The following is a 57385-nucleotide window of genomic DNA, read 5'->3' on the forward strand; positions in this document are numbered from 1 at the left end:
CGGGGTGGTCGGCGAGAAGTACTCCCTGCTCGTGCTGCGCGAGGTCTTCTTCGGCGTCCACCGCTTCGACGCGATCGCCAAGAACACCGGGGCGCCCCGCGACATCCTCACCGCCCGGCTGCGCACCCTGGTCGACGCGGGCGTCCTGGAGCGCACCCTCTACAGCGAGCGCCCGGCCCGCTACGAGTACCGCGCGACGCCGGCCGGCCAGGAGCTGCGCCCCGTCCTGCTGATGCTGATGAACTGGGGCGACCGCCACCTCGCGGACGTGCCGCCCACGGTGTGGCGGCACAAGTGCGGGGCCGACCTCGACCCCGCGGTGATCTGCCGCTGCTGCGGCGAGGAGGTGCGCCGGGCGGACACGACCGTACGGTTCCAGGCCCCGGGCTGGTCCGCCCTGGGTCCCGAGTGACGCCCCGGGCCCACTGAGCGAGGCGGGTGCCCTCCGCTGCGCCGGGTCTAGAATCGCGGCATGGTCCGCACCCCCCTCACCCCCGAAGAGCGTGCACGCGGCGAGCGGCTCGGCCGGTTGCTGCGCTCGGCGCGGGCCGACCGCAGCATGGTGGAGGTCGCGGCCGCCGCGGGCCTCTCCGCCGAGACCCTCCGCAAGATCGAGACGGGCCGCGCCCCGACCCCCGCGTTCTTCACCGTGGCGGCCCTCGCCTCGGTCCTCGGCCTGTCCATGGACGAGATCGTGAGCGACTGCGCGATGCCGCCCGCGGTCGCCGCATGACGTCCCCGGCACCCCGGACACCGAGGCGGGCGGCCCGCACCGCCGTACGGGACGCGCTCGGCGCGGTGTTCCTGCTGCGCTACGACAACGAGGAGGTCGGCCCGCACTGGGCGCTGCCCGGCGGCGGCCTCGACCCGGGGGAGTCGCCGCGCGCGGGCGCCCGGCGCGAGCTGCGCGAGGAGACCGGCTGGCACGACGTCGAGCCCGGCCCGCTGCTGTGCACCTGGACCCACGACTTCACCCGCGCCGGGATCCCCGTCCGCCAGCACGAGCACATCTACCTCGCCGACACTCCGGAGCCCGGGCGACGGCTCGGCCCCGAGGTCGCGGCCGACCACCTCGCGGACGGCATCCTCGGCTCGCGCTGGTGGAGCCCGGCGGAACTGCGCCGCACGGACGAACAGATCTGGCCGCCCGCCCTGCACGAGCTGCTCGACGGCTGGTCGCCCGGCGCTCCCGCCGCCGACCTGGGTCACGTGCCCGCGCGGCCCCGCTCGGACGCGTTCGGCTGACACCGCCTCGACAACGGCGCCAAGACCGCCCGACGCGCCGCCAGGAAGCGTGCCCCGGCTGCCTGTTCGGCGCAACAGATCCTGCGCGGACGCACGCCCGGAGCGACCGTGGGAGCGTGGTCAATTGGTCTCACTCCCCCCGGGGGCGCCGTCGCCCCCTGCGGGCGGCCGCCGTCGCGGTCCTCGGCGCCCTCGCCCTGCTCGCGGCCTGCACCCCCGAACCGCACGTCTCCACCGCCTCCGCCGTGGGCCGCGCGGACCCCGCGACGCTGGTCTTCCACCATCCCGGCGTCGTCGTGGGCAAGAGCCAGCTCGACACGGTACGGGCGAAGGTGCGGGCCGGTCAGGAGCCGTGGAGCTCGGCGTACGAGAGGATGCGGACCAGCCGTTACGGCTCCCTCCGCTACACCCCGCACCCCGCCGAGGTCGTCCCGTGCCCGCCGAACGCCGGGCCGCCCGCCTGTCTCGCCGAGCGCGAGGACGCCATCGCCGCCTACACCCAGGCGCTGCTGTGGACCGTCAACGGCAACGAGGCCCACGCCCGCAAGGCGGTCGAGATCATGGACGCCTGGGCGCAGGTGATCAAGCGGCACACCGAGGGCAACGCCGACCTCCAGACCGCCTGGGCGGCATCGTCGTGGGCGCGGGCGGCCGACATCGTGCACGCGGGCTACCCGCAGTGGCAGGCCCCGGCCGTGCAGCGCTTCAAGTGGATGCTGCGCAAGGCGTACCTGCCCGCCGTGACCGCCAAAGTCCCCGACTACAACGGGAATTGGGAGCTCGCGATGACGGACGCGGCCATCGGCATCGCCGTCTTCGTCGAGGACCGCCAGGTCTTCAAGGACGCCCTGGACCGCTACCGGGCGCGCGTGCCCGCCTACTTCTACCTCTCCTCGGACGGCAGGCTGCCCAAGGCGCCGCCCGGCGGCTCGATGAGCACCCCGGACCAGCTGGCGGCGTACTGGTTCGGGCAGCGCACCTACGCGGACGGGCTCGGCCAGGAGACCTGCCGCAACTTCATGCACATCGAGTACTCCCTCGCGGCGTCCGGCCACATCGCCGAGACGGCGTGGCAGCAGGGCATCGACCTGTACGGGCCGACGGCCGGGCGGCTGAAGGCGGCCCTGGAGTTCCACGCCCACTACCAGCTCGGTGCGCGGGTCCCGCCCTGGCTGTGCGGCGGCCGGGTCGACCGGTCGCTGGGGCCGGACGTCGAGGTGCTGCTCAACCACCTGGAGAACCGCATGCACCTGACGCTGCCCGAGACCCACAGGCTCGCCGAGCGACAGCGCCCGGCCGGCACCGACGACCTCTTCGTCGCCTGGGAGACGCTGACCCACGCGCAGAACCCCGGGGCGGCCGTGTAGCCGAAAAGAGCCGCCCCTTTCCGGACGAGTTCAACAGAACGTTGAAGAAAGGGGATTGGGCGGCCGGTGGGCCTGGGCATGGACCGTGCAATGGACACGACCAGCCCGCGCGGGCCGAAGCACCCTGCGCGGCGGCCCACCGCCGCCGCCTTCTTCGACGTGGAGGGCACCCTGCTCGCCGCGCCGGACCTGGCCGGCGCCGCCGGGCCGCTCGGCCTGCTGTGGCACCCGCCGGTCCTCGCCGCGCTCCACGGCCACGCCGCGCGCGGCCACCTCGTCGTTCTGATCGCGCGCGCGAGCGCGGCCGAACTCGAACCGGTCGCCCGCCACCTCGCGCCCGACGCCGTGCTCTGCTCCCGGCCGCGGGCCCCCATGCTCGGCCAGGGCAAGGGGTACGCGGCCCGCGCGCTGCTGCGCGACCGCGGCATCCTGGCCGCGCGCTGCTACGCGTACGCGGACGAGGCGGCGGACCTGCCGCTCCTGGCCGAGGTCGGCCACCCCGTGGTGGTCGGCGACGACCCGGTCCTGCTGCGCCACGCGCGGCGCGGCGTCTGGGACCGCCTGCCGGGGCCCGCGCCGCGCGACAGGTGACGCCGCGTCAGCTTGCCTGCTCCGTCCACCCCGGGTTGACCTGTGACGCCGCAATCAGCCTCGCCGTGACGGCGATGGTCTTGCCACGGTGCGTGACGCGCCTTACGGTCTCATCCACACACGGATCTACGCGTGTGGATTTGGCTGGCTGACGACCCGTCGAAGGAGCAGCTCATGGCCAACGTCGTGCGCGCCGCACTGGTTCAGGCGACCTGGACCGGCGACACCGATTCCATGATCGCCAAGCATGAGGAACACGCCCGTGAGGCGGCCCGCCGGGGCGCGAAGATCATCGGCTTCCAGGAAGTCTTCAACGCCCCCTACTTCTGCCAGGTGCAGGAGGCCGAGCACTACCGCTGGGCCGAGCCCGTCCCGGACGGCCCCACCGTCACCCGGATGAGGGAACTCGCCCGCGAGACCGGGATGGTCATCGTCGTCCCCGTCTTCGAGATCGAGGGCGAGGGCTTCTACTACAACACCGCCGCCGTCATCGACGCCGACGGCAGCTACCTCGGCAAGTACCGCAAGCACCACATCCCCCAGGTCAAGGGCTTCTGGGAGAAGTACTACTTCAAACCCGGCAACCTCGGCTGGCCCGTCTTCGACACGGCCGTCGGCAAGGTCGGCGTCTACATCTGCTACGACCGCCACTTCCCCGAGGGCTGGCGCCAACTCGGCCTCAACGGGGCCCAGTTGGTGTACAACCCGTCGGCCACCTCGCGCGGGCTCTCCGCCTACCTCTGGCAGTTGGAGCAGCCCGCGTCCGCCGTCGCCAACGAGTACTTCGTCGCCGCGATCAACCGGGTCGGACGCGAGGAGTACGGCGACAACGACTTCTACGGGACGAGCTACTTCGTCGACCCGCGCGGCCAGTTCGTCGGGGAGGTGGCCAGCGACAAGGAGGAGGAGCTCCTCGTGCGCGACCTCGACTTCGGCCTCATCGAGGAAGTCCGCCAACAGTGGGCGTTCTACCGAGACCGCCGCCCCGACGCCTACGAAGGCCTGGTGAAACCGTGAACCGTCCCCTCCACGAACGCCACAGGTCCGTCCTGCCCGACTGGCTCGCCCTCTACTACCAGCGGCCCCTGGAGATCACCCACGGCGAGGGCCGTCACGTCTGGGACGCCGACGGCAACAAGTACCTCGACTTCTTCGGCGGCATCCTCACCACGATGACCGCCCACGCGCTGCCCGAGGTCACCAAGGCCGTCGCCGAACAGGCCGGGCGGATCATCCACACCTCGACCCTCTACCTCAACCGCCAGATGGTGGAACTCGCCGAACGCGTCGCCCAGTTGTCCGGCATCCCCGACGCGCGGGTCTTCTTCACCACCTCCGGCACCGAGGCCAACGACACCGCGCTGCTGCTCGCGACCGCGTACCGGGGCTCCAACCAGATCCTCGCGATGCGCAACAGCTACCACGGCCGCTCGTTCAGCGCCGTGGGCATCACCGGCAACCACGCCTGGTCCCCGACCAGCCTCTCGCCGCTCCAGACGCTGTACGTGCACGGCGGCGTCCGCGCCCGCGGCCCCTACGCGCACCTCAGCGACAGCCAGTTCATCGAGGCCTGCGTCGCCGACCTCGAAGACCTGCTCGGCCACACCCGCAACGTGGCCGCGCTGATCGCCGAACCCATCCAGGGCGTCGGCGGCTTCACCTCGCCGCCCGACGGCCTCTACGCCGCGTTCCGCGAGGTCCTCGACCGGCACGGCATCCTGTGGATCACCGACGAGGTGCAGACCGGCTGGGGCCGCACCGGCGACCACTTCTGGGGCTGGCAGGCCCATGCGCAGAGCGGCCCGCCCGACCTGCTCACCTTCGCCAAGGGCATCGGCAACGGCATGTCCATCGGCGGCGTCGTCGCCCGCGCCGACGTCATGAACTGCCTGGACAGCAACTCCATTTCGACCTTCGGCGGCTCCCCGGTCACCATGGCGGCCGGCCTCGCCAACCTCACCTACCTCCTGGAACACGACCTCCAGGGCAACGCGCGCCGCGTCGGCGGACTGCTCATCGAGCGGCTGCGCGCGATCGGCGCCCAGCTCCCCGTCGTGCGCGAGGTGCGCGGCCGGGGACTGATGGCCGGCATCGAGCTGGTCAAGCCCGGCACCGACGAGGCCAACCCCGAAGCCGCGGCCGCGGTCCTCGAAGCCGCCCGCGAAGGCGGCCTCCTCATCGGCAAGGGCGGCGGCCACGACACCAGCGTGCTGCGCGTCGCCCCGCCCCTCACGCTCACCGTCGCGGAGGCCGAAGAGGGCGCGGCGATCCTCGAACGCGCGCTGCGCACCGTGTAGTTCACCCAGCTCACGCACGTGTACGTGTACGAAAGGGAGCTCCACCCATGAGTACCCGCACCCTCATCCGCGGCGGCCTGGTCATCACCGCCGCCGACGAGACGCACGCCGACGTACTGATCGAGGACGGCCGGATCGCGGCCATCGCGGCGCACGGCTCGGCCGTGGCCCAGGCCTGGGCCGCCGAGCGCACCCTGGACGCCACCGACAAGTACGTCATCCCGGGCGGTGTCGACGCCCACACCCACATGGAACTGCCCTTCGGCGGCACCTTCGCCTCCGACACCTTCGAGACCGGCACCCGCGCGGCCGCCTGGGGCGGCACCACCACCATCGTCGACTTCGCCGTGCAGTCCCGCGGCCAGTCGCTGCGGGCCGGTCTCGACGCCTGGTACGCCAAGGCCGACGGGCAGTGCGCCATCGACTACGGCTTCCACATGATCCTCTCCGACGTCGACGCGTCCTCGCTCAAGGAGATGGACCTGCTCGTCGAGGAGGGCATCACGTCCTTCAAGCTGTTCATGGCGTACCCCGGCGTCTTCTACAGCGACGACGGGCAGATCCTGCGCGCGATGCAGCGCTCCGCCGGCAACGGCGGGCTGATCATGATGCACGCCGAGAACGGCATCGCCATCGACGTGCTGGTCGAGCAGGCCCTCGCGCGCGGCGAGACCGATCCCCGCCACCACGGCGAGGTGCGCAAGGCCCTCCTGGAGGCCGAGGCCACCCACCGGGCGATCCAGCTCGCCCGGGTCGCGGGCGCGCCGCTCTACGTCGTCCACGTCTCGGCCGAGGAGGCGCTCGCCGAACTGGCTGTGGCGCGCGACAAGGGGCTCCCCGTCTTCGGCGAGACCTGCCCGCAGTACCTGTTCCTGTCCACCGACAACCTCGCCGAGCCGGACTTCGAGGGTGCCAAGTACGTCTGCTCGACTCCCCTGCGCCCCAAGGAGCATCAGGCCGCGCTGTGGCGGGGCCTGCGCACCAACGATCTCCAGGTGGTGTCCACCGACCACTGCCCGTTCTGCTTCACGGGGCAGAAGGAGCTCGGCCGCGGCGACTTCTCCAAGATCCCCAACGGGCTGCCCGGCGTCGAGAACCGCATGGACCTGCTGCACCAGGCGGTCGTCGACGGCCACCTCACGCGCCGCCGCTGGATCGAGATCGCCTGCGCGAGCCCGGCCCGGATGTTCGGCCTCTACCCGAAGAAGGGCACCATCGCGCCGGGCGCCGACGCCGACGTCGTCATCTACGACCCGCACGCCGAGCAGGTCATCTCCGCCGAGACCCACCACATGAACGTGGACTACTCGGCGTACGAGGGCAGGCGGGTCACCGGCCGCGTCGAGACGGTGCTCTCGCGGGGCGAACCCGTCATCCACGACCGGCAGTTCACCGGACGGGCCGGGCACGGCTGCTACGTACCGCGCGCCACCTGTCAGTACCTCGGCTAGGAGCACCGCACCATGGACTTCGGACTCGTCCTTCAGACCGACCCGCCCGCCTCGGCCGTCGTCGGCCTCATGCGGCGCGCGGAACGCAACGGCTTCCGCTACGGCTGGACCTTCGACTCGGCGGTGCTCTGGCAGGAGCCCTTCGTCATCTACAGCCGCATCCTGGAACACACCACCAAGCTGACCGTCGGCCCGATGGTCACCAACCCCGGCACCCGCACCTGGGAGGTCACCGCCTCCACGTTCGCCACCCTCAACGACATGTACGGCAACCGCACGGTGTGCGGCATCGGGCGCGGCGACTCGGCGATGCGGGTGGCCGGGCGCAAGCCGAACACGCTGGCCCGGCTCGGCGAGGCCATGGACGTCATCCGCGACCTCGCCGAGGGCCGCGAGGCCGACGTCGACGGGCAGCGCCTCAAGCTGCCCTGGGTGAAGAACGGGCAACTCCCGGTCTGGATGGCCGCGTACGGACCGAAGGCCCTCGCGCTCGCGGGGCAGAAGGCCGACGGCTTCATCCTCCAGCTCGCCGACCCGTTCCTCACCGAGTGGATGGTCAAGGCGGTCCGCAAGGCCGCCGCCGACGCGGGACGCGACCCCGAGGCCCTCACGATCTGCGTCGCGGCCCCCGCCTACGTCGGCGACGACCTCGCCCACGCCCGCGAGCAGTGCCGCTGGTTCGGCGGGATGGTCGGCAACCACGTCGCCGACCTGGTGACCCGCTACGGCGAGCACTCCGGCCTCGTCCCCGAAGCCCTCACCGCCTACATCAAGCAGCGCCAGGGCTACGACTACAGCCACCACGGCCGCACCGGAAACCCCGACACCGCCTTCGTGCCCGACGAGATCGTCGACCGCTTCTGCCTGCTAGGCCCGCCCCAGGCCCACATCGACAAGCTCAAGGCGCTGCGCGACCTCGGCGTCGACCAGTTCGCGGTGTACGCCATGCACGACGCCCGCGAGGCGGTCATCGACGCCTACGGCGAGCAGATCATCCCCGCCCTGCGCTGATCCTCGGCCAACTCGCCCCGCCGCACGGCCCGTTCGCCTCTCCTCGCCGCCACCCCGAACGAATGGCCTGCCCATGACCGACACCACCCCCATACCCGCCACGGCCCACCCACAGGACGACCGGTTCGCCAACGAGGACCTGCGGCCCGTACCACCCGAGGGCCGCACCTGGACGACGTACAACTTCGCCGCCCTGTGGGTCGGCATGGCCCACAACATCCCCTCCTGGACGCTTGCCTCCGGTCTGGTCGCGCTCGGCATGGACTGGAAGCAGGCCGTCTTCACCATCGCCGTCGCCAACCTGATCGTCCTGGTCCCGATGCTCCTGACCGGGCACGCCGGCCCCAAGTACGGCATTCCGTTCCCGGTCCTGGCCCGCGCCTCCTTCGGGCTGCGCGGCGCCAACCTCCCGGCGATGATCCGCGCCGCCGTCGCCTGCTGCTGGTTCGGGATCCAGACCTGGATCGGCGGGCAGGGCGTCTTCGTCCTGCTCGGCAAGGTCTTCGGCGGCTGGACCGACGTCGCGTCGATCGGCGGCCAGCCCTGGACGCTCTGGCTGTGCTTCGTGCTGTTCTGGGCGCTCGAACTGGCCATCATCCACCGGGGGATGGACACCCTGCGCCGCTTCGAGAACTGGGCGGCGCCCTTCGTCCTCGTCGGCGCGCTGGTCCTGCTGGTCTGGATCGCCCACAAGGCGGGCGGCTTCGGCCCCCTCCTCGACCAGCCCGCCAAGCACGGCTGGGGCCCCGACTTCTGGCCCGTCTTCTTCCCCTCCCTCATGGGCATGATCGGCTTCTGGGCGACGCTGTCCCTGAACATCCCCGACTTCACCCGCTTCGGCCGGGGCCAGCGCGCCCAGGTCTGGGGCCAGACGCTCGGGCTGCCCACGACGATGACCGCGTTCGCGCTCCTGTCGGTGCTGGTCACCTCGGGCTCCCAGGCGGTGTACGGGGTGCCGATCTGGAGCCCGGTCGATCTGGTCGCCAAGACCGACAACGTCTTCGGCCTGCTCTTCGCGCTGGTCACCGTGCTGGTCGCGACGGTCTCGGTGAACATCGCGGCGAACGTCGTCTCGCCCGCGTACGACCTGGCGAACCTGGCCCCCAGGTTCATCGACTTCCGCCGGGGAGCGCTCATCACGGGCGTCGTCGGCGTCCTGATCTTCCCGTGGAAGCTGACCTCGACCCCCGAGCTGTACATCTTCACCTGGCTCGGGGTGGTGGGCGGCCTGCTCGGCACGGTCGCCGGGATCCTCATCGCCGACTACTGGGTGGTGCGCCGCACCGTCCTGGACGTCGCCGACCTGTACCGTCCGGGCGGCCGCTACTGGTACACCGGCGGCTGGAACTGGCGCGCGGTGGCCGCGTTCCTGGTGGGCGGGGTGCTCGCGGTCGGCGGCTCGTACTCCACCCTCGACGACAAGGGCGCCCCAGCGGGCCCGTTCCCCACCGACGGCCTCATCCCGTTCCTCAAACCGCTCGCGGACTACGGCTGGGCGGTGGGGCTCGGCTCGGCGCTGCTGCTGTACGTCGCGCTGATGGCCGGGACCCCCGCCGCGCGCCGTCAGTCCCCGGGGCCTGCCACCCAGCCCGGCGCGTAGACGTCGACCGCCCGCTGCCAGGCCGCGGGGCCGCCCGGCAGGGGCCAGGCGCGGGTGAGGTCCGGGGTCTGTGCCAGGGCGGTCAGGTCGGCCGCGAACCGGCGCGACTCCTCGGAGATCAGCACCGGGGCGAGCGGCCCGCCCTTCGCCCGCTGCCCGCGCACGTGCTGCTCGTACGCCTCGACGCGCCCACGCACCGCCTGCTCGGCCCACCCGTCCGGCCGCGCACGGGTGAGCACGAGAAGCTCGGGGCGGCCGCCTTCGGCGAGGGCGGCCGTCAGGCGGTCGTGCCCGTCGAGCACCACGGGCGAGTTGAGCCCGCTGACCCACCAGAGCAGCACCGGAGGGAGCACGCCCTCGCGGTACTGGCGCCGGCAGGCCTTCACGCGCGGGGCGTCGGGCGCGGAGAGCGCGCGCAGGGGGAGCAGGTCGCGGGCGTCCTCGGGCGGGTCGCCGTAGCCGAACCAGGTGAGGTGGCCCCGGTCGGGGTCGTGGGCGAGGAGCTTGGCCCAGTTGGCGTCGGCGAACCAGCCCGGAAGCGACCGCAGCACCTGCCAATCCCCTTGGTGGAGAGGTCCGTTGGGGCTCGAACGCAGCGCGGAGGTGAGGTGGTGCGACCAGCGGGCCGACCAGTCCCGCGAGTCCCGCAGCGAGTGGGCCAGAGAGGCGCGCAGCGGGGGCAGGGGCGAGACGTAGCGGCCCGTCCGCGCGTAGTGCAGGCCCCGGTGGCTGGCCCGCTGGACCGCGAAGAGGACCGGGTCCGCGCCCTGGCGCAGGAGCAGCCGTCCGCCGGACGCGGCCTCCACCCGCAGCACGGGAACGGCGGGCCCGTCCACGTACAACGACTGCTCCGCCATGTCCCGCTCCCTCTCCCCGTCCCGGCTACGGCACGCGCGCCGTCCACTCGGCGGTGCTGAACTTGCTCGCCGCCAGCTCGCGCGCCCGGGCCATCTCCTCGTCCGTGATCCCGCCCTCGGACAGACCGTACCGGGAGCGGAAGGAGGCGATCATCCGCTCGATCACGGCCTCGCGCGGCAGCCCGGTCTGCCGCCGCAGCGGATCGACGCGCTTCTTCGCGCTCTTCGTGCCCTTGTCGGAGAGCTTCTCGCGGCCGATGCGGAGCACGTCCGTCATCTTGTCGGCGTCGATGTCGTACGCCATCGTCACGTGGTGCAGCACCGCGCCGTCGTCCGCGACCATCCGCTTCTGTGCCGCACCCGCGATCTTCCCGGCCTCGGTCGCGATGTCGTTGAGCGGCTGGTACCAGGCCTTGACGCCCATGTCGCCGAGCGCGCCGAGCACCCAGTCGTCGAGGTAGGCGTAACTGTCCGCGAAGGACAGGCCCTGCACGAGGGCGTCGGGCACGGACAGCGAGTACGTGATCGTGTTGCCGGGCTCGATGAACATGGCGCCGCCGCCGCTGATGCGTCGTACGACGGTGATGCCGTGGCGCTCGGCGCCCTCCGCGTCGACCTCGTTGCGCAGCGACTGGAAGCTGCCGATGACGACGGCGGGCGCGCCCCACTCCCACACGCGCAAGGTGGGCGGGCGGCGGCCGGCCGCGACCTCGGCGGTGATGACCTCGTCGAGCGCCATGTGCAGCGCGGGCGACTGCGGGGCCTCGTGGATCAGCTGCCAGTCGTAGTCGTTCCAGTCGGTGGCGTGGGCCAGCGCCCGCCGCACGGCGACCGCCACGCCTTCCGAGGTCAGTCCGTACATGGTGGTGCCGGGCGGCAGCGCGGCGTCGACGCGGGCCGCGAGCCCGGCCGCGTCGGTGTCGGCGGGGGCGCCTTCCAGGGCCCCGTTGATCGCCAGGATCGCCTCGTCGGGTTCGAGGAAGAAGTCGCCCGCCACCCTCACGTCCCGCAGGACTCCGTCGCGGGTGTCGAGGTCGACGACGACGAGCTTGCCGCCGGGGACCTTGTATTCGCCGTGCACCGTTCTGCCTCCATCTGCTCCGAGCGGGCTCAACGGTAATCGGACGGCCGCTATTCCGGCCGCGGGCCGCGGCGCTGCAGGGCGGCGGCGTTCACGGCGAAGCCGTGCCGTGTTCACCGGTCGGTTCCCCGGGGCTCCCTGATTGTCAGTGCCGCGTGCTTTCCTGGACGCATGATCGACGAAGGATTTCTCGCAGGTGACCAGGCGGCGGTGGAAGAGGCGCTCCGCAAGGCGGCGGCCGCCGAGATCATGCCGCGTTTCCGGCAGCTCGCCGCCCACGAGATCGTCGAGAAGAACGGCCCGCACGATCTGGTGACGGTCGCCGACCGGCTGGCGGAGGAGCATCTCACCGCCTCCCTCACCGCGATACTTCCCGGCTCCGTGGTCGTCGGCGAGGAAGCCGTGCACGCCGACCCGGAGGTGTACGGGGCGCTGCGCGGCGACGCCCCGGTGTGGATCGTCGACCCGGTGGACGGCACCCGCCAGTTCGTCCGCGGCGAAGCCGGATTCTGCACCCTGGTCGCCCTCGCCCACCGGGGCGAGCTCCTCGCGTCGTGGACGTACGCGCCCGCGCTCGACGAGCTGGCCGTGGCGGTGCGCGGCCGGGGCGCCACCCTCAACGGCTTGCCGCTGCACGCCGGTTCACCCGCGCCCGGCGCGGTGCTCGACGTGGCGACCTCCCACCCGGACTACACGACGCCCGACCAGAAGCGCGCCCTGCTCGGCCTGCGCACCGACGGCGTCCAGCCCCGGCCGTGCGGCTCGGCGGGCCTGGAATACCTGGCGATAGCCCGCGGCGAACTGGACGCGGTGGCGTTCTCGTGGGAGTACGCGTGGGATCACGCGGCGGGGCTGCTCCTGGTCGCCCAGGCGGGCGGCGCGCAGACCACGGTCGCCGGGGAGCCGTTCCGGATCGCCGGGGGCAACGCGCTCCCGTTCACCGCGGCCCGCGACGCGGCGACGGCCGAGCGGGTGCGGAGCCTGCTCGCGGGGAAGTGAGACCACGGCAGGGCGCGCGGCGGCTCAGGACAGGGCTGACCGCACGTCGCTGACCAGGGCGGCCGCGAGCTCGACCGCCTCGGCGTCGAGCCCGGTCAGGGCCGCCGCCGCCCGCTCGGCGAAGTCCGCCGGAGCGTTGGGCAGGGCAGCCGCCGAGGCGAGCGCGCCCTTCTCGTTGAGGAGCCAGCGCCGACGGTGGGCGTGCAGCGACTGGGCGAGGATGCCGAAGGCCCGGGACAGACAGAGCGACACGTGCAGCGGGTCGCCGCCCGCGGCCGACTTGCGGGCGACCGCGACGGAGAACTCCGCTTCCCAGGACGCACCGATCAGCGCCGCTCGCAACGGCTCGGGGTAGTGCCGTGTCCGTTCCTGAAGATCCGTCAACTCGCCCTGGGGATCGGCCAGTACGTGCCCGAGGGCGACCTCGCCCGGATACGCCGGTGACCAGAAGCCGAGCGGGTGCCCGGGCTGCACGCCGACCTCGTACCGCCCCGCGAGGCAGTCGTCCCAGACGCGCTCGACGCGGTCGAGGTCGCGCAGGATCCAGTCGACGGCGACGCCGTCGAGCGTCAGCCAGGCGCCGCCGTTCACCCAGGGGCCCCAGCCGCCCGGACCCGCGACCTCGACCGGTGCGCCCGTGGTCTCCTCGGCCAGCCGGGCCAGGGCGGTGACGTCGACCTCGCCCCGGTAGTAGAGGCCCAGGTCCCAGTCGGAGTCCGGCCGGTGCGCGCCCCGGGCGCGGCTGCCGCCGAGGGCGACGGCGCGCACCCCGGACACCTCGGTGAGCCGATGGGCGAGGGTGGTGACGCGTCGGCCGAAGGCGGTGTCCGTGGGGGAGTTCACCGGGCGGACGCTACCCCGGGCCGGATTGTCGGCGCACCGGAATATCCTGGGGGCCCTGGCCGTGGCGTGAGGAGTCCGAGGTGCCGTCGATGCTCGATGCCGTCGTCGTGGGGGCGGGCCCCAACGGGCTGACCGCCGCGGTCGAACTGGCCAGGAGGGGGCTGCGCGTCGAGGTCTTCGAGGCCAAGGACACCGTGGGCGGCGGCGCCAGGACCGAGGAGCTCACCCTCCCCGGCTTCCGCCACGACCCGTGCTCCGCCGTCCACCCCCTCGGCATCGGCTCGCCCGCCTTCCGGGCCATGCCGCTGGACCGGTACGGCCTGGAGTGGCTGCACCCCGAGCTGCCGATGGCGCATCCCTTCGACGACGGCACGGCCGCCGTGCTGTCCCGCTCGGTCGCCGAGACCGCGGCGTCCTTCGGGCCGCGCGACGCCGGGGCGTACCGCCGCCTTGTCTCCCCTTACCTCGGCAAGTGGGACGTGCTGGCACGGGACTTCATGTCGCTGCCGCTGACCGCGCTGCCCCGCGATCCGGTCGGCCTCGCCCGGTTCGGGACCGTGGGCCTGCCGCCGTACAGCTGGCTGATGCGCCGCTTCCGGGACGACCGGGCGCGCGCCCTGATGGCCGGGCTCGTCGCGCATGTCATCGCCCCCCTCGACGGGGTGGCCACGGCCGGTGTCGGCATGCTGTTCGCGCTCGCCGCGCACGAGAACGGCTGGCCGCTGCCGCGCGGCGGCTCCCAGTCGATCTCCGACGCGCTCACCGGATACCTGCGTGAGCTGGGCGGGGTGGTCCACACCGGGTTCGAGGTGAAGCGCCTGGACGACCTGCCGCCGGCCCGCACCTACCTCTTCGACACCTCGCCGACCGCGCTCGCCCGAATCGCGGGCCTGGGCCGCGCCTACGACGGCTACAAGTACGGCGCCGCCGTGTTCAAGATCGATTACGCCCTGGACGGGCCCGTTCCCTGGACGGCCAAGGAGCCGCGCCTGGCCGGGACCGTCCAGATCGGCCCGTCCAGCCGCGACATCGGCACCGCCCTGAGCCAGGCCTCGGGGGGAACCGCGCCCGAGACGCCCTTCCTGATCACCGCGCAGCCCAGCCTCGTCGACCCGTCCCGCGCACCCGAGGGCAAGCACGTGTTCTGGGCGTACGGACACGTTCCCAACGGGTGGGAGGGCGACTTCACCGATGCCATCGAGCGGCAGATCGAGCGGTTCGCGCCCGGCTTCCGTGACCGGATCCTCGCCCGTGCCACCGCGGGGCCGCCCCAACTCGCCGAGCGCAACGCCAACTACGTGGGCGGCGACATCGCGTGCGGCGCGGCCCGCGGCCTTCAGCTGCTGCTCCGCCCGAAGGTCTCCCTGTTCCCGTACGCCACCCGCCACCCGTCGGTGTTCCTGTGTTCGTCGGCCGCCTGGCCGGGCCCGGGCGTGCACGGAATGTCCGGCCACAACGCGGCGAAGGCGGTGTGGCGCAGCCTGCGGAAGGCGGACCGCCGGTGAGGTCGGCGTAGCCGGCAGCGGTGCTGAAGCGTTCCGTGCCCGGAGCGGTGCCGCACGCTCCGGGCCGGGCGGCGCCTCAGGCGGCGGGCTGGGTGCCGGAGCCCAGGTCCGCGGGGGCCTCGGCGAGCAGCAGCGCGAGGATGCCGGGGAACCGGGCCTCGAACTCGGCGCGGCGCAGCTGGACCTTGCGGCTGTTGCCGCGGTCGACCTGGTGGATCAGCCCGGCTTCGCGCAGGATGCGGAAGTGGTGGGTGAGCGTGGACTTGCCCACCGGCAGGCCGAAGGACATGCAGGTGCGCTCGACCCCGTCCTCCTCCCGGATGAGATCGATGACGACGCGCCGGCGCAGCGGGTCGGTCAGGGCGGTCAGGACCCTGCCCAGTTCGACGTCCTTGAGCTCTGGGTGGAACAACTCTGTGGTCATGTCGGCCCTTTCTGGCTCTCCCTGCCCCTTAGGGTACGCTGTCGGCCGTACCTGTAGGGGCGTCGCCGTCACCTTCCGCGCGCGGAGGCGGCTTCGGTGCGCTGTCCGGCCGGCACCGGGTCTGCGCCCGGCCGCGCCGCGGCCCGCCGCCGGTGCGGCCCGAGGAGCCGGGCGAGCACGTCCTGGAGTTCGCGGGGGCGCACCGCGTCCGAGGGCGACGACCAGGCGATGTAGCCGTCGGGACGGACGAGCCGGACGCGGGACCGCGAGCCTTCGGGCACGGCGGCGACGGCGGTCTCCAACCGGTCGGACCACGCCTCGGCGGCCTTGGCCGCGGCGCCCGCTCCCTTCCCTTCGTCGAGCAGCACGGCGCGTCCGCCCGCCAGCAGGTCGCTGAGACGCAGCCCCGCGTGGACGCCGCCCAGCGCGCGGTCCTGGGCGAACCCCTGTCCGTACGCCGCCTCCTGGCCGCTGATCATGTCGCCGATGCGGCCGTTCGCCTCGGGGAGGGTGAGGAGCTCGCGGTAGTGGGCGCGCAGCGGGTCGAACCGGCTGGACGGGTCCATCAGGGTGGCCTGGATCCGGGTGTTGTCGATGACCCGGCGTGCCGTCGGCCGCCGCTCCTGCGTATAGCTGTCGAGGAGTTCCTCCGGCGCGCCGTCGCGCACCACGGCGGAGAGTTTCCAGCCCAGGTTGAAGGCGTCCTGCAGACCGAGGTTCAGGCCCTGGCCGCCGACGGGGAAGTGCACATGGGCGGCGTCACCGGCCAGCAGGACGCGGCCCTCGCGGTAGGTGTCGGCGAGGCGGGCGAAGTCGCTGAAGCGCCCGGCGGGGCCGAGGCCGGTCATGGGGACGGGGCGGCCCGCTATGCGTTCCGTCGTCTCGCTGACCTCCGCCAGGGTGACCGGCGCGCGCCGGTCGTCGTGGCGGGCGTCGAAGTCGAAGGTGAGGACCCGGCTGACGCCGAACGGGTTGACGTTCATCATGATCCAGCCGCGGGGCGTCCGGTGCCATCCCGGGAACGCGCGGGCGGGATCGGTCAGCCGCACCATGGCGACAAGTGCCGCGCAGGTGGCGGGGTGTTCGGAGGAGCCGATACCGGCGTGCGCGCGGACGGTGCTGCGGGCGCCGTCGCAGCCGACCACCCAGCCGGAGGTGATGGTGGAGCCGTCGGCCAGTTCCACCTCGACGCTCCCCGCGCCCTGGCGGACCGCGCGCACGGTCGCGCCGCGCACGACCGTGCCGCCCAACTCCCGTGCGCGCGCCTCGAAGTAGCGCTCGATCCGGGCCTGCGGCATGCCCACAACCGGCGCGCCCTCGGTGGCCGGTGCGCTGATGGTGAGCCCCGGCATCCCCGCGAAGTGGAAGGGCGTGCTCGTCCGCTCCCCGGCCGCGGCGTCGGCCGGACCGCCGGGCAACACCCCGCGCCGGGCCAGGGATTGCGCGGTGCGGGCGTGCAGGGTGCCGGCCCGGGGCTCGTCCACGGTCCGCTCCGCCCGCTCCAGAACCACCACCCGCACCTGGCGCAGGGCGAGTTCCGCCGCGAGCAGCATGCCGACGGGACCGCCTCCGACGACAACTACGTCCGCTGCGGGGGGAAGAGGCGACAAGGGCATGGAGAGACCTCCGGTGGGTACGATGTTCGGCGTACCTCTCATGGTACGTTACGGACCGTACCTTGGTTCGGTGTTCGCCGTACCAGTCCGTCCTGCCTATGGAGCACGCCATGCCCGACGCTGCCCCGAACCTCGCCCCAACACCCTTGGTGGAAACGCCGGTCGCCGCCGAGGCGGCCCCTGCCGGCAGCAGCAGGATCCTGCTGGCCGCCGTCCTGCTGGGCTGCCTGATCGTGCCCACCGGCGTCTCCGGCACCGGCGTCGCCCTGCCGGCCATCGCCGCCGACACCGGGGCGGGCGCCGCCACCCTCCAGTGGGTGGTCAACGCCTTCAACCTGGCCTTCGCCTGCTCGACCCTGCTCGCCGGATCCCTCGCCGACATCTTCGGCCGCAAGCGCCTCTTCATGACCGGCGCGAGCACGTTCCTCGTGGCCGCCGTCCTCAGTGCGAGCACCACGAACATCGTGGTCCTGGACATCGCCCGCGCCCTCGCGGGCATCGGCGCGGCCGCCATCTTCTCCTGCGGCGGTGCCCTCCTCGCCACCAACTTCGAGGGCAAGAGCCAGTTGCGCGCCTTCGCCTTCATGGGCACCGCGGCCGGTCTGGGCTTGGGGCTCGGCCCCACCATCTCCGGTCTGCTCGTCGACCGGCTGGGCTGGCAGACGATCTTCGTCTTCAACGCGGTCGGCATCGCCATCGTGCTGGTCCTGGTGGCCATCGCCAAGTCCGCTCCCGAATCCCTGCGGCACGGCGCGAGCATCGACACCCCCGGCTCCGCCACCTTCGTCGGCGGGCTGCTGCTGCTGATCTTCGCCATCGTCCAGGGCGGCGCCTGGGGCTGGGCCGCGCCCGGAACGCTCGCCCTGCTGGCCGCCGGTGTCGTTCTGCTCGCCGTCTTCGTCGCCGTCGAACGGCGCCGTGAGCACCCCATGTTCGACTTCTCGGTCCTGCGCGACCGCCGCATGGTCGGACTCATCATGGTGCCCGTCACCGCGTCCTTCGGCTTCGTCACCCTGCTCACCTACCTGCCCACCTACATGTCCACGGCGTGGGGCGACGACGTGGGCACCGCGGGGCTGAAGATGCTCGTCATGACGATCCCCATCGTCATCGCCCCGGTCCTGGCCGGCTGGATCGCCCAGCGCGGAGTGGCCGCGCGGCACATCCTCGCCTGCTCGCTGCTGTTCTTCGTGATCGGACCGGCCTGGCTGCTCGTCATCGGGCCCGAGGCCTCGTTCCTCTCGGTCATCGTCCCGATGGTCCTCATCGGCGCGGGCTTCGGCCTCGGCGTGGGTCTCGTGGACGGCGAAGCCCTGCGCCTGGTCAGCCCCGAGAAGTCGGGCATGGCCGCCGGGCTGGTCAACACCGCCCGGCTGGGCAGCGAGGCCATCGCCGTCGCCATCTACGGCGCCCTGCTGACCACGTTCACCGCCTCGAAGATCGCCGACAGCGTGCACCGGGCCGCCGGGCCGGACGCGGACCCGCACGAGATCGCGGACCAGGTCTCCACCGGCAAGATCACCGAAGCGGCCGCGCACGCGCCCGCCGCCGGCCGAGCCGACTTCGCGCACAGCCTCGTCACCGGCTACGACGCGGCACTGCACACCATGCTCTGGGTGCTCGTTGCGGTCGGCGCCGTCCTGACGGTCCTGGTCGTCGGCCTTCTGCGTCCCTCCACCCGGACCCGCTGACCGAACCCGCCCCGGACGCCGCGGCAAAGCGGCCCCCTGCTCCCGCCCCTGGCCGCCATCCCCCGTTTCCGGCCAGGGGCGGGCCTGTTCCACCGCGCCGCCGCGTACGTCGAGCACGCATCTCGTGCGCCCGCGAGGCCAGTTGGCGCCGCGAACCGGTCATGCGATCGCCTCCATGGGCCGAAAGGCCCGCAGAGACAAGCGAGTTGATCCATCCCACGAATCCGGATGCGTGGATCCATGAGGACAGGCGGCCCCGGACACGTACCACTGCGAAACTCCGGCGCATGCGGGCGACTTGATTGGCGCCTGCATCCACCGGATCTCCGACCTGTACGCACCGGATGCCCCGACCGTCAGATGTACGCAGCATCTTCAGTGGCTCACCGGGATTTCCAATCCCTCTGAGCTTCCTGTGACTTGGTTCATAGTGCGACCGTCGAGCATTCAAGTACGATCTTGATAGAACCAAGGGGGTGGCCGATATTGGCACCCTTGGACGGGGGATCTCCTGGAGCTCCCGCGTCGAAATGCCGAAGAGGCTCGAAGGGTTCAACGGGGAGAGGGGGATGTATGACGCTGCCGCTGTTCGGATGCCGGGTGGAATCCCCGTGTCCGGCTCTCGGATTCCTGCCCGCCGACACGGCCCGGCCTGAATCGACAGGCCGTGAGTCGAACCTGCCGCAGGGTGCGGTCCACTCGTCGGGCTGTCCCGGCTCTCGATGTTTCGATCGGGTTCGGTCCTAGGTACCGCTGTTGAGCCTGCAAGAAACCTCTGCGTTACATGGAATGGGGGAGCGGCGGATTTCCGTCGCCTGAGGTATGTCAGTCATGGATCCATTGATCAGTACTGCCACAGTGTGTATGCAACAGAGGCCCAGATATTTCAGACAGGTAATTTCGGTGCCCTGTTCGCGCAATGAATCGTGCACGGCTTCCGGCCGTTGCCGAAGACGCCGGTAATTCCAGGCATTTCCCTTCCCTCATCGTTTCTCGGGGTGGTGCGGCGTTGCACCTTTTTCCCCGGACCTGAGGTCTGCAGCGAAGCCCGCGACACGAGCGGGTTCGGCGTGCTCGCGCGCCTTCGCTCTACGGGACAACTCCGCCCTGTACACGGGCTGTTCCCGGAAGCGGTCCGATGAGGCGGTCCGACCGTCGGCCGTATCGCCTTGCCCCGTCCCGGCCCGGTCTCTGACGAGACCGCATTCCGCCACCCCTTTTTCGGTATCCGGCCCTATGAGCCGGTCCTTTCCCCGCCCGCGTTCTGTCCAGGCGCCGGTGTGCGCGGCCCTGCCCGCCTCCGGAGCCTCGTCCGGCCTGCCGCCGCCCCTGACGCGGCCCGGCCGGTGCCCGACGCTGCCGTCCCCACGAGGTCTTTCGCCCCACGAGGAGGAGTCATGAGTTCTGCCACGGTCGCGACACCCGTCGCCGACAAGCCCACCGTCCACGCCGTACCCCATCTCGAAACCCCGCCGCCCTACCGCGAGTTGACGCGCAACGACGGCCTTCCGTGGATCGAACTGCCCAGCGGGCACGAGGCGGTCAACCTGACCCGCTACGCGGACGTCCGTGCCGTCCTCGCCGACTCCACCTCCAGCCGGGCGGAGTGCAACGTCGAGGGAGGGCCCAGCTTCATGCCCACCACGTGGGCCCCCGAGGTGCTGATCAACCTCGACCAGCCGGTCCACGCCCGGATGCGTACCTTCATCTCCCAGGACTTCAGCGTGCAGGGCGTCGCCCGGCTGGGGCCGATCGTGGAGCGGGTCACCGCCGAGTGCCTGGCCGCCCTGCGGGACGGCACGGCCGAACCCGACCTGGTCCGCTCGGTGTTCGAGGTGGTCGCCCCCGCCGTCACCGGCGAACTGCTGGGCGTACCGGCCGAGAAGTGGGCCTGGATGCACGCGGCCGGCCGGGTCATCCAGATGGCGGACCCCACCGACATCGAGGGCCTCGCCACCAACTGGACCGAGCTGTACGGCTATGTGCAGCGGCTGGTCCGCGGCGAGGAGCCGGCCGAGCCCGGCGGGCTCATCGACCACTACCGGCGCGGCGCGACGGAGGTGGAGCCCCGACTCACCCCGACGGACCTCGACGGAATCGTGATGGGGGTCGTCCTCGGCGGGGACAACAACGTGGCCACCATGCTGGCGAAGACCGCGTGTGTGGCGCTGAGCCTCCCGCACATCTGGACCCGGCTCGTCGAGGACCGCGCGGCCGTACCCGCGCTCATCGAGGAGGTCCTGCGGCTGATGCCGCTCGGCACCCCGGGCACGTTCCCCCGCCTGCTCAAGCAGGACCTGACCACCAGCTACGGGACCATCCCGGCGGGCACCGTGGTCTACCCGAACGTCAACCAGGCCAACCGGGACCCGGAGGTCTTCCCGAACCCGCTGGCGATCGACCTCGATCGCGACGCGAAGCGCCACCTCCAGTTCGGCTACGGCATGCACCACTGCATGGGCGCGGCCATGACCCGGCTGGAGATGACCCTCGTACTGACCAAGGTGATCGAGGAGATGCCCGGCCTGCGGCTGGCCTGCGCGGTCGACGAGGTGCCCTGGGACCTGGGCATCGGACTGCGCCGCCCCTCCTCGCTCCCGGTCACCTGGTGACCTCCCGGCCCGCTCACTGAACACCGCGGGCAGCGGGCCGCCGGAGCGAATCCGGCGGACCCGCGCCCGGCGCCACCCGCTCGACCGAACACCCCGGCGCGGGATCCAGGAAGACACGTCCCGAACGTTCCGTGATCCCGCCCTCCGGCTCCCGGGGCTCTCCCGGCATGCCCAAAACCCTCTCGAATCCCACCAACTCTGCCCGGACGCATGGAGGTTTACGTGATGAGTGTCATGACCCGCGAGCGCCACCTGGATTCCTCGCGGCTCTCCTTCGCCGCGACGGTGCCGCGCGTGAAGGTGCACCGGGAAGCCGTGTGCGAGGTGTTTCTGACGGACTCGGCCCAGGTCGGCCCCGACTCCTTCGTCGTGGGAGCCCAACTGCCGCGCGTGCACAGCTTCTACAGCGATTTCCTCCTGGCGCCGCGGAACTACGACCCGCTGCTCCTGGCGGAGGTGTGCCGCCAGTCCTCGATCCTCCTCGCCCACGAGTACTTCGGTGTCCCCCTGGACCAGAAGTTCGTCCTGAACCACAGCAACCTGCGGGTGGTCGACCGGGCAGGGCTCCGCGTCGGCGACACGCCCGGCACATCGGTGGTCGAAGTCACCGTCACCGACCGGAAGCTGCGCGGCACCGAGACCGTGGGTTACACGGCGACCATGCACGTCGATCTGGACGGGCGTTCCGTGGTGGCGCTCGACATCACGATCCAGTGGATGCCGGGCAGTGCCTGGAACAGGCTCAGGGAGCGCGGCCGCGCCCAGCTGACCGTCAGCCCGGGGCAGACCGTGCGCGTGCCGCGTGCCGCGGACCCCTCGGTCGTGGGGCGGCTGGATCCCGCGAACGTGGTCATCGCCACCCCGTGCGCCGACCCCTCCGGCTTCACCGCGGACGTGGTGGTCGACCAGTCGCACGCCGCCCTCTTCGACCACCCGCTCGACCACATTCCGGGAGTGCTGCTCCAGGAGGCGTGCCGCCAGCTGGCCGTCGCCGCCGCTCACGACCACTTCGGCTTCGCCCCGCAACGGCTTGCGGTGGAGACCTGCCACGTGGCGTTCAGCCGGTTCGGCGAGTTCGAACTGCCCACCGTCTGCCGGGCGGAGGTGCCCGTCCTCAGCACCGGGGACGACTCCCTCCGTACCAGCCTGACCGTCTCCCAGGACGGCGTGCCCATCGCCACCGCGGAGATCGGCCTCGCCCTGGTGCGCGGCGCCTGGTAGCCGCCGCGCCCTCTTCCCCTCCACCGCGCAAGCCGCCCCCGCACGACACAAGGCAGTCCCACAAGGAGGACGTCATGACGCTCAAGACCGTCTGGTTCGATTTCGGTGGTGTGCTCTCGCCCCCGATCCCGGAGCTGTTCGACTCGTACCACCGCAAGACGGGGGTCACGGGGGAGCAGCTGTGGGCGGCCATGGAGGACGTCGGCGCCGAACTCGGCATGCCGGGTCTCGCCGCGCTGGAGGTCGCGGCGGTCACCGAGATCGACTGGGGCAGGCGCGTCGCACGGAGCCTGGCCCACCGCCATCCGGGCATCGACCTCTCCCGGTGCGAGTTCGAGACGTTCGGCAGGCAGTGGTTCGGCGAACTCGAACCGAACTTCCTCATGATCTCGACGCTGCGGCAGCTCTGCGAGGCGGGTTTCACGGTGGGCCTCCTCACCAACAACGTGGTCGAGTGGGAGCCGCATTGGAAGAAGCTGATCGGGGTCGCGGACGACGTGGCGACCGTCATCGACTCCTGCAAGGTCGGTGTGCGCAAGCCCGACCCCAAGATCTTCCACGTCGCCGCCGAGGCCGTCGGCTCCCGAGCCTCCGACTGCCTCTTGATCGACGACGTCCTGGAGAACTGCGAGGCGGCCCGCCGGGAAGGCTGGCAGGCGGTCCACTTCCAGTCCGACCTCCAGGCCGCCCGGGACATCGCGTTCCACACCGGGGTGCCCAGCATCGTCTGAAAGGCTGCCGGGGGCGGGACGCCATGCCAGCGGGCCAGGCGCCCTGCGCACCACCCGGGCGGACCGCCCGGGCGACCCCCATCGCCCGGGGCGCCGCGCACCCGATCCTGCCGCGCCGTGGTCCGTATGTCGGCATCGGCCGGTGAGGTGCGCCGAGGGCCGTGGGGCGGCGGGCGGCTCCGGGGTGCCGCTGCCGGGTCGCGGTCCGCCGCGCAGCGGGCGAGCGGCGGCTCCCGGGGTGCCGGGTCGCGTCAGGTCGATGTCGGATTCTCGCCAGCCCAGAGGGCGGGTGGTGCCCGATGCTTGACCCATGCCCCCCGTCGCACCCGCCCCGATGCACACCGACACCGAGCGCTGCGTACGCGCCGTCCAGTCCAAGGACGCGCGCTTCGACGGCTGGTTCTTCACGGCCGTCCTGACCACCCGCATCTACTGCCGACCCAGCTGCCCCGTGGTGCCGCCGAAGGTCGAGAACATGACCTTCTACCCGAGCGCGGCCGCCTGCCAGCAGGCCGGATTCCGGGCCTGCAAGCGCTGCCGCCCCGACACCACGCCCGGCTCGCCGGAGTGGAACGCCCGCGCCGACACCGTCGCCCGCGCCATGCGCCTCATCCGGGACGGGGTCGTCGACCGCGAGGGCGTCCCCGGGCTCGCCGCCCGGCTCGGCTACAGCGCCCGCCAGATCGAACGCCAGCTGCTCGCCGAGCTCGGCGCGGGGCCCCTCGCCCTGGCCAGGGCGCAGCGGGCCCAGACCGCGCGGCTCCTGATCGAGACCACGCCGCTGCCGATGGCCGAGGTGGCCTTCGCCGCCGGGTTCTCCTCGATCCGCACCTTCAACGACACCGTCCGCGAGGTGTTCGCGCTCGCCCCGACCGAGCTGCGGGCCCGGGCCGCGCGCGGCATCGCCCGCCAGACACCGGGCGCGATCACCCTGCGACTGCCCTTCCGGGCCCCGCTCACCCCGGACAACCTCTTCGGCCACCTCGCCGCGACGGGCGTGCCCGGCGTCGAGGAGTGGCGCGACGGTGCCTTCCGCCGCACCCTGTCCCTGCCGTACGGACACGGCATCGCCGAACTCACCCCGCAGCCCGAGCACGTCGGCTGCGTGCTGCGCCTCACCGACCTGCGCGACCTCACCATCGCGATCAGCCGGTGCCGCTGGATGCTCGACCTGGACGCCGACCCGGTCGCCGTGGACGACCGGCTGCGCACCGACCCGCTGCTCGCACCGCTGGTCGACAAGGCGCCGGGGCGCCGGGTGCCGCGTACGGTCGACGCCGCGGAGTTCGCGGTCCGCGCGGTGCTCGGGCAGCAGGTCTCGACGGCCGCCGCCCGCACCCACGCGGCCCGGCTCGTCGTCGCCCACGGCCAGGCCGTCGAGGACCCGGCGGGCGGTCTGACCCACCTCTTCCCGACCCCCGCCCAGCTCGCGGAGATCGACCCGGAAAGCCTGGCGCTGCCGCGCAGCCGCCGCACCACGCTCACCACCCTGGTCGCGGCCCTGGCGGACGGCAGCCTCAAACTGGGCCTCGACAGCGACTGGGACCTGGCCCGGGCCCAGCTCATGGCGCTGCCTGGCTTCGGCCCCTGGACCGTCGAGGCGATCGCGATGCGGGCGCTCGGCGACCCGGACGCCTTCCTGCCCACCGACCTCGGCATGCGCCGGGCCGCCGAGAACCTCGGTCTGCCCGCCACCCCCGCCGCCCTCACGGCACGCGCCGCGGCCTGGCGCCCCTGGCGGGCCTACGCCGTCCAGTACCTCTGGGCGACCGACAGCCACGCCATCAACCACCTGCCCGCATAAGGGAGTTCAGCCGTGCACATCACGCACACGGTCATCGACAGCCCCTACGGCCCGCTCACCCTGGTCGCCGCCGACGGCGTCCTGAGCCGCCTCCACATGGAGGGCCAGCGTCACCGGCCGCCGCAGGAGACCTTCGGCGAGCGCGACCAGGACGGCCCCTTCCCGGAGGCCGTCCGCCAGCTGGAGGCGTACTTCGCGGGCGAACTCACCGAGTTCAAGCTGGACCTGGCCCTCCAGGGCACACCCTTCCAGCAGCGCGTCTGGCACCAGCTCCAGCAGATCCCGTACGGGCAGACCCGCTCCTACGGCGAGCTGGCCGAAGCGCTCGGCAGCCCCAACGCCTCCCGCGCGGTGGGCCTGGCCAACGGCAAGAACCCGGTGGGCATCATCGTCCCGTGCCACCGCGTCATCGGCGCGAACGGCGGCCTCACCGGCTACGGCGGCGGCCTCGACCGCAAGCAGCGGCTGCTCGCGTTCGAGCGGGGGGAGGGGGACGGGGTGCTGTTCTAGGACGGACGGCCCAACTGGCCGATCCTGGCGAGGAGTTGAGGCAGCGCTGTGCCGATCGGCTCTCTTACGACTTCGTCGGCGAGCGCGTCGTACGGCGTCGGGTCGGCGTTCACAATGATCAACTGGGCCCCGCCGTCCGCCGCCATCCCCGCGAGCGAGGCGGCGGGCTGGACCTGAAGGGTCGTGCCGACCGCGATGAGGATCTGGCACGCCTTGGCGATCCCCATCGCCGAGGACAGCACCTCGGGGTCGAGCCGCTCGCCGAACATGACCGTCGCCGACTTGAGGATGCCCCCGCACACGGTGCACGGCGGATCCGCCTCGCCCGCCGACACCCGGCCGAGGGCCTCGTCCATCGAGGACCGAGCGTGGCAGCGGGTGCAGGTCACCGCCCGTGCGGTGCCGTGGAGTTCGAGCACCTTGCGCTCCGGGAAACCCGCGCGCTGGTGCAGTCCGTCGACGTTCTGCGTGAGCACCCGCACCGGCACGCCGGACCGTTCGAGCGCGGCGACCGCGCGGTGCGCGGCATTCGGCTCGGCGGCGCGCGCGGGGCTGTCGCGGCGCATCAGCCAGGACCTGCGCCGGATCTCCGGATCGGCCATGTAGGACGAGTACGTCACGAGCTTCTCGGCCTCGGGATCGCGTCGCCACAGGCCGTTGGGACCGCGGTAGTCGGGGATCCCCGAGTCGGTGGAGATCCCGGCACCGGAGAGAATCGCGACGAGTGGCTTGCTCATGCGGGGAGCGTAGGGGGCGCCGGGAGGCGGGGCGAACGGATTTCCGGGCGGCACCCGGCGCGCGCTGGTCCCTCGGCGACTCAGCCCACCCGGTGTCCATTCTCCAGCTCCACCGTCCCGCGGCCCTCCGCCAACGCGTCGAGGGCGGCCATGACGCGGTGGCCCAGGGCGCCCTGGAGATGGGTGGGGAGTTCCTCGCGGGGGACCAGGCGCCAGGACAGGAGCTCCTCCTCCTGGAGGCGGATCGACTTCAGGGCGCCCTCGTCGAGCACCCCGCCGTCGTAGACGTAGGCCACGATCGGCGGGCGGGCCGCGCCGTGCACCCAGTCCACCGCGAGCAGGCGGCCGAGCTCCACGTCCAGGCCGATCTCCTCCAGGGTCTCGCGGCGGGCCGCCCCCCGCGGGGTCTCGTCGGTGTCGGACTCGACGGTTCCGCCCGGCAGCACCCAGCCCTCGCGGTAGTTGGGCTCGACCAGCAGCACCCGGCCCCCGGCGTCCCGGAACAGGGCGGCGGCCCCGGCGAGCACGCGGGGGAGTCCGGCGATGTAGGCGGCGTAGTCGTTGTCGGTCGTCATGGTCGCCAGCCTAGGGGGCGCGGCGTCAGGGCAGCGGGGGGCCCGAACCGTCGTCACCCGTACGGGACTTGGCGGCCCGGCGCAGCCGGTGGTGGCGCGCCGCGCCCTGCTCGGTGATCGCGTCGCCGACCATGGCCCGTACCGCGTCGCGCAGACCGTGCAGGGCCCCGTGACGCGAGGGTCCCGCACCTGGGTCCTCGCGCAGCTCCTTGACCAGCGACCAGCACAGGCCCAGCATCACCAGGACGAAGGGGAGCGCGACCAGGATCGTCGCCGTCTGGAGGGACTTGAGGCCCCCCGCGACGAGCAGCACCGCCGCGACCGCCGCCATCAGGACGCCCCACATCACCACCAGCCACGTCGGCGGATGCAGCGAGCCGCGGCTGGTGAGCGAGCCCATCACCAGCGAGGCAGAGTCCGCGCTGGTGATGAAGTACGTCATCACCAGGGCCATCGCGATGTACGAGGTGACCGTGCCGATCGGCAGCGCGTCCAGCATCGCGAAGAGCGAGGCCTCGGCGCCGTCCTTGACCGCGCCGGCGAGGTCCGCCGCGCCGGTGGAGGCGAGCCGGATCGCGGTGCCGCCCATGACGCAGAACCAGATCACCGTCGCCCCGCTGGGCACGAGCAGCACCCCGATGAGGAACTCGCGGATCGTGCGGCCGCGCGAGATCCGGGCGATGAAGGTGCCGACGAACGGCGCCCAGGACAGCCACCAGGCCCAGTAGAAGATCGTCCAGGCGCCCAGCCAGTCGCGGTCGGTGAAGGCGCCGGTGCGGCTGGCCATCGGGAGCAGGTCGTGCAGATAGCCGCCGATCGAGGCCGGGATGGTGTCGAGGACGTACACGGTGGGGCCCAGCAGGAACACGAAGACCATCAGCACGGCGGCGAGCACGATGTTGATGGTGGACAGCCACTTCACTCCCTTGTGCAGGCCGGAGAAGGCGGAGAGCACGAAGGCCGCCGAGAGCGCGGCGATGATGACGAGCTGGGTCGTCCGCGAATTGGCGACGTCCGAGGTGATGTTGAGGCCCTCGGCGACCTGGAGCGCGCCCAGGCCCAGGCTCGTCGCGGTGCCGAAGACGGTCGCGAACACGGCGAGCAGGTCGATGCAGCGGCCGGGCCACCCGGCCGCCCGCCGCTCCCCGATGAGCGGCACGAACGCGGACGAGAGCCGGTTGCCGCGCGCCTTGCGGAACCCGGCGTACGCGAGCGCGAGACCGGCGATGCCGTAGATCGCCCAGGGGGTGAGCGTCCAGTGGAAGAAGGAGTACTCCAGGGCGGTGCGCGCCGCGTCGCCCGAGCCGGGCTGGGCGCCGGTCGCGGGGGGCGGGCTCAGGAAGTGGGTGAGCGGCTCGCCGACCCCGTAGAACATGAGGCCGATGCCCATGCCGGCGCTGAACATCATCGCGATCCAGGCCAGGTTGGTGAACTCCGGCTCGGAGTCGTCGGCGCCCAGCCTGATCCGCCCGTACCGGCTGATCGCGAGCACCACGCACAGCACCAGGAAGGTGTCCGCGGCGACCACGAAGAGCCAGGCGAAGTTGTTCAGGACCCAGCCGAGCGCGGTCGAGGAGGCGCTGTCGAAGGAGCTCTTGCCGAGTGCCGCCCAGGCGACCACGGCCACCACGGCGAGCACACCGATGGTGATCACGGTGTGGTCGGGGGAGGGGTCGGGCGCGGCGGGCGCGTCGCCGGGCGGGGGCCCGGAGCCGGAACGATCGATCGAATCCATACTCATGGCGCCCCACTATGGTGGGGAATGAGCCTATTTTTCAGGGTGGCGCGCCGTCCGTGGAGCCTGGCGGCTATGGGCAGGCGCGCGCCGGGCGGATAGGGTCTGAAGCGGCGCGACTGCCTGTTCGAAAGCAAGGGATAGCAAGGTGACGGACGGCGCAGTTTTGGAGACCGCCCGCGTACTCGTGGCGGCGGACAAGTTCAAGGGCTCGCTCACGGCCGTGGAGGTCGCGGAGCGGGTGACGGCCGGGCTGCGGCGGGTCGTCCCGGATCTGCGGGTCGAGACCCTGCCGGTCGCCGACGGCGGCGACGGCACGGTGGCGGCCGCGGTGGCGGCCGGGTTCGAGCGGCGCGAGGCGCGCGTCACCGGACCGGTCGGCACCCCGGTGACCGCCGCGTACGCGGTACGCGACGGCGTGGCCGTGGTCGAGATGGCGGAGGCCTCCGGGCTCCAGCACCTCCCCGAGGGCGTCTTCGCGGCGCTGACCGCCACCACGTACGGCTCCGGCGAGCTGCTGCTCGCCGCGCTCGACGCGGGCGCCCGCACCATCGTGTTCGGCGTCGGCGGCAGCGCGACGACCGACGGCGGCGCCGGCATGCTGGCTGCGCTCGGCGCGCGCTTCCTGGACGCGGCGGGCGAGCCCGTCGGCCCCGGCGGTGGCGCGCTCGCCGACCTCGCGACGGCCGACTTCTCGGGTCTCGACGCCCGTTTCAAGGACGTGGAACTCGTCCTCGCCAGCGATGTCGACAACCCGCTCACCGGCCCGAAGGGCGCCCCCGCGGTCTACGGTCCGCAGAAGGGCGCCTCGCCCGAGGACGTGGCGACCCTGGACGCGGCCCTGGCCCACTACGCCAAGGTCCTCGAAGGCGCCCTCGGCGCGAAGGCCGCCGAGGCGGCGCTCGCTCCGGGCGCGGGTGCGGCCGGCGGCATCGGCTACGGCGCGCTGGTCGCGCTGGACGCCGCGTTCCGGCCCGGCATCGAGGTGATGCTCGACGTGCTCGGCTTCGCGCCCGCGCTGGCCGGGGCCACCCTGGTCATCACCGGCGAGGGCTCCCTCGACGAGCAGACGCTGCACGGCAAGGCCCCGGCGGGCGTCGCGGCGGCGGCCCGCGCGGCCGGCATCGAGGTCGTCGCGGTGTGCGGCCGCCTCCTGCTCCAGCCGGGCCAGCTCGGCGAGGCGGGCATCCGCCGCGCCTACCCGCTGACCGACCTGGAGCCGGACACGGCCCAGTGCATCGCCAACGCGGGCCCGCTCCTGGAGCGGGTGGCCCAGAACATCGCGGGCGACTTCCTGCGCTAGCTCCCGCCCCAAGGGCCTCGACGCCGTACCGGGCCCGGGCGTGCACAACGGCCCCCGTCGCAAGTCGCGACGGGGGCCGTTGTGTCGTTCCCTGAAGCAGTACGCCCCGAGCGCGAGCCGCCGCACAGTCCCGGGCGGCCCAGGCCGTGGGCCTCCCGCAGGCGCGCCTCTTCCAGCCATGAGACAATAATGTCTCATTCGATACTGGAGTGTTTCATGACGCCGCCCCTCGACCCCCGGCGCTGGGTCGTCCTCGCGATCCTTTCCGGCAGCCTGCTGCTGATCGCGATGGACACGACCATCCTCAACGTCGCCTTCCCCTCGCTGGTCAGCGACCTTCAGCCCAGCTCCGTACAGCAGCTGTGGATCATCGACGTCTACGCGCTCGCCCTCTCCGGCCTGCTCGTGACGGCGGGCGCGCTCGGCGACCGCTGGGGGCGCAAGCGGCTGCTGCTCGCGGGCTTCGCGATCTTCGCGCTCGCCTCGCTGATGGCGGTCTTCGCGACCGCGGCCTGGCAGGTCATCGCCGCCCGGGCGCTGCTCGGCGTCGGCGGTGCCGCCATCATGCCGTCGACCCTGTCGATCCTGCGCGACGTCTTCACCGACGCCCGCGAACGCGCCCTCGCCTACGCGGTGTGGGCCGCGGTCTTCGGCGGCGGCATGGCGCTCGGGCCGGTGGTCGGCGGTCTGCTCGTCGAGCGGAACGGCTGGCAGTCCGCGTTCCTGATCAACGTTCCGGTCGCCCTGGTCATCATCGCGCTGGGCGCCTGGCTGCTGCCCGAGTCCCACCAACCCCGCGAGGGCCGCTGGGACTGGTGGGGCGTCGGACAGTCCGTCGTCGGCATGCTCGCCCTGGCCGGCGGCATCAAGCAGCTCGGCAAGGGCGGCCCCGCGGATCCGGTGGCCTGGGTGCTGCTCGTGGTGGCGGCTGTCGCACTGACAGTCTTTGTCCGCCGTCAGCTGCGACTGGCCCAACCGCTGCTGCACGTGCGGCTGTTCACCAACCGCTCGTTCAGCATCGCCGCCGCCTCGATCTTCCTCGGGATGATCGCGCTCGGCTCGGCGCTGTTCCTGGTCACCCAGTGGTTCCAGTACGGGCAGGGCTACACCCCGCTGGAGGCGGGCATCCGGCTGCTGCCGGCGCCGCTCGGTCTGGTGGTCACCTCCTTGGTGACCCCGGTCCTGATGCACCGGCTGCCGATCCGGCACGTCATCGGTGGCGGGCTGCTCCTGATGACGGCGGGCCTCGCGCTGCCCTGGCTGTTCCAGCAGTCCGGGCCCCTGGCCTACTCAGGCGTCGCCGTGGCGCTCGGCGTGCTCGGCTGTGGGGTCGGCGTCGCGACCACGGCCGCGTCGGTGACCCTGATGGCCTCCACGCCGAAGGAACACGTCAGCGGGGCCGCGGCCGTCGAGGAGACCTGCTACGAACTGGGCGCGGCCATGGGCGTCGCCATCCTGGGCAGTGTGGCAGGGGCGCTGTACCGCGCGCAGCTGCCCGAGCTCGCCCTGGACGTGGCCGCGGCCGCCTCCGTACGGGACTCGGTGGGCGAGGCGGCCCACGTGGCGGCCTCGATCGGCGGCCCGGCCGGTGCGCTGCTCCTGGAGAAGGCCTCGACGGCCTTCACCGCGGGCATGACCCCGACGTTCCTGCTCGCCGCGGCGCTGCCGCTGGCCGCGGCGGTTCTGGCCTGGGCGAGGATTCCGTCCGACCTCCGCCCCACGGAAACCTCCCACTGACCGCCGCCCCCGCCCTCGGCGACTTGCTGATCCTGGGGCTCCGCCCCAGACCCCGGTTCGCGCCTTGAGGGCGCTCGTCCTCAAGCGCCGGACGGGCTGAGGTTGCCCACGCGGCCCAGCACCGTGCCGCCAAGGGGCGCGGGGAACGGCGCGAGCGACCCAGCACGGTCCGCAGGGGCCCTGGGGCTCCGCCCCAGACCCCGTTCGCGCCTGAACGGCGCTCGTCCTCAAACGCCGGACGGGCTGAGGTTGATCACGCGGGCCAGCACCATGCCGCCAAGGGGCGCGAGGAACGGCGCGAGGAGCGTCCACGGTCCGCGGATGACCGGAGGTGTCAGGGGCGCGAGGAACTGCGCGAGGAGCGTCCACGGTCCGCAGCCGACCGGGCACCCCAGGGGCGCCGGGGAACGGCGCGGGAAGCCCCAGCGGCGCAGCCGCTAGGCCGTCCCGACGGAGCGGGCACACGAAAAGGGGCCCCGGGTTCAAGAACCCTGGGCCCCTTTTCCAGCGGCGAGAGCAACTACGGCAGCTGAGCCGCCCGAGCCTCACGCCGATTGTCGCGGAACGTGTTGACCCGCCGGGCCGTCGCGAAGAGGGGGATCGTGGCGGCCAGGACGATCTGCAGGGCGCAGCCGGTCTGAAGGAGCATCTGACCACCGGGGGCGTCGAACGCCCAGGCGGCGAGCAGCCCCATCGCGCCGATGATCCAGCTGAGCATCGCCACCGCGAGGATGCCCCGCGGCTTGGGGTACTCGACCCGGCTCACCATCAGCCAGGCGACTCCTATGACGGCGAGCAGCGTCGGGACGAACGGCAGCTCGAGCAGGACGATCGAGACGACCGTGAGGGCGCCGAAGGGGCTCGGCATGCCCTGGAACATGCCGTCCTTCATCGTCACGCACGAGAACCGCGCGAGTCTCAGCACCACGGCCAGCAGCACCGTGATCGCGGCGACCGCGGCGACCCGCTGGTGGGCGTCGTCGGCGACCATGCCGTACACGAGCACGAAGTAGGCCGGGGCGAGCCCGAAGCTGATCAGGTCGGACAGGTTGTCCAGCTCGGCGCCCATGGGGGAGCTGCGCAGCTTCCGGGCGACCAGACCGTCGCAGAGGTCGAAGATCGCCGCGAGCAGCATCAGGATCACGGCGGTCGCGGCGGAGTGCCGCGCCATGCCCGTCTCCTGGCTGCCGGAGAGGTGCGGGATGAGGATGCCGGTGGTGGTGAAGTACACCGCCATGAAGCCGCACGTGGCGTTGCCCAGCGTGAGGGTGTCCGCTATCGACAGCCTCAGCGACAGCGGCATCTCCTCGACGTCGTCCTCGGACTCCGCCTCGGGGACCCAGCCGGCCTGCGTCTCGGGATCAATCACGGTCAATTCGAGTCACCCCCGCCGTGGTCGCCTGCCCGACCTCGACCGCGACCTCGACACCCTCGGGGAGGTAGATGTCGACCCGCGAGCCGAAGCGGATGAGGCCGATGCGCTCGCCCTGCTCCACCTTGGTGCCCTGGGGGACGTACGGCACGATGCGCCGCGCGACCGCGCCGGCGATCTGCACCATCTCGATGTCGCCGAGCTCGGTGTCGAAGTGCCAGACAACGCGCTCGTTGTTCTCGCTCTCCTTGTTGAACGCCGGGACGAACCCACCGGGGATGTGCTCCACCGACGTCACCGTGCCCGCGAGGGGCGCGCGGTTGACGTGGACGTTCAACGGGCTCATGAAGATCGCGACGCGGGTCCGTCCGTCCTTCCACGGCATGATGCTCTGCACCACACCGTCGGCGGGGGAGATGACCCGCCCCTGCGTGATCTCACGCTCGGGGTCGCGGAAGAACCACAGCATGCCCGCCGCGAGGACGGTGGTGGGCACGGCCACGATCGCGGCGCCCTTGGAGCGGCGGGATCGGGCCAGGCTGATGGCAGCGGTGGCGACGGTCGGCAGAAGCCACGGCGATGCTCCGCGAGCAAGGCGTCCCTTGGGGAAGCCGTCGCGTGGTGCAGAGGTTTGGCTGTGGGGCATGGATGACCTTCGTAGCGGATGATGCCGCGCTGGCAACGGGGGACGGCGGCAGGTTTACCGGCGATGGTATCGGTTGCGAGCCGCAACTGGGCAAGCCAGAAGCCGAGTCGGCGGCCGGAAGACGCTTACAGGGTGTGATGTTCTTCGCGGCCAAACCGACTCAAAAGCGACAATCAACCCTGGAACCGGTACTCCTCAAGAAGTCGGCGCCCAATGATCATTTTCTGGATCTCGGCGGTACCTTCACCGATGAGCAGCATCGGCGCCTCGCGGTACAGGCGCTCGATCTCGTACTCCTTGGAGAAGCCGTAGCCGCCGTGGATGCGGAAGGCGTCTTCCACCACCTCCTTGCAGTACTCGGAGGCGAGGTACTTCGCCATCCCTGCTTCGAGGTCGTTTCGTTCCCCGGAGTCCTTTTTGCGTGCTGCGTTCACCATCATCGCATGCGCCGCTTCGACCTTGGTAGCCATCTCGGCGAGCTTGAACTGGATCGCCTGGTGCTGGGCGATCGGCTTGCCGAAAGTGTGCCTTTGCTGGGCATACGAGACACCCAACTCAAATGCACGCTGAGCGACTCCGCAGCCACGGGCCGCGACGTTGACGCGGCCGACCTCGACGCCGTCCATCATTTGGTAAAAGCCTCGGCCGGTCTCCCCGCCGAGGACCCGATTGGCCGGAATGCGCAGTCCGTCCATGACCAGTTCGGTCGTGTCGACGCCCTTGTAGCCCATCTTGTCGATCTTGCCGGGAATGGTCAGGCCCGGGCGGACCTCACCGAAGCCCGGCTCCTTCTCCACCAGGAAGGTCGTCATGGACTTGTGGGGGGCGGTCCCCTCGGGGTGTCCTTCGTCACTCCGGCACAGAACGGCCACGAGCGACGACGTTCCGCCATTGGTCAGCCACATCTTCTGGCCGTTCAGGACGTACTCGTCGCCGTCCTTCACGCCCTTCGACGTGATCGCCGACACATCGGAGCCGAGCGCCGGCTCGGACATCGAGAACGCGCCGCGCACCTCGCCGAGCGCCATCCGCGGCAGGAAGGTGTCCTTCTGCTCCTGCGTGCCGTGCTGCTTGAGCATGTACGCCACGATGAAGTGCGTGTTGATGATGCCGGAGACCGACATCCAGCCACGCGCTATCTCCTCCACGCACAGCGCGTAGGTGAGCAGCGACTCCCCGAGGCCGCCGTACTCCTCCGGGATCATCAGGCCGAACAGGCCCAACTCCTTGAGCCCCTCGACGATCCGCGTCGGGTACTCGTCCTTGTGCTCCAGCTGGGTCGCGACCGGAATGATCTCCTTGTCGACGAAGTCCCGCACGGTGGCCAGGATTTCCTGCTGGACGTCGGTCAGACCGGCGGTCTGCGCGAGACGGGCCATGGCTACTTCTCCTGCGACTTGAGCTCGGGGCGGCCGGGCTGTTCGCCGCCGCGCTCCTTGATGTACGTCTCGGTCGGCACCATCACCTTGCGGCGGAAGACGCAGACCAGGGTGCCGTCCTGCTTGTAGCCCTTGGTCTCGACGTAGACGATCCCGCGGTCGTTCTTCGACTTGGACGGGGTCTTGTCGAGAACCGTCGTCTCGCCGTAGATCGTGTCGCCGTGGAAGGTCGGCGCCACGTGCTTGAGCGATTCGATCTCCAGGTTGGCGATCGCCTTGCCGGACACGTCCGGCACGCTCATGCCGAGCAGCAGCGAGTAGATGTAGTTGCCCACGACGACGTTCTTGCCGAAGTCGGTCGTGTTCTCGGCGTAGTTGACGTCCATGTGGAGCGGGTGGTGGTTCATCGTGAGCAGACAGAAGAGGTGGTCGTCGTACTCGGTGACCGTCTTTCCGGGCCAGTGCTTGTAGACGGCGCCGACTTCGAACTCTTCATAGGTGCGGCCGAACTGCATGTCGCTCACGCCTCCGGGATCTCGAACTTGGACGTGCGCTGCATACCGGCCGCGCGCCCCTTGCCGGAGATGACCAGCGCCATCTTGCGGCTGGCCTCGTCGATCATCTCGTCGCCGAGCATCGCGGAGCCCTTCTTGCCGCCCGCCTCGGACGTGCAGTAGTCGTACGCGTCCAGGATCAGCTCGGCGTGGTCGAAGTCCTCCTGCGACGGCGAGAAGATCTCGTTCGACGCCTCGACCTGGCCCGGGTGCAGCACCCACTTGCCGTCGAAGCCGAGCGCGGCGGCCCGCTTGGCCACCTCGCGGTAGCCGTCCACGTTGCGGATCTGGAGGTAGGGGCCGTCGATCGCCTGGAGGTCGTTGGCGCGCGCCGCCATCAGGATCTTCATCAGGATGTAGTGGTAGGCGTCCGCGCCGTACCCGGGCGGCTGCTCGCCCACGACCAGCGTCTTCATGTTGATCGACGCCATGAAGTCGGCCGGGCCGAAGATGATGGTCTCGGTGCGCGGCGAGGCCTCCGCGATCGCGTTGACGTTGTTCAGGCCGCGCGCGTTCTCGATCTGCGCCTCGATGCCGATCTTGCCGACCTCCAGGCCCATCGTCTTCTCGATCTGGGTGAGCAGCAGGTCCAGGGCCACGACCTGGTCGGCGCTCTGCACCTTCGGCAGCATGATGCAGTCGAGGTTCTGGCCGGCGCCCTCGACCACGGTGACGACGTCGCGGTACGTCCACTCGGTCGTCCAGTCGTTCACCCGCACGACCCGCGTCTTGCCCGTCCAGTCGCCCTCGTTGAGGAACTTGACGATGGTGTGCCGCGCCTCCGGCTTGGCCAGCGGTGCGCAGGCGTCCTCCAGGTCGAGGAAGACCTGGTCGGCCGGGAGGCCCTGGGCCTTCTCCAGGAAGCGGGGGTTCGACCCGGGAACCGCGAGGCAGGAGCGGCGCGGGCGGAGCCGGTTGACCGGGGTGACAGGGGTGCTCATGCGGGGACCTCCAACGGGTCGAGCTTGTTCGCTTTCCGGATCTCGTCGACGATACGGCCGATGATCTCCGTGATGCCGAAGTCCTTCGGGGTGAAAACGGCGGCGACGCCCGCCTTGCGCAACTCCTCGGCGTCCGCCGGCGGGATGATCCCGCCCGCGATCACCGGTATGTCGGGCGCGCCCGCCTCCCGCAGCCGCACCAGGACGTCGGGGACGAGCTCGGCGTGCGAGCCGGACAGGATGGACAGGCCGACGCAGTGCACGTCCTCGGCGAGGGCGGCGCTCACGATCTGCTCCGGGGTCAGCCGGATGCCCTGGTAGACCACCTCGAAGCCGGCGTCCCGCGCGCGCACCGCGATCTGCTCGGCGCCGTTGGAGTGTCCGTCCAGGCCAGGCTTGCCGACCAGCAGGCGCAGCCGCCCGGCACCGAGGTCCGAGGCCGTCCGCGCCACCTTCTCGCGGACCAGGGCGAGCGGCGTGCCCTCCTCGGCGGTGACCGCGACCGGGGCGGAGGAGACGCCCGTGGGCGCCCGGAACTCGCCGAACACCTCGCGCAGCGCCTGGGACCACTCACCGGTGGTGACCCCGGAACGCACGCACTCCAGCGTCGCCTCCATGAGGTTGCCGGTGCCCTGAGCCGCCTCCTTCAGCTTCTCCAGCGCCTTGCAGGGGCGGGGGTGGTTGAAGGGCGGCTGGTAGCGGGTGTCGCGCCAGTTCTTGAGGGAGGCGACCACGCGGGCCTCGACGGCGGGGTCGACCGTCATGATCGCGCCGTCCAGGTCCGCGGTGAGCGGGCTCGGCTCGGTCGACTCGTAGCAGTTGACGCCGACGATCTTCTCCTCGCCGGCCTCGATGCGGGCCCGGCGCTCGGCGTGCGAGGAGACGAGCTGCGACTTGAGGTAGCCCGACTCGACGGCGGCCAGCGCCCCGCCCATCTCCTGGATCCGGTCGATCTCGGCGAGGCACTCGTCGACCAGGGCGTCCACCTTGGCCTCGATGACGTGCGAGCCCGCGAAGATGTCCTCGTACTCGAGGAGGTCGCTCTCGTGCGCCAGGACCTGCTGGATGCGCAGCGACCACTGCTGGTCCCAGGGGCGGGGGAGCCCCAACGCCTCGTTCCAGGCCGGGAGTTGGACCGCGCGGGCGCGGGCGTCCTTGGAGAGGGTCACGGCCAGCATCTCCAGGACGATCCGCTGGACGTTGTTCTCGGGCTGCGCCTCGGTCAGGCCGAGGGAGTTGACCTGGACGCCGTAGCGGAAGCGGCGCTGCTTGGCGTCCTCGATCCCGTACCGCTCCCGCGTGATCTTGTCCCAGATGCGGCCGAAGGCGCGCATCTTGCACATCTCCTCGATGAAGCGGACGCCCGCGTTCACGAAGAAGGAGATGCGGGCCACGACGTCGCCCTTGCGCTCCTCGGGGATCTGGCCCGACGCGAACACCGAGTCGAGCACGGCGATCGCGGTGGACATCGCGTACGCGATCTCCTGGACCGGGGTGGCTCCCGCCTCCTGCAGGTGGTAGCTGCAGATGTTGATGGGGTTCCACTTGGGGATGTTGTTCACGGTGTAACAGATCATGTCTGTTGTCAGCCGCAGCGAAGGGCCCGGCGGGAAGACGTGCGTCCCGCGTGAGAGGTACTCCTTCACGATGTCGTTCTGGGTGGTGCCCTGGAGCTTGGTGATGTCCGCGCCCTGCTCCTCGGCGACCACCTGGTACATGGCGAGCAGCCACATCGCGGTGGCGTTGATCGTCATCGAGGTGTTCATCTGCTCGAGCGGGATGTCCTGGAACAGCCGCCGCATGTCACCCAGATGGGACACCGGGACCCCGACCCGGCCCACCTCGCCGCGGGCGAGGATGTGGTCGGGGTCGTATCCGGTCTGCGTCGGAAGGTCGAACGCGACCGACAGACCCGTCTGACCCTTGGCGAGGTTGTTGCGGTAGAGCTCGTTGGACGCCTCGGCGGTCGAGTGCCCGGCATACGTCCGCATCAGCCACGGCCGATCCTTCTGACGCTCAGTCATGAACCTTCCCAGCCTCAGATGTTGCGGAAGCGGTTGATGGCGTCGAGGTGCTTCTCGCGCAGCTCGGGGTCGCTGACGCCGAGGCCCTCGCGGGGTGCGAGCGCGAGCACGCCGACCTTGCCCTGGTGCAGGTTGCGGTGCACGTCGTAGGCGGCCTGCCCGGTGTCCTCCAGGGAGTACACCTTGGAGAGCGTCGGGTGGATCTTGCCCTTGGCGATGAGGCGGTTGGCCTCCCAGGCTTCGCGGTAGTTGGCGAAGTGCGAGCCGATGATGCGCTTGAGGGACATCCACAGGTAGCGGTTGTCGTACTCGTGCATGTAGCCCGAGGTGGAGGCGCAGGTGGTGATGGTGCCGCCCTTGCGGGTGACGTAGACGCTCGCGCCGAAGGTCTCGCGGCCGGGGTGCTCGAAGACGATGTCGATGTCCTCGCCGCCGGTGAACTCGCGGATGCGCTTGCCGAAGCGCTTCCACTCCTTGGGGTCCTGGGTCCGCTCGTCCTTCCAGAACCTGTACCCCTCGGCGTTGCGGTCGATGACCGCCTCCGCGCCCATGGCGCGGCAGATGTCCGCCTTCTCGGGGCTGGAGACCACGCAGATCGGGTTGGCGCCGCCCGCGAGCGCGAACTGCGTGGCGTAGGAGCCGAGTCCGCCGCTGGCGCCCCAGATCAGGACGTTGTCGCCCTGCTTCATCCCGGCGCCGTTGCGGGAGACCAGCTGGCGGTACGCGGTCGAGTTGACCAGGCCGGGCGCCGCCGCCTCCTCCCAGCTCAGGTGCTTGGGCTTGGGCATCAGCTGGTTGGACTTGACGAGCGCGATCTCGGCGAGGCCGCCGAAGTTGGTCTCGAAGCCCCAGATGCGCTGCTCGGGGTCGAGCATCGTGTCGTTGTGCCCGTCGGAGCTCTCCAGCTCGACCGAGAGGCAGTGCGCCACGACCTCGTCGCCCGGCTGCCAGGCGTTGACGCCGGGGCCGGTGCGCAGCACGACGCCCGCGAGGTCCGAGCCGATGACGTGGTACGGCAGGTCGTGGCGCTTGGTGAGCTCGCTGAGCCTGCCGTAGCGCTCCAGGAAGCTGAAGGTCGAGACCGGCTCGAAGATCGACGTCCAGACCGAGTTGTAGTTGACCGAGGAGGCCATGACGGCCACCAGGGCCTCGCCCGGGCCGAGTTCGGGCACCGGGACCTCGTCCAGGTGGATCGACTTGCGGGGGTCCTTGTCGCGGGTGCTGAGCCCGGCGAACATCTCCGCCTCGTCCTTGTGCACGGTGATCGCGCGGTACGAGTCGGGGAGCGGCAGAGCGGCGAAGTCGGCGGAGGTGGACTCCGGCGACTGGATCGCGTCCAGGATTTCCTTCACGGTGTTGCCTCCGGCGAAGCGCCCCTGAGGGGCGTTGAGGGTCTTCGGGGGTGGTGCTGTGGAGGTGTGCCGTCGGTTCGGCGGTGTGGTTCAAGTGCGGCAGCGCCTGGTGGGCGCGGGAGGGTTGCCTGTGACGCAGGCGTCCGGGTGCACGCGCCAGTGGCGGCTTGTGGGGACAGCCGGCGTACGAGGTTGCTCTGCACGCCGGCCACCCGGACAACATCAACGTATGGCACCGGGTGCCAAGTGACAAGACACTGCGTGCCAAGAGTTTCTCTCAATTGCGGATTGACCCGCACAGATGAGCGATGATCGATCGTTGCAGGTCAGCGCATACGCCGGTGGCCGCATCCCTGAGCGAGAGGGATGCGGCCACCGGGCGGGAAGGAAAGGACGAGCGGGCTATCTGGTCTTCAGGGCCTGCTTGATGGTCTGCATGATCTCGTCGAGCGGCGCGTCCGTGCGGGCCACCGCCACCAGGACCTCGTCACCGGCCGAGACGGAGGCCGCGGCCGCCTTCGGCCTGGCCGTGCGGCCCGCTCCGATGCCCGAGCCGAAGGTCTCCCGGACGATCGCGAAGGCGTGGTCGAGCTGGGTCTCCACGTCGCCCTGGCCGCCGGCCCGCAGCCAGCGGCGCAGCACGTGGTTGTGGGCGGTGACGACGGCGGAGGCGGCGACCTCCGCGAGCAGCGGGTCGTCGTTGCCCGGCTGGTGGTCGTGCTCGTCGAAGTGGCCCAGCAGATAGCGGGTGAAGAGGCGCTCGTAGCGGGCGACCGAGGCGATCTCGGCCTCGCGCAGGGTCGGCACCTCGCGGGTCAGCTTGTAGCGCGCCACGGAGACCGCGGGGGAGCCCGCGTACATCTTCATGACCTCTTTGATGCCCCGGCACACCGTGTCGAGCGGGTGCTCGTGCGGGGGCGCGGCGTTGAGGACCGCCTCGGCCCGCACGAGGGTGTCGTCGTGGTCGGGGAAGATCGCCTCTTCCTTGGAGCGGAAGTGGCGGAAGAAGGTGCGCCGGGCGACCCCGGCCCGGGCCGCGATCTCGTCGACGGTGGTGGCCTCGTACCCCTTCGCGGAGAACAGGTCCATCGCCGCGGCCGCCAGTTCTCGGCGCATCTTGAGCCGCTGGGCGGCCGCCCGGCTGCCCGCGGCGGTCTCCGGGGCGTCGGGCACGGCGTTCGTACGGGAGGACCTGGCTGGCTGGGGCATGGACCGAACGTACTGCATAGATGCAGGAAGTCGCGCCCACGGGGGCGAGCTGCCCGGAGGTTGCAGCAGCCCGCCCCACCCGGCGTCCGGATCACCGCCGGGCATACTCGCGGAATCCGCGGCCCGTCTTGCGGCCCAGGCAGCCGGCCGCGACGAGGTGTTCGAGCAGCGGCGCGGGCGCCAGGCCCGGGTCGCGGAACTCGGCGTGCAGCACCTTCTCGATGGCGAGCGAGACGTCCAGGCCCACCACGTCGAGCAGTTCGAACGGGCCCATCGGGTAGCCGCCGCCCAGCTTCATCGCGGCGTCGATGTCGTCGAGCGTCGCGTAGTGCTCCTGCACCATCTTGATCGCGTTGTTGAGGTACGGGAAGAGCAGCGCGTTGACGATGAACCCGGCGCGGTCGCCGCAGTCCACCGGGTGCTTGCGGATCTTCGCCGTGACCTCGCGGACCGTGGCGTGCACCTCGTCGGAGGTGAGCACGGTGCGGACCACCTCGACGAGCTTCATCGCGGGGGCCGGGTTGAAGAAGTGCATGCCGATGACGTCCTGCGGGCGCGAGGTGGCGCGGGCGCAGGCGACGACGGGCAGCGAGGACGTGGTGGTGGCGAGCACCGCGCCCGGCTTGCAGATCTTGTCGAGGGAGGCGAAGAGCTGCTGCTTGACCTCCAGGTCCTCGGCGACCGCCTCGACGGCGAGGTCGACCTCGGCGAAGGCCTCCAGGGCGCCCGCGGCCGTGATGCGGTTGAGGGTCTCCTCGCGCGCCTCGGCGGTGAGCCGACCCTTGTCGACGGAGCGCGAAAGCGACTTGGCGATACGGGACTTGGCGGTCTCCGCCTTCTCCAGGCTGCGGGCCGCGAGCACGACCTGGTACCCGGCCTTGGCGAAGACCTCCGCGATGCCGGAGGCCATGGTGCCCGACCCGGCCACGCCGACCGAGCGGATCTCGCGGCCGCCCCCGGCCCCCGCGATCGCGTCCGGGGTCTGGGCGTCGGCCACCACGACCGGGCTGCCCTCGCCCTCGTACGTGTAGAAGCCGCGGCCCTTCTTGCGGCCGGTGAGCCCGGCCTCGGCGAGCTGGCCGAGGATGGGGGCGGGTGCGTGGAGGCGGTCCTGGGAGGAGGCGTACATCGCCTCCAGGACGGTGCGGGCGGTGTCGATGCCGATCAGGTCGAGCAGTTCGAGCGGGCCCATCGGCAGGCCGCAGCCCAGCTTCATCGCGGCGTCGATGTCCTCGCGCGAGGCGTACTTGGACTCGTACATCGCGGCGGCCTGGTTGAGGTAGCCGAAGAGCAGCCCGTCGGCGACGAAGCCGGGCCGGTCGCCGACCGCGACGGGCTCCTTGCCGAGGTCGAGGGCGAGCGCGGTGACGGCGTCGACGGCCGGGGGAGCGGTGAGCACGGAGGAGACGATCTCGACGAGCTTCATCGCGGGCGCCGGGTTGAAGAAGTGCAGGCCGAGCACGCGCTCGGGGTGCGCGGAGTCGGCGGCGAGCCGGGTCACCGAGAGGGCGTTGGTGCCGGTCGCCAGGATCGCGGTGGGCGCGACGATGGCGTCGAGCGCGTGGAAGACCTGCTGCTTGAGCTCGTAGGACTCGGGCACGACCTCGATGACGAGCTCGGCCTCGGCCGCTGCCTGGAGGTCGGTGAAGGTGCGGAACCGGGCGAGGATGTCGCCCCGCTCCTGCGGGGTGATCCGCTCGCGGTCCACCGCGCGGGCGGTGGAGGCCTCCAGGGCCGCCACGGCCTGGCGCCCGGCCCGCTCGCTGATGTCGATGCCGATGACCTCGCGGCCCGCCCGGGCCAGGACCTCGGCGATGCCGGTGCCCATCGTGCCGAGGCCGACCACGGCGACAGTGTTCAGGGGGATGTCCATCACGGGACTCCAGGGATGAGTGACGACTGAGAGAGGGCGCACGCGACCGGCATCGAGGGGCGCTCGGATACGCCAACGGGCGCACGGCGTGCGGGAGTTGTGTCGTGGTGCCAAGGGCCGACGGCCCTGTCCCGGGGCGCGTCGTACAGAACTGCCGAACCGACGATCACTCGCGGTGGCTGCGTCACCAGGCCACCGGAGCCGCGGGGGTTACCCGCTCACTTGAGGTTAACCGGCGAGTAACGAGCGCGCCAGCCCTCCGTCGTGGCGAACCCGTGTGATCTGGCTCGCCTTCGGGCCGGGCGGGCCGGGCCGCACGCGGACGGAGAATTCCCGGTGCCTCAGCGCGGGGAGGCGGAGGTCAATAGGCTTCCGGCATGGATGAGGAGTTTCGGTCGCTCGCGGACCGGGTGCGGGCCGAGACCGGCGGGTCGGCGGCGTACGAGCGGCTGATCGCCACGGTCGACCAGGACGAGCTCGCGGCGGTGCTCACCGAGCCCGAACGCCCGCTCTGGGCGCGGGAGATCGCGGCGTTCCGGCTCGGTGTCGCCGGGGACCGCCGGGCCTTCGAAGCCCTGATCCTGCTGCTCAACCACCGGGACCCGGAGCGCTGTGTCAGCGCCGCGTACGCGCTGGCCAGGCTCGCGGACCCGCGCACCGCGCGCGCGGCGGCCGCCCTCGCGACCAACGAGCTGCGCACCGCCTACGCCCTGCATCCGGTGCGGCTGCTCACCGCCCTGCGGGCCCCCGAATCCGTACCGGCCCTGATCAAGACCCTGCGGCCGCTCCTGTCGCCGCACAGCCCGTACTGGCGGGTGGCTCTGGCCTGCATCGAGGGGCTCGGCGAACTGGGCGACAAGCGGGCCGTCGACGTCCTGACCGAGGCCCTGGCCCATCCCCGCCTGGCGCGGTCGGCGGCCTGGGCGCTGCGGCGCATCGAGGCGGGCCGGGGCCGGGGGTAGCGGGGCACCCGGGTCCCGGTGGACCGCCGCCCGGGCCGCCAGGTGTCCGCGAGCCCGGAATCGGCGCGCTGCTCCCGCGGGCGCGCGGTTCCTTGCGGTGGCCGCGCCGCGCCCGGTCCGGAACGCCTAGCCGGTCACGGCGAAGGCCTCTATCTCCACCAGGAGTTCGGGCCGGAACAGGGCGCTGACCTGGACGGCCGAGCTGGCCGGCAGCTGGTCGGGGCCGATGACCGCGTCGCGCGCCGCGCGGACCGCGGGCAGGTGGGCCACGTCCGTCACGAAGTAGGTCAGCTTCACCACGTCCTCGAAGGTGGCTCCGGCGGCGGCCAGGCAGCGGCGCAGGTTCTCGAAGACCCGGTCCGCCTGGGCCCGCGCGTCGCCCTCGCCGACCACGTCCCCCTTCTCGTCCAGCGCGCACTGGCCCGATATCGCGACGAACCGGCCGGTGCCCCAGACGACGTGGTTGTAGCCGCGGCCGGGGGCGATGCCGTCGGGGGCGGGGATGCGAGTCAGTGAAGTCATGCGGACCATCCTCGCGCACGCCACTGACAACCGGGCCCCGGCCCCCGGCACTTGAGGCAGGTGCGGCTCAGAGCAGGGTCAGCTGCGTCGGCTGCGGGCGGACGGGCTCGGGCGGGGCGGGGATGCGGCGGGCCGCGCCGCGACGGGCCGGGCCGATGCCGAACTCGGTGGCCAGCTCGTGCACCTGCCCGGTGATCCGGCGCTGGTACCACTTCGGCGCATAAGCGCCCTCCGCGTACAGCCGCTCGTACCGGCGCACCAGGTGGGGGTGGTGCTGGCCGAGCCACGCCATGAACCACTCGCGCGCGCCCGGCCGCAGGTGCAGGACGAGCGGGGTCACCGAGGTGGCGCCCGAGGCGGCGATCGCGCGGACGGTGGCGCGCAGCTGGTCGGGGTGGTCGCCGAGGAACGGGATCACCGGGGCCATCAGGACGCTGCAGCCGATGCCGTGCTCGGTCAGGGTGCGCACGACGTCCAGGCGGCGGCTGGGCGCGGGGGTGCCCGGCTCCACGGTGCGCCACAGCTCCTGGTCGAGGAAGCCGACCGAGACCGAGATGCCCACCTCGGTCACCGCGGCCGCCTCCTTGAGCAGCTCCAGGTCGCGCAGGATGAGTGTGCCCTTGGTCAGGATGGAGAACGGGTTCGCCCGGTCGCGCAGCGCCGCGATGATGCCCGGCATCAGCCGGTAGCGGCCCTCCGCGCGCTGGTAGCAGTCGACGTTCGTGCCCATCGCGATGTGCGCGCCCTGCCAGCGGCGCGAGGCGAGGTGCGCCCTGAGCAGTTCCGGGGCGTTGACCTTCACCACGATCTGCGAGTCGAAACCGAGCCCGGTGTCGAGGTCCAGATAGCTGTGCGTCTTGCGGGCGAAGCAGTAAACGCAGGCGTGCGAGCAGCCGCGGTAGGGGTTGACGGTCCACTCGAACGGCATGCGGGAGGCGCCCGGCACCCGGTTGACGATCGAGCGCGCCCGGATCTCGTGGAAGGTGATCCCGCGGAACTCGGGGGTGTCGAAGGTGCGGGTCGTCACCGCGTCCGCGGCGAAGAGCGCGGCCGCGCCGGCCCGGCCCGCCGGGGCGTCGTCGTCGGCGAGATTCTCCCAGCGCATGCACGCCTCCTTTGCTTCCGTGGGACCTGGTCGATCACTCCCACCCCTGAATAGAACACATGTTCCCTTCTTGATCGCAACCCGGATTGTGACGACGGAGCGTGAGGTGGTTGGCTTGGCCCACCCCCGAAACCCCGGAAACACAACTGCTGGAGGAAGTGCCATGGCGCAGGTCGAGGCCACGACGGAGCGGATCGTCGCGGCGGATCCCGAGACCGTGTTCGACACGCTGGCCGACTACAAGGACGGCCGCCCCAAGCTCCTGCCGGAGCACTTCAGCGAGTACCAGGTCCGCGAGGGCGGAGACGGCGAGGGCACCCTCGTCCACTGGAAGCTCCAGGCCACCAGCAAGCGCGTCCGCGACTGCCTCCTGGAGGTCACGGAGCCGACCGACGGACAGCTGGTCGAGAAGGACCGCAACTCCTCCATGGTCACCACCTGGACCGTCACGCCCGCGGGCGAGGGCCGCTCCAAGGTCGTCGTCAGCACCGTGTGGAACGGCGCCGGAGGCATCGGCGGATTCTTCGAAAGGACCTTTGCGCCCAAGGGACTTGGCCGCATCTACGACGCGATGCTCGACAAGCTGGCCACCGAGGTCGAGAAGTAGCCCGCGTCCCCTCCCCGCGGTCACCGGTTCGGGTGGATTTCCGTTCCGGCCCGTTGTGCGCCGTAGGTGCTCCCGCCAGCGCTTAAGCCCCCGGCGCACGCCTCCCGCACCGCTCGTCTCGCTTGCCCCGGTTGTCGCGTAATGCGAGAAATGGTCGGCGCAAGCGCGACGAGGGGAGCAGTTTCGTGGGCGGGATCACTCTGGTGAAGGACGAGCGGGCCGCCGAGCCCGCTCCGGCCCCGGCGGCCGAACCGACGGGCGAACTCCCGCCTCCCCGGGAGCCGTTGACCCCCCGCCGGGTGCGCACCGTCTTCCTCGGACTGATGCTCACCCTGCTCCTCGCGGCGCTCGACCAGATGATCGTCGCCACCGCGCTGCCGAAGATCGTCGGCGATCTGCACGGCCTCGACAAGGTCTCCTGGGCCGTCACCGCCTACCTCCTCGCCTCCACGGTGGGGCTGCCGATCTACGGCAAGCTCGGCGACCTCTTCGGCCGCAAACCGGTCTTCCAGTTCGCGATCGTCGTGTTCGTCATCGGCTCGGCCCTGGCCGGCTGGTCGCGCACGATGGACGAACTGATCGCCTTCCGCGCGGTCCAGGGCATCGGCGGCGGCGGACTCATGATCGGCGTGCAGGCGATCATTGCGGACATCGTGCCGCCCCGGCAGCGCGGCCGATTCATGGGCCTGATCGGCGCCGTCTTCGGACTCGCCTCGGTGGCCGGGCCCCTGCTCGGCGGTTTCTTCACCGACCACGCCTCCTGGCGCTGGTGCTTCTACATCAACGTGCCGTTCGGCCTGGTCACCCTCGCCGTCATCACCGTCGTCCTGAAACTGCCCCGCCCGCGCGTGCGGCCCCGTCTCGACGTGCTCGGCATGCTGCTCCTCGCCGCCGCCTCGACCTGCGTGGTCCTCCTGACCAGTTGGGGCGGCACGCGGTACGCCTGGGACTCGCGACCGATCCTGGGGCTCGCCGCGGGCGCTGCCGGAACGACCCTGCTGTTCCTGGTCGTCGAGAACTACGCGGCCGAACCCGTCATCCCGCTGCGGCTGTTCCGCGGCTCGATCTTCAACGTCTCCGGGCTCGTGGGCGCGGTCGTCGGCGTCGCCCTCTTCGGCGCCGCCAGCTATCTGCCGACCTTCCTGCAGATGGTCGACGGGGCCAGCGCCATCGGGTCCGGACTGCTCGTGCTGCCCATGATGGGCGGCATCGTCGGCGCCTCGATCGTCTCCGGCCAGCTCATCAGCCGCACCGGCCGCTACAAGATCTACCCGATCCTCGGCGGCGCGGTCTCCGCCGTCGGCATGTGGCTCCTGTCCCGGCTCGGCACCGACACGCCACGGCTGCACTACAGCATCTGGATGGCCGTGCTCGGCATCGGCATCGGCCTGGTCATGCCCGTCCTGGTGCTCGCCGTGCAGAACTCCGTCGACCCCGCCGACCTCGGCACCGCCACCAGCGCCAACAACTACTTCCGGCAGATCGGCGGCAGCGTCGGCGCCGCCGTCTTCGGCACCCTGTTCACCAACCGCCTCGCCCACGCGCTCACCGAACGGCTCCCCGCCGGGGCCCGCCTGCCCGATCCCGAGTCGATCACCCCGCAGCTGGTCCACGCCATGCCGCCCGCGCTGCGCGACGGATACATCCGGGCGTACGCCGACGCCATGCCGCGGATCTTCCTCTACCTCGTGCCGGTGCTCGTGCTCGGCTTCGTCCTCGCCTTCTTCCTCAAGGAGCAACCGCTGGTGTCCCACAACGCCCCCGCCGCCGAGACCGCGCCCCTGCCCCACGCCCGCACCGCCGCCCCCGCCCACACCGGCGGCGTTCCGGTCTGCGGCACCGTCCAGCACCACGACGGGACCACCGTGCCGCGCGCCGCCCTCACCCTCGTCGACGTACGCGGCCAGCAGGTCGGACGCGGGGCCAGCGGCGCGGACGGGCGGTACGCGCTCAGCGTGCCCGGCGCCGGTTCCTACGTCCTGATCGCGGCGGCCGGCGGGCACCAGCCCCAGGCCGTCGCCGTGACCGTCGGCGAACGGCCCGTCGACCTCGACGTCGTGCTCGGCGGCGCCGGGCGCCTCGCGGGCAGCGTCGTCACCGCCGACGGCACCCCGGTGCGGGACGCCGCGGTCACCCTCACCGACGTGCGCGGCGAGGTCGTGGCCGCCACCCGCAGCGGGCGCGAGGGCGGCTATGTGATCACGGAGCTGGTGGCGGGGGAGTACACCCTGGCCGCCAGCGCACCCGCCTTCCGCCCCGCGGCCCTCCCCGTGAGCGTGCAGGCCTCGCGCGAGACCCGGCAGGACATCGAGCTGGCCGGCGGGGCCGTCCTGCGCGGCACCGTGCGGGCCGGCGGCGGGCGGCCGGTCGAGGACGCGCGGGTGACGCTGCTCGACGCCGCGGGCAATGTCGTGGACACCCTCACCACCGGCCCCGACGGCACCTTCCGCTTCGTCGACCTGTCCTCCGGCGAGTACACGGTGATCGCGGCGGGCTACCCGCCGGTGGCCACGGTGCTGCAGGTCGCGGGCGGCGGCCGGACCGAAAGGGATCTCCAACTGGGCCACGAGGACTGACCTTTGGTCAATGCGTGCGGCATGTGCGCGCGGGCGTACGCCTATTGTGGAGTTGGCCCGCGCGCGGTGTCCCGATGGCCGTACGGTGGTGGTACAGCCGCCGATTCTCGCGGCGGGGAAGGAGCCTCCCACCCATGGACAGTGGTACTCCGCCGAAGCTGCCGCACCAGTTCGCCGTGGCCGGCCGGATCCCGCTTGCCGTGATCGTCGTGGACGGCGACGGCCTGGTGTCGCACTGGTCGTCCGGTGCGCGCAGGCTGTTCGGTCCCGGCAAGGAGGAGGCGGTCGGCAGGGCCGCCGCCGATCTGCTCCCGGTCTCCGGCGCGCTGGAGCAGAGCTACGACGACTACGAGCTGTTCGACGCCTTCGGGCCCGGGCTCGACGGCCCGCTGACCGGGCGCACCGCCTACCCCACGGCGGGCCGGGCCGCGCTCTGCGAGCCCGGCCGCGAGCGGACCGACGTGCTGTGGTGGGCCTATCCGCTGGTCGGACCCGGGCCCGAGCGGCTCCTGGTGCTCGCCGCCGACGCGGCGCAGCTGCACCACGAGGCCGACGACGGCGGTCCCATCGAGCGGATAGCACCGGGCTTCGCCCTGCACACCGACTTCCCCGGAGCCGACGAACTGGCCGGGCGGCTGCCCGAGATCCTGCCCAGCATGAGCGTCGGCGAGAGCTCCCGCATCGTCTCCCAGGTCCTCGAACTTGGCTATCCCGTCCTGGAGTTCAGCCAGCACGACCGGGTGCCGGTGACGCCCGACTGGGGTGTGCCCCGGCGGGCCGAACACCGGCCCCGCGGGCGCCGCCACCCCATGGAACCGGTGACGCGGACCAGCCCGCCCTCGCCCGAGTTCGCGGCCGACCTCGAATACGCCGCGGTGCGCGAGCGGCTCGAATTCCTCAACGAGGTCAGCGGCCGCATCGGCTCCTCCCTCGACCTCTCCCGCACCATCCAGGAGGTCAGCGCCGCCGTCGTGCCGCGCTTCACCGACGTCGCGGGCACCTATCTGCGCGAGCAGGTCATCGCGGGCGAGGGCTTCCCCGACGGGCCGCCCGACGAGCGGACCCTGTGGCACCGGGTCGCCGTCGAGCACGTCGACGAGCCGGGCCGCTGGGACGACGTGGTGCCGGTCGGCGAGTCCATGCCGTTCCCCGCGCACACTCCCTTCTTCCAGTGCATGACCTCCGGCGAGCCCGTGCTCGTGCCCAGGATCAGCGAGCAGATGGGCACCGCCATCGCCTCGCAGTTCGAGAAGCGCGACATCCGGCCGCTCATCAACGGCCGCTCGATGCTGGTGGTTCCGCTCAAGGCGCGCAACGTGGTGCTCGGCTTCATGATCCTGCTGCGGCACGCCGAGCGGGCCGAGTTCAACGACATGGACCGCGTCACCGGGGCCGAACTGGCCGCGCGCGCCGGGCTCGTGCTCGACAACGCGCGCATGTACACCTACCAGGAAAGCGTCGCGGAGACGCTTCAGGACTCGATGCTGCCGCAGGTCACCCCGCGCATGGCGGGCTGCGACACGGCGACCCGCTACCTGCCCGGCACGTTGCTCGGCCGGGTCGGCGGCGACTGGTTCGACTCGATCAAACTGCCCGGCTCGCGCACCGCGCTCGTAGTCGGCGACGTCATGGGCCACGGCCTCAACTCGGCCGCCATGATGGGCCAGTTGCGTACCGCCGTGCAGACCATGGCCGCGCTCGACCTGCCGCCCGACCAGCTCCTGCGCAACCTCGACGACCTGGCGCAGCGCCTGGGCGAGCACTACCTCGCCACCTGCCTGTACGCCGTCTACGACCCCATCAGGGGCGAGCTCCTCATGGCCAACGCGGGCCATGTGCCGCCGGTGATCGTGCGGTCCGCGGACGGCCGCAGCGAACTCCTCGAACTGCCCACCGGCGCCCCGATCGGCGTCGGCGGGGTGCCGTTCGAGACGGCCCGCATCCGGGTCGCGCCCGGCGACCGCCTCGTCATGTGCACGGACGGGCTCGTCGAGGTGCGCGGCGAGGACATAGGCGTCGGCCTCGCCACGCTCTGCGAGTCGGCGGCGCACCCCGCCGCCTCCATGGACGACGCCTGCGACACGATCATCCGCTCCCTCAACACCCGGGGCGGGCGCAAGGACGACGTGGCCCTGCTCATGGCGCGGCTCAACGGCATCGCCCGCGAGGACGTGGCCGAGTGGCGGCTCGCCGCCGACCCCGCCGAGGTGGGCCGGGCCCGCCGCCTGGTCCGCGACCAGCTCGCGCGCTGGGGCCTGTCCGGCGTCGCGGAGACCGTCGAACTCCTGGTCAGCGAGGTCGTCACCAACGGCATCCGCCATGCGCACGGCCGCCGCGTCGAGCTGCGTCTGGTGCGGGCCGAGGCGCTCCTGTGCGAGGTGGTCGACGACGACCACACCCTGCCGTCGCTGCTGAGCGCGGGCCCGGACGACGAGGCGGGCCGGGGCCTTCGCGTGGTCAGCGCGCTCGCCCGGGAATGGGGCACCAGCCGCACCGGCGACGGCAAGACCGTCTGGTTCGACGTGGCACTGCCGCGCCCGGAGCGCCGCACGCGCTGAGGCCGCGGGCCGGGGGCCCGGCACGTTCGCCCGTAGGGCATCCCCAACTTCCGCCGGTCGAACGGCAGGTGAAGGTATGTGCGGGGGTGCTTGTCCGGCGTGCGCTCAGGCGGTAGACCGATCTTGACACTGTGCGGGCAGCCTGGGGAGTCGGTCATGAGCGTGACGAGTAGGTACAAGGACGCCTGGGAGGGTTTCTGGCGCGAGGCGCCCGACGAACCGGGCGCGGTCTTCTGGGACGCCGAACCGGCCCTGACGGCCGCCCGCCACCTGGCGCACTTCGGCGCCCGCGTCGACCGGCCCGAGCTGCCGCTGGTGGACCTCGGCTGCGGCAACGGCACCCAGACCCGCTATCTGGCGGGCCGCTTCCCGAAGGTGATCGGAACCGACCTGTCCCTGGCCGCCGTCGAGCACGCCCGGCGCCAAGTGCCGTCGGACGAGGCCGAGTTCGAGCAGCTCGACGCCACCGACACGAAGGCCGTACACGAGCTGCACGCCCGCCTCGGCGACGCCAACGTGTACGTGCGGGGCGTCCTGCACCAGTGCGAGGCCGACGACCGCCAGCCCGTGGCCGACGCCATCGCCACCCTGCTCGGCGCGCACGGCCGGGCCTGCGTGGTCGAGCTCGCCGAGGCGGCGAAGCCGGTCCTGATGGGGCTCGCGCAGAGCCCCGAGGGCCCGCCGCCCAAGCTCCGCCCGGTCTTCGCGCACGGCATCGCACCGGGCGAGGTGTCCGACAGCGCGCTCGTGGACCTGCTCACGACCGCCGGTCTGACCGTGCTCGCCGACGGCGAACTCCCGCTCACCACCACGGAGTACGACCCCGACGGACGCCGCATCGAGCTGCCGTCCAGATGGCTGGTCCTGGGCCCGCGGGGAAGCGACGGCGCCCCGGCGCGGTGACGCCGCGCGCGTCCACCCGGGGGCGGCCCAACTTCACCTGCGTGCGGAGCAACGCAATGCGCCCGGCCTCCCTCTTCCCGGACGAGCAACCCCGAGAGGGAGCCGGGCCGGCCCCCGCGAGAAGGAGCACCGTGTTCCGCACAGCAGCCCGCGCCGTGGCCGTCGCCGGTCTGGCCCTGCCGCTCCTGGCGGCCGGACCCGGCGCGGCCGTCGCGGACGGGGGCGCGCCCGCGCCCGGCGCGAGCCCCGCCGGGCCGCACCTGACGTTCGACTGGGACAAGGTCGAGGTGGGCGGCTGGGCCGGGGTCGCCATCACCGGCATGCCCCCGGGCTGGGACGCGGTGACCGTCACCTCGCCCGCCCTGACCGCTCCGGTCCGCCTCACCCCCAAGAAGGCGGGCGCCCGCGAGTCGCGCCGGTTCCCCGAATCGGACGGCGAGGACGTGCGCGGCGACATCGCGCCCGGCAGCTACCCGGTGACCGCCACCCGTGACGGCCGCACCGTGGCGAGCGCCCGGCTGACGGTCACGCCGCAGGCACCCGCGCTCATCAGCCGTTTCGTGGCCGGTCCCAAGGGGGGCAACCTGGGCGGCGCCGACTCCACACCCCGCGTGACCGTACGGCCGGGCAGCGAGATCGTCGTGCTGCTCGCCGACCACAGCCCCGTCCCCGACGAGGACACCCTCACCGTCCGGTCCAGGGCGTTCGAGGCGCCCATGACCATCAGCACCGACGACGAGGACGACGACCCCGGCTGCAAGTGCGACGACGGAGCCACCGTGTACACGGGGCACACCACGGTGCGCGGCGACCTCCCGGCGGGGTCCTATCCGATCACGGTCGTCAGCCACGAGGGGAACCACACCAGTACCGCGCGCCTGCGGGTCGGCGGCAAACCTCTCGCGCACCACGGGAGTTGGCTGACCGCGGGGGCCGCGGCGCTGGCGCTGACCGGCGTCCTCGCGCTGGGCCTGCGCCACCGTCTGCGCCGTCGGCGGCGCTGACAGCGCGTCGGCGTCAGTGCGGGATGCCGCTGAGGGTGAAGGTGGCGCCGTCGGGGTCGCTGAGGCGGACCCAGGGGCCGGTGGGCGAGGTCCCGTCGGCGAGCACGGTCGCGCCGTGCGCGCGGGCCTGGTCGGCGTGGTGGTGCGGGTCCTTGACGGCGAAGTGGGTGTGCCAGTGGGGCCGCAGACTGGGGTCGGGGGCGGCCTCGACGGCGCCGGAGGTGAGGCGGGCCACGATGTGCCCGGCGTGGCGCAGCACGACCTCGTCGTGTTCGTACTGGACGTCGCAGCAGCCGGGGCGGTCGCAGGCCCAGTCGAGGACCTCGCCGTAGAAGATCGCCGCGTCGAAGGCGTCGCGGGTGTGCAGCCGGGTCCAGGCGGGCGCGGTGTCGCGCCAGGATTCCCAGTTGGACACGAGGTGGCCCTGCCAGATCCCGAAGACGGCGCCGTCCCGGTCGGCGGCGAGCGCTCCGCGTCCCGTGTGCAGGGCGACCGGTCCGACGGCGACCGTGGCGCCGCGCTCGCGGATCCGGGCGGCGGTGAGGTCGGCATCCTCCACCGCGAAGTACGGCGTCCACGCCACGGCCACCTGGAGGGCCGGGGCGAGCGCTCCGATTCCGGCGACGGGGACTCCGTCCGCGAGGGCGACGCGGAACTCCTCGCCCAGGGACCCGGCGCGGAAAGTCCAGCCCATCACCGCGCCGTAGAAGTCGAGCGCGGCGTGCAGGTCGCGGGCCATCAGGCTCACCCAGCACGGCGCGCCGCACACGGCGGCGCTCGCAGCGGCGGCGCCGCGTCGCTCCGCCGTGGTGTCGGGATCACTCGGTGACGGCGTCACGAAAACCCTCGCTCTCAGGAATTCGGCATACCGGCACATAGACCCCGCCATTGTCCCGCCCTCCACTCGCGCCCGCCATCCGGGAGCCGTCCGGAGCGCGGGTCAGCGGTCGGGATCGCAGCTCTCCCGGCGCCGCCCGATCGTGATCAGGGCGGCCATGAGGGCCTCGTCGTCGTCCCGCGCCGCCACGTGCACGGCGCCCTCTTCGAGGACCGCGTCCAGCTCGGGCAGTCCGGCCGTGGCCGGGGTGGTCCGCAGGATGACACCGCTGGGGGGAGTCAGCGTGCGCAGGCCCGTGAACAGGGCGACCGGATCGCCGTCGCCGTTCATGCTCGGGTCGAGGACGGTGAGGTCCGGCAGCAGAACCCGGGCCTGGGCCAGGGCGTGCCGGGGGCTCGGGGTGTGCGAGACGACGCGGAAGTGCGGGTTGCGATGGATGAGTTCGCGCAGCGCGGAGGCTTCCTCGTCGGTGGCTACGAGCAGGACGGTCATCACGCTTCCAGCATGGCCGCACCTGCCCGGAGCAGCCACGCGAGGACCGGTTCCGCCCCGGCGTCAGCCGAGCGCGGCCCGCGCGAGGATCCGGGCGGTCTCCCGCCCGGCCCGCAGCGCGGCGGGGTCGGTGGCGGGCACGCAGTGGCCGAGCTCCGGGTCGTACGTGGTCATGATGATGCCCGCGTGATCGGTCTCCGCCTCGTGCAGGTGCGCGGCCCGCTGCCGCTCGACGAGCGCGGCGTGGAAGTCGCGGGAGTGGTGGCTGGCGACGGCCGTGTCCGCCGTGCCATGGACGAGGACGACGGGCACCGCGCAGGCGGGCGCCTCGGCCAGGTCCTCCAGCGGGACGGTGCCCGTGCTGCGGGCGGGGCGCCCGTACAGGCCGGCGATGCCGACGACCGCTCGCGGGGGCGGTCCGCCCACGAGGTCCGGGCGCAGCGCCGTGCCGACGGCGGCGCCCGCCCCCGCCGACCAGCCGGCCACGACGAGACGCTCCGGGTCGGCGCCGAACGCGGCCGCGTTCTCCCGTACGTACCGCAGCGAGGCCGTGAGGTGGGCGCGGCCGCCGTCGGGGGCGTCCGAGCGCCAGTCTGGCACGAACACGGCCGGCCCGTGCGCGGCCGTCTCCTCGGCCAGGGGGCCGACCTCGAACCGGGTGTCGGGACCCATGCCGTGCCAGAGCAGCACGGCCGGGACGGTCGCCGGGGCGCCCTCGGGCCGGTACACGTCCAGGAGTCGGGGCGCGGATCCATCCGGTGCGGTGTAGGGGACGGTGCTGATCGGCATGGCGGTCCTCGGGTCACGGTGCTGAAGTGGCCCTCACCGTAACCGGCTCCCTCGACGCCGGAGGCGGGGCGCCCGGGCCGCGGGCCCCGTCCGTGTGCCGGGACCGCGGATGCCCGGAAGGGACGAAGGGGGAAATGCACCTGAATGCCATGGATCACCGATTGTTCCCATAACTACCTTCGCTTGTCCGGGAGTTGGCCCCCGGGTGGGGCGACGGACGCGGCCGACCGGATACGGTGCTGGTGTGCTGATCAAGGGCGAGGGACCGGGGACGGCGTTGCTGCTGGCGGCCGCTCCGGCGAACAAGGGCCGTCTCGTCGACGCCGCGTCCGTCCTGCCGGGCCTCGCCGCGGTCGACCCGGGCGTGCTCGCCGGTACCGCGGCGGCCACCGTCGTCGAACTCGCCGATCCGGTCGACCCGCAGACCGTGCTGACCCGGATCCGGGCCGTGGCCGCCACGCCGGGGCCGGTCTCGGTGTACCTGGCGGGCCAGGTGCACCTGGATGCCAAGCAGGGCCTGCCGCATGTCGCGCTCGCCCGCACCACACCGGCGGCCCTGCGCTACACGGCTCTGCCGTGGGCGTGGCTGGCGCACCAGTTCCAGGTGCGGCGGCCCGGCACCACCACGGTGGTGGTCGACCTGGTCGCGGACGCGGCGGCCTGGCAGCGGCTGCGGCAGGAGGGCCTCGGCCTCGGGCCGGGCGTCCGCCTGTACGGCCGGGTGACCGGGCCCGCGCCGCGCCGGGGGGTGGCCGCGCCCGACTACCTGAAGGTGTACGCCGAGGTGTGGCGCGGCGGCGCCCGGCCGACCCTCGCACAGCTCCACGCCTACGCCGCGGACCAGGTGGGCCCGGGCGACGCGCTCTTCCTGGCCGCGGACGGGTCGGCCCCCGAGACCGCCCCTCATCCGCGGCACTCCGCGCCGCCCGTCGCGGCCGGGCCCGGCGCCGATCCGCATCCGGCGATCCTGGCCGCCGCCGCCGCGGGGCGCCACGGCGAGGCCGCCTCGATGGCCGCGATGTGGGAGAGCGAGGCGCTGCGGGCGCACGGGCCGGGTTCCCTCGAAGCCATCCACTGGCTGGAGGTCCGCGCCGATCTGGCCCGGCTCGCCGGAGAACCGGCCCGCTCCTGCGAGGGGTGGATGGCCTCCGCCCAGGCCCGGCTCGCCCGCGGGCAGACCACGGACGACGCCGACGTCCAGGCGGCCGTCGACCGCGCCCACCACCAGTGGGAGCAGCTGCGCGACCCGGAACGCGCCCGGTCGCTCGCCCCGGCCCTGGTCGCGCTGCGCCGACAGGTCCCCGGACGACAGCGCGGCGCGCTGGACGCGGTACGGCGGCGCCTGGAACACCTGCACGCCGTACCAGCCGCCGGGCGCTAGCGCGGCGGCACTTCAGAAGGCGCAGCTATCGGCGGCGTCGCAGCCGCCGCAGGCGTTCGTTCCAGCGGCCCGTCGCCTGTCCGCCCGGCTCCTTAGCGAGGCGCAGCCATCGGCGGCGTCGAACCGCCACAGCCGTTCGTCCCATCGTCCCGTCGCTAGTCCGCCCGGCTCTTCGCGCGGCGCAGCTACTGGCGGCGCCGAACCGCCGCCGTTGTTCGCCCCAGCGGCGCGTCACCCGCTCGGCCCGGCTCCTTCGCGAGGCGCAGCTACCGGCGGCGTCGCAGCCGCCGCAGGCGTTCCTCCCAGCGGCCCGTCACCCGTCCGGCCGCCCAGATCCGGGCCGCCAGCCGGGCCGCCCACCCAGCCCTGCGGGCCCGTGCGCGGACCGCGCCGCGCCGTGCGGAGACGCGGATGCTGTGTGTGCTCCGACTGCCCATGCGTCCAGGGTGGTCCGCCCGCGCGGCTCCCGCATGCCGAGCGCGGCGCTCAGGCTTGTGCCCGCCCGGTGTACGGCACGCGGCTGAGCTCGCGCGGCGGGGCGAGGGTGCCCCACTCGTCCCTGCCGAGCCGGGACAGCGGCCGCAGCAGGGTGATCTCGGGGTGGCCGTCGACCATGACCTCCTCGGAGACGACCGCGTGCACCACGCGGCCGAACACGACCGTCGAGTCGCCGATCCCGAGCGTGCTGTGCAGTTCGCACTCCAGGGCCACCGGCGACAGGGCCACCCGGGGCGGCTTCACCCGCAGGCTCGGCT

The 57385-nt window shown here is 72.1% G+C and carries 51 protein-coding genes (2 of these 51 cut by a window edge); 27 read left to right on the forward strand and 24 right to left on the reverse strand.

The window, feature by feature from the left end; all coding sequences use genetic code 11:
- The 10 genes from AC07F3_RS01025 to AC07F3_RS01070 form a co-directional block, all read left to right on the forward strand.
- Positions 1 to 412, forward strand: partial view of a winged helix-turn-helix transcriptional regulator gene (locus AC07F3_RS01025; RefSeq protein WP_479109181.1) — the 3' portion only. It extends 95 nt beyond the left edge of the window; 412 of the gene's 507 nt are visible here — the last part of the coding sequence; its start codon lies off the left edge, out of view; its stop codon occupies positions 410 to 412.
- A 60-nt stretch (positions 413 to 472) separates the two neighbouring features.
- On the forward strand, positions 473 to 733 hold the full coding sequence (locus tag AC07F3_RS01030) for a helix-turn-helix domain-containing protein (RefSeq protein WP_479109183.1): 261 nt from the start codon (positions 473 to 475) through the stop codon (positions 731 to 733).
- Entirely contained in the window at positions 730 to 1245 is a 516-nt protein-coding gene (locus AC07F3_RS01035) for an NUDIX hydrolase (protein ID WP_479109185.1), read from the forward strand. Before AC07F3_RS01030 ends, AC07F3_RS01035 begins: the two co-directional genes overlap by 4 nt.
- A gap of 116 nt (positions 1246 to 1361) precedes the next feature.
- Positions 1362 to 2612 (forward strand): alginate lyase family protein, encoded by a 1251-nt coding sequence (locus tag AC07F3_RS01040; RefSeq protein ID WP_479109187.1) that lies wholly within the window; start codon positions 1362 to 1364, stop codon positions 2610 to 2612.
- Between the two features lie 90 nt (positions 2613 to 2702).
- Positions 2703 to 3203 (forward strand): haloacid dehalogenase-like hydrolase, encoded by a 501-nt coding sequence (locus AC07F3_RS01045; RefSeq protein WP_479109189.1) that lies wholly within the window; start codon positions 2703 to 2705, stop codon positions 3201 to 3203.
- A gap of 174 nt (positions 3204 to 3377) precedes the next feature.
- Positions 3378 to 4220 carry a nitrilase-related carbon-nitrogen hydrolase gene (locus AC07F3_RS01050; protein WP_479109191.1) on the forward strand — a complete coding sequence of 281 codons (843 nt, stop codon included), beginning with the start codon at positions 3378 to 3380 and terminating at the stop codon, positions 4218 to 4220.
- Positions 4217 to 5500: an aspartate aminotransferase family protein gene (locus tag AC07F3_RS01055; RefSeq protein ID WP_479109193.1), complete on the forward strand. Its 1284-nt coding sequence runs from the start codon at positions 4217 to 4219 to the stop codon at positions 5498 to 5500. The genes AC07F3_RS01050 and AC07F3_RS01055 overlap by 4 nt, the downstream gene beginning before the upstream one ends.
- Positions 5501 to 5547: 47 nt before the next feature.
- Complete coding sequence (gene hydA / locus AC07F3_RS01060) at positions 5548 to 6951, forward strand: dihydropyrimidinase (protein WP_479109195.1); 1404 nt, start codon at positions 5548 to 5550, stop codon at positions 6949 to 6951.
- 12 nt (positions 6952 to 6963) lie between these two features.
- Positions 6964 to 7962 (forward strand): TIGR03842 family LLM class F420-dependent oxidoreductase, encoded by a 999-nt coding sequence (locus AC07F3_RS01065; protein ID WP_479109197.1) that lies wholly within the window; start codon positions 6964 to 6966, stop codon positions 7960 to 7962.
- 73 nt (positions 7963 to 8035) lie between these two features.
- Positions 8036 to 9562 carry an NCS1 family nucleobase:cation symporter-1 gene (locus tag AC07F3_RS01070; RefSeq protein ID WP_479109199.1) on the forward strand — a complete coding sequence of 509 codons (1527 nt, stop codon included), beginning with the start codon at positions 8036 to 8038 and terminating at the stop codon, positions 9560 to 9562.
- On the opposite strand, the gene AC07F3_RS01075 is transcribed toward AC07F3_RS01070, so the two are convergent.
- Together AC07F3_RS01075 and AC07F3_RS01080 are read right to left on the reverse strand one after the other, a co-directional pair.
- Positions 9526 to 10419 (reverse strand): hypothetical protein, encoded by an 894-nt coding sequence (locus tag AC07F3_RS01075; RefSeq protein ID WP_479109201.1) that lies wholly within the window; start codon positions 10417 to 10419, stop codon positions 9526 to 9528. The genes AC07F3_RS01070 and AC07F3_RS01075 overlap by 37 nt on opposite strands.
- A 25-nt stretch (positions 10420 to 10444) precedes the next feature.
- Positions 10445 to 11500 (reverse strand): lipoate--protein ligase family protein, encoded by a 1056-nt coding sequence (locus AC07F3_RS01080; RefSeq protein WP_479109203.1) that lies wholly within the window; start codon positions 11498 to 11500, stop codon positions 10445 to 10447.
- 171 nt (positions 11501 to 11671) lie between these two features.
- Here AC07F3_RS01080 and AC07F3_RS01085 point away from each other — a divergent pair, with 171 nt between their 5' ends.
- A complete protein-coding gene (locus AC07F3_RS01085) occupies positions 11672 to 12499 on the forward strand; it encodes an inositol monophosphatase family protein (RefSeq protein ID WP_479109205.1) in 828 nt (275 codons plus the stop codon).
- A gap of 24 nt (positions 12500 to 12523) precedes the next feature.
- On the opposite strand, the gene AC07F3_RS01090 is transcribed toward AC07F3_RS01085, so the two are convergent.
- The gene (locus AC07F3_RS01090; protein ID WP_479109207.1) at positions 12524 to 13342 is read right to left on the reverse strand and encodes a nucleotidyltransferase domain-containing protein; all 819 of its coding nucleotides are present in this window, start codon (positions 13340 to 13342) and stop codon (positions 12524 to 12526) included.
- An 89-nt stretch (positions 13343 to 13431) separates the two neighbouring features.
- On the opposite strand from AC07F3_RS01090, the gene AC07F3_RS01095 reads away from it, so the two are divergent.
- Positions 13432 to 14847, forward strand: coding sequence for a phytoene desaturase family protein (locus tag AC07F3_RS01095; RefSeq protein ID WP_479109209.1), 1416 nt, complete (start codon positions 13432 to 13434; stop codon positions 14845 to 14847).
- 76 nt (positions 14848 to 14923) lie between these two features.
- On the opposite strand, the gene AC07F3_RS01100 is transcribed toward AC07F3_RS01095, so the two are convergent.
- Together AC07F3_RS01100 and AC07F3_RS01105 are read right to left on the reverse strand one after the other, a co-directional pair.
- The gene (locus tag AC07F3_RS01100) at positions 14924 to 15271 is read right to left on the reverse strand and encodes an ArsR/SmtB family transcription factor (protein WP_479109211.1); all 348 of its coding nucleotides are present in this window, start codon (positions 15269 to 15271) and stop codon (positions 14924 to 14926) included.
- Positions 15272 to 15339: 68 nt separating this feature from the next.
- Positions 15340 to 16929, reverse strand: coding sequence for an FAD-dependent monooxygenase (locus AC07F3_RS01105; protein WP_479109213.1), 1590 nt, complete (start codon positions 16927 to 16929; stop codon positions 15340 to 15342).
- A gap of 68 nt (positions 16930 to 16997) precedes the next feature.
- Here AC07F3_RS01105 and AC07F3_RS01110 point away from each other — a divergent pair, with 68 nt between their 5' ends.
- From AC07F3_RS01110 to AC07F3_RS01135, 6 genes are all read left to right on the forward strand, one after another.
- Complete coding sequence (locus AC07F3_RS01110) at positions 16998 to 18578, forward strand: MFS transporter (protein WP_479109215.1); 1581 nt, start codon at positions 16998 to 17000, stop codon at positions 18576 to 18578.
- Positions 18579 to 19975: 1397 nt separating this feature from the next.
- Positions 19976 to 21190, forward strand: a complete 1215-nt coding sequence (locus AC07F3_RS01115) for a cytochrome P450 (protein ID WP_479109217.1) — start codon at positions 19976 to 19978, stop codon at positions 21188 to 21190.
- Positions 21191 to 21415: 225 nt separating this feature from the next.
- Entirely contained in the window at positions 21416 to 22411 is a 996-nt protein-coding gene (locus AC07F3_RS01120) for a ScbA/BarX family gamma-butyrolactone biosynthesis protein (RefSeq protein WP_479109219.1), read from the forward strand.
- A gap of 74 nt (positions 22412 to 22485) precedes the next feature.
- Entirely contained in the window at positions 22486 to 23142 is a 657-nt protein-coding gene (locus AC07F3_RS01125; protein WP_479109221.1) for an HAD family hydrolase, read from the forward strand.
- Positions 23143 to 23476: 334 nt separating this feature from the next.
- On the forward strand, positions 23477 to 24946 hold the full coding sequence (locus tag AC07F3_RS01130; protein WP_479110558.1) for a DNA-3-methyladenine glycosylase 2 family protein: 1470 nt from the start codon (positions 23477 to 23479) through the stop codon (positions 24944 to 24946).
- A 12-nt stretch (positions 24947 to 24958) separates the two neighbouring features.
- The gene (locus AC07F3_RS01135; protein WP_479109223.1) at positions 24959 to 25456 is read left to right on the forward strand and encodes a methylated-DNA--[protein]-cysteine S-methyltransferase; all 498 of its coding nucleotides are present in this window, start codon (positions 24959 to 24961) and stop codon (positions 25454 to 25456) included.
- Here the strand turns inward: AC07F3_RS01135 and AC07F3_RS01140 are convergent.
- The 3 genes from AC07F3_RS01140 to AC07F3_RS01150 form a co-directional block, all read right to left on the reverse strand.
- Complete coding sequence (locus AC07F3_RS01140) at positions 25453 to 26193, reverse strand: SIR2 family NAD-dependent protein deacylase (RefSeq protein ID WP_479109225.1); 741 nt, start codon at positions 26191 to 26193, stop codon at positions 25453 to 25455. The genes AC07F3_RS01135 and AC07F3_RS01140 overlap by 4 nt on opposite strands.
- A gap of 80 nt (positions 26194 to 26273) precedes the next feature.
- Positions 26274 to 26768: an NUDIX domain-containing protein gene (locus AC07F3_RS01145; RefSeq protein WP_479109227.1), complete on the reverse strand. Its 495-nt coding sequence runs from the start codon at positions 26766 to 26768 to the stop codon at positions 26274 to 26276.
- 25 nt (positions 26769 to 26793) lie between these two features.
- On the reverse strand, positions 26794 to 28509 hold the full coding sequence (locus AC07F3_RS01150) for a BCCT family transporter (protein WP_479109229.1): 1716 nt from the start codon (positions 28507 to 28509) through the stop codon (positions 26794 to 26796).
- 142 nt (positions 28510 to 28651) lie between these two features.
- Between AC07F3_RS01150 and AC07F3_RS01155 the strand changes: the two genes are divergently transcribed.
- Entirely contained in the window at positions 28652 to 29806 is a 1155-nt protein-coding gene (locus tag AC07F3_RS01155) for a glycerate kinase (protein WP_479109230.1), read from the forward strand.
- A 216-nt stretch (positions 29807 to 30022) separates the two neighbouring features.
- Positions 30023 to 31543 carry an MFS transporter gene (locus AC07F3_RS01160; RefSeq protein ID WP_479109232.1) on the forward strand — a complete coding sequence of 507 codons (1521 nt, stop codon included), beginning with the start codon at positions 30023 to 30025 and terminating at the stop codon, positions 31541 to 31543.
- 520 nt (positions 31544 to 32063) lie between these two features.
- On the opposite strand, the gene pssA is transcribed toward AC07F3_RS01160, so the two are convergent.
- The 9 genes from pssA to AC07F3_RS01205 form a co-directional block, all read right to left on the reverse strand.
- On the reverse strand, positions 32064 to 32918 hold the full coding sequence (gene pssA, locus AC07F3_RS01165) for a CDP-diacylglycerol--serine O-phosphatidyltransferase (protein ID WP_189389371.1): 855 nt from the start codon (positions 32916 to 32918) through the stop codon (positions 32064 to 32066).
- Complete coding sequence (locus AC07F3_RS01170; RefSeq protein ID WP_479109234.1) at positions 32905 to 33561, reverse strand: phosphatidylserine decarboxylase; 657 nt, start codon at positions 33559 to 33561, stop codon at positions 32905 to 32907. The genes pssA and AC07F3_RS01170 overlap by 14 nt, the downstream gene beginning before the upstream one ends.
- A gap of 173 nt (positions 33562 to 33734) precedes the next feature.
- On the reverse strand, positions 33735 to 34940 hold the full coding sequence (locus AC07F3_RS01175) for an acyl-CoA dehydrogenase family protein (protein WP_479109236.1): 1206 nt from the start codon (positions 34938 to 34940) through the stop codon (positions 33735 to 33737).
- Between the two features lie 2 nt (positions 34941 to 34942).
- Positions 34943 to 35455: a MaoC family dehydratase gene (locus AC07F3_RS01180; protein WP_479110560.1), complete on the reverse strand. Its 513-nt coding sequence runs from the start codon at positions 35453 to 35455 to the stop codon at positions 34943 to 34945.
- A gap of 5 nt (positions 35456 to 35460) precedes the next feature.
- Positions 35461 to 36435 carry an HpcH/HpaI aldolase/citrate lyase family protein gene (locus AC07F3_RS01185; protein ID WP_479109238.1) on the reverse strand — a complete coding sequence of 325 codons (975 nt, stop codon included), beginning with the start codon at positions 36433 to 36435 and terminating at the stop codon, positions 35461 to 35463.
- Positions 36432 to 38459 (reverse strand): protein meaA, encoded by a 2028-nt coding sequence (locus AC07F3_RS01190; protein WP_479109240.1) that lies wholly within the window; start codon positions 38457 to 38459, stop codon positions 36432 to 36434. Before AC07F3_RS01190 ends, AC07F3_RS01185 begins: the two co-directional genes overlap by 4 nt.
- A gap of 14 nt (positions 38460 to 38473) precedes the next feature.
- The gene (gene ccrA, locus AC07F3_RS01195; RefSeq protein WP_479109242.1) at positions 38474 to 39811 is read right to left on the reverse strand and encodes a crotonyl-CoA carboxylase/reductase; all 1338 of its coding nucleotides are present in this window, start codon (positions 39809 to 39811) and stop codon (positions 38474 to 38476) included.
- 402 nt (positions 39812 to 40213) lie between these two features.
- Positions 40214 to 41020 (reverse strand): TetR family transcriptional regulator, encoded by an 807-nt coding sequence (locus tag AC07F3_RS01200; RefSeq protein ID WP_479109244.1) that lies wholly within the window; start codon positions 41018 to 41020, stop codon positions 40214 to 40216.
- Positions 41021 to 41111: 91 nt separating this feature from the next.
- A complete protein-coding gene (locus AC07F3_RS01205; protein WP_479109246.1) occupies positions 41112 to 42893 on the reverse strand; it encodes a 3-hydroxyacyl-CoA dehydrogenase family protein in 1782 nt (593 codons plus the stop codon).
- Between the two features lie 377 nt (positions 42894 to 43270).
- Here AC07F3_RS01205 and AC07F3_RS01210 point away from each other — a divergent pair, with 377 nt between their 5' ends.
- Positions 43271 to 43855, forward strand: a complete 585-nt coding sequence (locus AC07F3_RS01210; RefSeq protein WP_479109248.1) for an adenylosuccinate lyase — start codon at positions 43271 to 43273, stop codon at positions 43853 to 43855.
- A 126-nt stretch (positions 43856 to 43981) separates the two neighbouring features.
- Here AC07F3_RS01210 and AC07F3_RS01215 read toward each other — a convergent pair whose 3' ends face one another.
- Positions 43982 to 44377: a RidA family protein gene (locus AC07F3_RS01215; protein ID WP_479109250.1), complete on the reverse strand. Its 396-nt coding sequence runs from the start codon at positions 44375 to 44377 to the stop codon at positions 43982 to 43984.
- A gap of 67 nt (positions 44378 to 44444) precedes the next feature.
- Positions 44445 to 45482 (reverse strand): Rv2578c family radical SAM protein, encoded by a 1038-nt coding sequence (locus AC07F3_RS01220; RefSeq protein ID WP_479109252.1) that lies wholly within the window; start codon positions 45480 to 45482, stop codon positions 44445 to 44447.
- 163 nt (positions 45483 to 45645) lie between these two features.
- Between AC07F3_RS01220 and AC07F3_RS01225 the strand changes: the two genes are divergently transcribed.
- From AC07F3_RS01225 to AC07F3_RS01245, 5 genes are all read left to right on the forward strand, one after another.
- Positions 45646 to 46089: an SRPBCC family protein gene (locus AC07F3_RS01225; protein WP_469487791.1), complete on the forward strand. Its 444-nt coding sequence runs from the start codon at positions 45646 to 45648 to the stop codon at positions 46087 to 46089.
- Positions 46090 to 46274: 185 nt separating this feature from the next.
- Complete coding sequence (locus tag AC07F3_RS01230) at positions 46275 to 48665, forward strand: MFS transporter (protein ID WP_479109254.1); 2391 nt, start codon at positions 46275 to 46277, stop codon at positions 48663 to 48665.
- Positions 48666 to 48799: 134 nt separating this feature from the next.
- Positions 48800 to 51223, forward strand: coding sequence for an ATP-binding SpoIIE family protein phosphatase (locus AC07F3_RS01235; protein WP_479109256.1), 2424 nt, complete (start codon positions 48800 to 48802; stop codon positions 51221 to 51223).
- A 156-nt stretch (positions 51224 to 51379) separates the two neighbouring features.
- Positions 51380 to 52126 carry a class I SAM-dependent methyltransferase gene (locus tag AC07F3_RS01240; protein ID WP_479109258.1) on the forward strand — a complete coding sequence of 249 codons (747 nt, stop codon included), beginning with the start codon at positions 51380 to 51382 and terminating at the stop codon, positions 52124 to 52126.
- 131 nt (positions 52127 to 52257) lie between these two features.
- Entirely contained in the window at positions 52258 to 53130 is an 873-nt protein-coding gene (locus AC07F3_RS01245; protein WP_479109260.1) for a hypothetical protein, read from the forward strand.
- A 13-nt stretch (positions 53131 to 53143) separates the two neighbouring features.
- On the opposite strand, the gene AC07F3_RS01250 is transcribed toward AC07F3_RS01245, so the two are convergent.
- The 3 genes from AC07F3_RS01250 to AC07F3_RS01260 form a co-directional block, all read right to left on the reverse strand.
- Positions 53144 to 53968, reverse strand: coding sequence for a VOC family protein (locus AC07F3_RS01250; protein WP_479109262.1), 825 nt, complete (start codon positions 53966 to 53968; stop codon positions 53144 to 53146).
- A gap of 102 nt (positions 53969 to 54070) precedes the next feature.
- Entirely contained in the window at positions 54071 to 54463 is a 393-nt protein-coding gene (locus AC07F3_RS01255) for a response regulator (protein ID WP_479109264.1), read from the reverse strand.
- A 60-nt stretch (positions 54464 to 54523) separates the two neighbouring features.
- Positions 54524 to 55249 carry an alpha/beta hydrolase gene (locus AC07F3_RS01260; protein WP_479109266.1) on the reverse strand — a complete coding sequence of 242 codons (726 nt, stop codon included), beginning with the start codon at positions 55247 to 55249 and terminating at the stop codon, positions 54524 to 54526.
- Positions 55250 to 55493: 244 nt separating this feature from the next.
- Between AC07F3_RS01260 and AC07F3_RS01265 the strand changes: the two genes are divergently transcribed.
- On the forward strand, positions 55494 to 56630 hold the full coding sequence (locus AC07F3_RS01265) for a hypothetical protein (RefSeq protein ID WP_479109268.1): 1137 nt from the start codon (positions 55494 to 55496) through the stop codon (positions 56628 to 56630).
- Between the two features lie 266 nt (positions 56631 to 56896).
- Here the strand turns inward: AC07F3_RS01265 and AC07F3_RS01270 are convergent, their stop codons facing one another.
- The gene (locus AC07F3_RS01270; RefSeq protein ID WP_479109270.1) at positions 56897 to 57067 is read right to left on the reverse strand and encodes a hypothetical protein; all 171 of its coding nucleotides are present in this window, start codon (positions 57065 to 57067) and stop codon (positions 56897 to 56899) included.
- A 49-nt stretch (positions 57068 to 57116) separates the two neighbouring features.
- Positions 57117 to 57385: the 3' end of a flavin reductase family protein gene (locus AC07F3_RS01275; protein WP_479109272.1), read on the reverse strand. It continues 337 nt past the right edge of the window; 269 of the gene's 606 nt are visible here — the last part of the coding sequence; the start codon falls outside the window, past its right edge; it ends in the stop codon at positions 57117 to 57119.

The organism is Streptomyces sp. NPDC045846 (assembly GCF_056431605.1).

Coding starts and splice junctions, on each gene's coding strand:
- AC07F3_RS01030 (WP_479109183.1), top strand. CDS start 473: ATGGTCCGCACCCCCCTCACCCCCGAAGAGCGTGCACGCGGCGAGCGG.
- AC07F3_RS01035 (WP_479109185.1), top strand. CDS start 730: ATGACGTCCCCGGCACCCCGGACACCGAGGCGGGCGGCCCGCACCGCC.
- AC07F3_RS01045 (WP_479109189.1), top strand. CDS start 2,703: ATGGACACGACCAGCCCGCGCGGGCCGAAGCACCCTGCGCGGCGGCCC.
- AC07F3_RS01050 (WP_479109191.1), top strand. CDS start 3,378: ATGGCCAACGTCGTGCGCGCCGCACTGGTTCAGGCGACCTGGACCGGC.
- hydA (WP_479109195.1), top strand. CDS start 5,548: ATGAGTACCCGCACCCTCATCCGCGGCGGCCTGGTCATCACCGCCGCC.
- AC07F3_RS01065 (WP_479109197.1), top strand. CDS start 6,964: ATGGACTTCGGACTCGTCCTTCAGACCGACCCGCCCGCCTCGGCCGTC.
- AC07F3_RS01070 (WP_479109199.1), top strand. CDS start 8,036: ATGACCGACACCACCCCCATACCCGCCACGGCCCACCCACAGGACGAC.
- AC07F3_RS01075 (WP_479109201.1), bottom strand. CDS start 10,419: ATGGCGGAGCAGTCGTTGTACGTGGACGGGCCCGCCGTTCCCGTGCTG.
- AC07F3_RS01085 (WP_479109205.1), top strand. CDS start 11,672: ATGATCGACGAAGGATTTCTCGCAGGTGACCAGGCGGCGGTGGAAGAG.
- AC07F3_RS01095 (WP_479109209.1), top strand. CDS start 13,432: ATGCTCGATGCCGTCGTCGTGGGGGCGGGCCCCAACGGGCTGACCGCC.
- AC07F3_RS01100 (WP_479109211.1), bottom strand. CDS start 15,271: ATGACCACAGAGTTGTTCCACCCAGAGCTCAAGGACGTCGAACTGGGC.
- AC07F3_RS01105 (WP_479109213.1), bottom strand. CDS start 16,929: ATGAGAGGTACGCCGAACATCGTACCCACCGGAGGTCTCTCCATGCCC.
- AC07F3_RS01110 (WP_479109215.1), top strand. CDS start 16,998: ATGCCCGACGCTGCCCCGAACCTCGCCCCAACACCCTTGGTGGAAACG.
- AC07F3_RS01115 (WP_479109217.1), top strand. CDS start 19,976: ATGAGTTCTGCCACGGTCGCGACACCCGTCGCCGACAAGCCCACCGTC.
- AC07F3_RS01120 (WP_479109219.1), top strand. CDS start 21,416: ATGAGTGTCATGACCCGCGAGCGCCACCTGGATTCCTCGCGGCTCTCC.
- AC07F3_RS01125 (WP_479109221.1), top strand. CDS start 22,486: ATGACGCTCAAGACCGTCTGGTTCGATTTCGGTGGTGTGCTCTCGCCC.
- AC07F3_RS01130 (WP_479110558.1), top strand. CDS start 23,477: ATGCACACCGACACCGAGCGCTGCGTACGCGCCGTCCAGTCCAAGGAC.
- AC07F3_RS01140 (WP_479109225.1), bottom strand. CDS start 26,193: ATGAGCAAGCCACTCGTCGCGATTCTCTCCGGTGCCGGGATCTCCACC.
- AC07F3_RS01145 (WP_479109227.1), bottom strand. CDS start 26,768: ATGACGACCGACAACGACTACGCCGCCTACATCGCCGGACTCCCCCGC.
- AC07F3_RS01150 (WP_479109229.1), bottom strand. CDS start 28,509: ATGAGTATGGATTCGATCGATCGTTCCGGCTCCGGGCCCCCGCCCGGC.
- AC07F3_RS01160 (WP_479109232.1), top strand. CDS start 30,023: ATGACGCCGCCCCTCGACCCCCGGCGCTGGGTCGTCCTCGCGATCCTT.
- AC07F3_RS01170 (WP_479109234.1), bottom strand. CDS start 33,561: ATGCCCCACAGCCAAACCTCTGCACCACGCGACGGCTTCCCCAAGGGA.
- AC07F3_RS01175 (WP_479109236.1), bottom strand. CDS start 34,940: ATGGCCCGTCTCGCGCAGACCGCCGGTCTGACCGACGTCCAGCAGGAA.
- AC07F3_RS01180 (WP_479110560.1), bottom strand. CDS start 35,455: ATGCAGTTCGGCCGCACCTATGAAGAGTTCGAAGTCGGCGCCGTCTAC.
- AC07F3_RS01185 (WP_479109238.1), bottom strand. CDS start 36,435: ATGAGCACCCCTGTCACCCCGGTCAACCGGCTCCGCCCGCGCCGCTCC.
- AC07F3_RS01190 (WP_479109240.1), bottom strand. CDS start 38,459: ATGACTGAGCGTCAGAAGGATCGGCCGTGGCTGATGCGGACGTATGCC.
- AC07F3_RS01200 (WP_479109244.1), bottom strand. CDS start 41,020: ATGCCCCAGCCAGCCAGGTCCTCCCGTACGAACGCCGTGCCCGACGCC.
- AC07F3_RS01205 (WP_479109246.1), bottom strand. CDS start 42,893: ATGGACATCCCCCTGAACACTGTCGCCGTGGTCGGCCTCGGCACGATG.
- AC07F3_RS01210 (WP_479109248.1), top strand. CDS start 43,271: ATGGATGAGGAGTTTCGGTCGCTCGCGGACCGGGTGCGGGCCGAGACC.
- AC07F3_RS01215 (WP_479109250.1), bottom strand. CDS start 44,377: ATGACTTCACTGACTCGCATCCCCGCCCCCGACGGCATCGCCCCCGGC.
- AC07F3_RS01220 (WP_479109252.1), bottom strand. CDS start 45,482: ATGCGCTGGGAGAATCTCGCCGACGACGACGCCCCGGCGGGCCGGGCC.
- AC07F3_RS01225 (WP_469487791.1), top strand. CDS start 45,646: ATGGCGCAGGTCGAGGCCACGACGGAGCGGATCGTCGCGGCGGATCCC.
- AC07F3_RS01235 (WP_479109256.1), top strand. CDS start 48,800: ATGGACAGTGGTACTCCGCCGAAGCTGCCGCACCAGTTCGCCGTGGCC.
- AC07F3_RS01240 (WP_479109258.1), top strand. CDS start 51,380: ATGAGCGTGACGAGTAGGTACAAGGACGCCTGGGAGGGTTTCTGGCGC.
- AC07F3_RS01260 (WP_479109266.1), bottom strand. CDS start 55,249: ATGCCGATCAGCACCGTCCCCTACACCGCACCGGATGGATCCGCGCCC.
- AC07F3_RS01270 (WP_479109270.1), bottom strand. CDS start 57,067: ATGGGCAGTCGGAGCACACACAGCATCCGCGTCTCCGCACGGCGCGGC.